The organism is Enterobacter cloacae complex sp. HYC042_NIDB (genome assembly GCF_056673315.1).
The window spans coordinates 4,632,519-4,690,189 of sequence record NZ_CP109650.1 but is presented as its reverse complement, the minus strand read 5'-3'; the positions used below and the strand labels follow the sequence as shown (position 1 = coordinate 4,690,189).

Below are 57,671 nucleotides of genomic sequence, written 5' to 3'. Positions count from 1 at the left end.
GCGCATTCGTGAAGGCTATGCCATCGGAACCGGACGCTGGCGCGCATTGCCGTTCGCCATCAACGTCTTAACCCACAGTCGGCAGCGCTATCGCCGCAACCTGCGCTTTTATGCCGATGAACCGCGCTTGCGCGTCGGCGGCCCGACCTGGCACTGGGTGCGTGAGGGTATTCTGGCCGGTGAGCAGGTGTTGGCAGGCGTAGGTGATGATGACACGCCGACGCTTCTGATTCAGGCGGAAGAAGAGCGTGTGGTGGATAACCGCATGCATGACCGCTATTGTGAACTGCGCGCTGCCGCCGGTCACCCTTGTGAAGGGGGTAAACCGCTGGTCATCAACGGCGCGTACCATGAGATCCTTTTTGAAAAGGACGCTATGCGCTCAGTCGCGCTTAACGCCATCGTCGAGTTTTTCGACCGGCATAACTGATTTTCTATTGAGGTTAAATTTTCCTATGTACCAGGTTGTTGCATCTGATTTAGATGGCACGCTGCTTTCCCCCGACCACACCCTGTCGCCTTATGCGAAAGAGACCTTAAAGCTTCTGACCGCCCGTGGCGTGAACTTTGTGTTCGCTACCGGCCGCCACCACGTGGACGTGGGGCAGATCCGCGATAATCTGGAGATCAAGTCGTACATGATCACCTCCAACGGTGCGCGCGTGCATGATACCGACGGCAACCTGATCTTCACCCATAACCTGGATCGCGATATTGCTGCCGATCTCTTCGGCGTGGTGCATAACAATCCGGCTATCGTCACCAACGTATACCGCGACGACGAATGGTTCATGAACCGCCACCGCCCGGATGAAATGCGTTTCTTCAAGGAAGCGGTATTCAACTACTCCCTGTATGAGCCGGGCCTGCTGGATCCAGAGGGGATCAGCAAGGTGTTCTTCACCTGCGACAGCCACGAAGAGCTGCTGCCGCTTGAGCAGGCGATCAACGCCCGCTGGGGCGATCGCGTCAACGTGAGCTTCTCTACCCTGACCTGTCTGGAAGTGATGGCGGGCGGCGTTTCTAAAGGTCACGCGCTCGAAGCGGTTGCGAAACGTCTGGGCTTCGCGCTTAAAGACTGTATCGCCTTTGGCGACGGCATGAACGACGCCGAGATGCTCTCTATGGCGGGCAAAGGCTGCATCATGGAAAACGCGCACCAGCGTCTGAAGGATCTGCATCCGGAGCTGGAAGTCATCGGCACCAACGCAGACAACGCGGTACCGAAATACCTGCGCAAACTGTTCCTTGAATAATCTTCATTCGGTTGTTTATTGTTCAGTTGTCAACTAAAGAGTTCGCTACAATGCCTGTCCTTCTTTCTGAGAGACAAGCATTGTGGCGCTACTCATTATCACCACTATCCTGTGGGCCTTCTCCTTTAGCCTGATTGGCGAATACCTTGCCGGTTCGGTCGACAGTTACTTCTCGGTGCTGATGCGCGTGGGGCTGGCGGCGCTGGTATTTCTGCCGTTCCTGCGCACGCGCGGGCAATCGCTGAAAACCATTCTGCTGTACATGCTGGTGGGGGCGATGCAGCTTGGCATCATGTATCTGTTCAGCTTCCGGGCTTACGTCTACCTGTCCGTCTCCGAATTCCTGCTCTTTACCGTGCTGACGCCGCTCTATATCACGCTGATTTACGATCTGCTCAGCAGGCGCCGTCTGCGCTGGGGATATCTGCTAAGCGCCGCGCTGGCGGTTATTGGCGCGGCGATCATTCGCTACGATAAAGTTAGCGATCACTTCTGGACAGGGCTGATGTTCGTCCAGCTTGCCAACATCAGCTTTGCCATTGGTATGGTGGGCTACAAACGCCTGATGGAAACTCGCCCGATGCCGCAGCACAACGCGTTTGCGTGGTTCTATATGGGCGCGGCGATCGTCGCGGTGGCGGCGTGGTTTATGCTCGGCAACCCGCAAAAGCTGCCGACCACCACCGTGCAGTGGAGCGTTCTGGTCTGGCTGGGCGTGGTGGCGTCGGGGCTGGGGTACTTTATGTGGAACTACGGCGCTACGCAGGTAGACGCCGGTACGCTGGGGATCATGAACAACGTGCACGTCCCGGCGGGGCTGCTGGTGAACCTTGCCATCTGGCAGGAACAGCCGCACTGGCCGAGCTTCCTTATTGGGGGGGCGGTGATCCTGGCTTCACTGTGGGTCCATCGCCGCTGGGTCGCTCCGCGCTCCGCACAAACGGAAGATGGTCGCACGCGTGGTTCCGCGCTGAGCGAATAAACGCCTCCGTAACCGGCTGACGCTGCTCGCCATCGCGCACGGCGGCGTACAATCGGCTCCACAGTCCTTCCCCCAGGGTTTTGGTGACCACCAGACCCTGGCGTTCAAAGCTCTCCACCACCCAGTGCGGCAGCGCCGCGATACCCATGCTGGCCGCCACCATTTGGATCAGCAGCAGGGTGTTATCCACGCTTTTCAGCTGCGGGCTGATGCCTGCCGGCTGCAGGAAATGACGCCAGATATCCAGGCGGCTGCGCTGAACCGGGTAAATCAGCAGCGTTTCTGTCGCCAGATCTTCCGGCGTAATGCGCGTTTTGGCCGCCAGCGGATGGTCCGGCGCCAGCACCAGACGCACCTCAAAATCGAACATCGGCGAATAGTGCAGGCCGCTGCGCGGCAGGATGTCGGACGTCATCACCAGATCCAGCTCGCCCTGCTGGAGCGAGGGCTGCGGGTCGAACGTCACGCCGGATTTAAAGTCCATCTCCACCTGCGGCCACTTCTGGCGAAAGTTCTCAAGCGCGGGGGTCAGCCACTGAATACAGCTGTGGCACTCAATGGCGATCCGCAGTTTGGTCTGCTGCGGCTCGTTACACGCCTGCAGCGCACTGGCGATCTGCGGCAGTACCTGATTCGCCAGTTGAAGAAGAATTTCACCCTGCGGCGTAAAGCGCAAAGGCTGGCTCTTACGCACAAAAAGACGAAATCCGAGGCGTTGTTCCAGATCGCTGAACTGGTGAGAAAGGGCGGACTGGGTCTGGTGCAGCGTGGCCGCCGCCGCCGCGAGCGAACCGCAGTTCCGCAACGCTTGTAGCGTTTTCAGGTGTTTAATCTCGATCATGAAAGTCCTTCACTCCGCCATGAACATTTTGCGCTTGAGGAATATACAGTACCTGCCAATTATAGATGTGTAAACATCTGGACGTCTAAATAACAAATTTCACAAGGGGCATACCATGACAATCCGCACTCACACTCTCGGTTTTCCTCGCGTTGGCCTGCGTCGCGAGCTGAAAAAAACGCAAGAAAGCTACTGGGCGGGCAACGCCACCCGTGAAGAACTCCTGGCGGTGGGGCGGGAGCTGCGCGCCCGTCACTGGGATCAGCAAAAACAGGCGGGTATTGACCTGCTGCCGGTGGGCGATTTCGCCTGGTACGACCATGTTCTGACGACCAGCCTGCTGCTGGGCAACGTGCCGGCTCGTCATCAGAACAAAGATGGATCGGTGGATATCGACACCCTGTTCCGCATCGGCCGTGGCCGCGCGCCAACGGGTGAGCCAGCGGCAGCGGCGGAAATGACCAAGTGGTTTAACACCAACTATCACTATATGGTGCCGGAGTTCGTCAAAGGTCAGCAGTTTACGCTGACCTGGACGCAGCTTCTGGACGAAGTGGATGAAGCGCTGGCGCTGGGCCACCAGGTGAAGCCCGTATTGCTGGGGCCGGTAACCTACCTGTGGCTGGGTAAAGTGAAGGGCGAACAATTTGACCGCCTCAGCCTGCTGAACGATATTCTGCCGGTCTATAAGCTGGTGCTGATTGAGCTGGGCAAGCGCGGCATTCAGTGGGTGCAAATCGACGAACCCGCGCTGGTGCTGGAGCTGCCGCAGGAGTGGCTCGATGCCTTCAAACCGGCGTATGACGCGCTCACCGGACAGGTGAAGCTGCTGCTGACCACCTATTTCGAGGGCGTGACGCCGAACCTCGACACTATCACCGCGCTGCCGGTTCAGGGCCTGCACGTTGACCTGGTTCACGGTAAGGACGATGTCGCAGAGCTGCACGAGCGCCTGCCTGAGGAGTGGTTGCTCTCCGCCGGTCTGGTCAACGGCCGTAACGTCTGGCGCGCCGATCTGAGCGAGAAATACGCCCAAATTAAAGACATCGTCGGTAAACGCGAGCTGTGGGTGGCTTCATCCTGCTCGCTGCTGCACAGTCCGATCGATCTGAGCGTGGAGACCCGTCTCGACCCTGAAGTGAAGAGCTGGTTTGCCTTCGCCCTGCAAAAATGTGAAGAGCTGGCACTGCTGCGCGACGCGCTCAACAGCGGCGATACGGCGGCGATTACCGACTGGAGCGCACCGATTCAGGCGCGTCGTCACTCGGCTCGCGTGCACAACCCGGCGGTGGAAAAACGTCTGGCGGCCATAACCGCCCGGGACAGCCAGCGTCAGAGCCCGTACGAGGTACGTGCCGAAGCCCAGCGCGCCCGCTTCAATCTTCCCGCGTGGCCGACCACGACCATCGGTTCATTCCCGCAAACTACCGAGATCCGCGGCCTGCGTCTGGACTTCAAAAAGGGCAATCTGGACGCGAATCATTACCGCACCGGCATTGCGGAACACATCAAGCAGGCGATTATCGAGCAGGAACGCCTCGGGCTGGACGTGCTGGTACACGGCGAAGCCGAGCGTAACGACATGGTGGAATACTTCGGTGAACACCTGGACGGCTTCGTCTTTACCCAGAACGGCTGGGTGCAGAGCTACGGCTCCCGCTGCGTGAAGCCGCCGGTGGTCATTGGCGACGTCAGCCGCCCGGAACCGATCACGGTGGAGTGGGCGAAGTACGCCCAGTCCCTGACCGACAAGCCGGTAAAAGGCATGCTGACCGGCCCGGTGACCATTCTCTGCTGGTCGTTCCCGCGCGAAGACGTGACCCGTGAAACCATCGCCAAACAGATCGCCCTGGCGCTGCGTGATGAAGTGGCGGATCTGGAGGCGGCGGGGATTGGCATCATCCAGATTGACGAACCGGCGCTGCGCGAAGGTTTGCCGCTGCGCCGCAGCGACTGGGATGCTTACCTGCAGTGGGGCGTGGAAGCATTCCGCATCAACGCCGCAGTGGCGAAGGACGACACCCAGATCCACACCCATATGTGTTACTGCGAATTTAACGACATCATGGATTCTATTGCCGCGCTGGATGCAGACGTGATCACCATCGAGACCTCGCGTTCAGACATGGAGCTGCTGGAGTCGTTTGAAGAGTTCGACTACCCGAACGAAATTGGGCCGGGCGTATATGACATTCACTCCCCGAACGTGCCGAGCGTGGAGTGGATTGAAGTGCTGCTGAGGAAAGCTGCCCAGCGTATCCCGGCAGAACGCCTGTGGGTAAACCCGGACTGCGGCCTGAAAACCCGCGGCTGGCCGGAGACGCGTGCGGCGCTCGCCAACATGGTGAAGGCGGCGCAGAACTTACGTCAGGCTTGATGACGCGCAGGCCCGGTAAGGCGCAGCCGCCACCGGGCTTTTTTTATGCTTTCTTCCCACCGTACTGGCTAAACCATGACAGCATTCTCTGCCAGCCATCTTTCGCGGATTCCGCGTGATAGCTCGGACGATAATCGGCATTAAACGCGTGTCCGGCATCGGGATACACCACGATTTCGGCCTTCGCGTTCGCCGCCCGCAGCGCGTGGCGCATCGTCTCGACGGTATCAAGCGGAATGCCGGTATCCTGGCCGCCATACAGCCCTAACACCGGCGCATTGAGATCGGTAGCGATATCAACCGGATGCTTCGGTGAGTTAAGCGTCTTTTCGCCCACCAGTTTGCCGTACCAGGCAACGGCGGCTTTCAGCTGCGGGTTATGCGCGGCATACAGCCAGCTAATGCGTCCACCCCAGCAGAAACCGGTGACCATTAAGCGGTGCGGGTCGCCGCCGTTGCGCGCCGCCCAGCTGGCGACGTGGTCTAGGTCTGCCAGCACCTGTGCGTCCGGCACTTTGCTGACCAGGTTGCTGAACAGCGTCGGGATATCACTGTAGTCATTCGGATCGCCCTGACGGAAGTAGAGCTCTGGCGCAACGGCCAGATAACCCTCCAGCGCCAGGCGGCGGCAGAGGTCGCGAATATGTTCGTGAACGCCGAAAATCTCCTGAACCACAATCACGATGGGCAGCGGGCCGTCTGCTGACTTTGGCCGCGCGTGATATGCAGGCATATTTTCCCCCTGAGAGGGGATGGAGGTCTCGCCTGCAGTAATGGCCTCTTCTGAGGTTGAGACGATGGTTGAAGCATGCGGAGCCGCAGCAGGTGCAAATCCGGTTTTTTCAGTCATGGCATTCTCCGTACCAATGAGTTAGCGCAAAGGTAAATATAGACACCAGGTTAACAACTCACAGTGCCTTAAACGGTCTATCTTTTGTGCAGCACCCGACGATATAACTTGTTAATGTGATGTGAATCACTTTTTGATGGAAATTCAATGCAATCATTTTCATTCATGGTGAGATGCGTCACGAAATTATGCTTACCGCTTCTGTAAAGTACCGTTTTACTTCTTCTGACTAACCGACCCACAGAGGAGTCACCTATGTCTAAGTCTGATGTTTTTCATCTCGGCCTCACTAAAAACGATTTACAAGGGGCTACGCTCGCTATCGTCCCTGGCGACCCAGAGCGTGTGGAAAAGATCGCCGCGCTGATGGATAAGCCGGTCAAGCTGGCTGCCCATCGTGAATTCACCACCTGGCGCGCAGAGCTGGATGGCAAAGCGGTGATTGTGTGCTCTACCGGTATCGGTGGCCCGTCTACCTCTATCGCCGTGGAAGAGCTGGCGCAGCTGGGCATTCGTACTTTCCTGCGTATCGGCACCACCGGCGCGATTCAGCCGCACATTAACGTCGGCGACGTGCTGGTGACGACCGCATCCGTGCGTCTGGACGGCGCAAGCCTGCACTTTGCACCGATGGAATTCCCGGCAGTGGCTGACTTCGAGTGCACCACCGCGCTGGTTGAAGCGGCGAAATCCGTGGGCGCAACCACTCACGTGGGCGTAACTGCCTCTTCTGATACCTTCTATCCGGGCCAGGAGCGTTACGACACCTTCTCAGGCCGCGTAGTGAGCCGCTTCAAAGGCTCAATGGAAGAGTGGCAGTCCATGGGCGTGATGAACTACGAGATGGAATCCGCAACGCTGCTGACCATGTGCGCAAGCCAGGGTCTGCGTGCCGGTATGGTGGCGGGCGTTATCGTCAACCGCACCCAGCAGGAGATCCCGAACGCCGAAACCATGAAGCAGACAGAAAGTCACGCGGTGAAAATCGTGGTTGAAGCGGCTCGCCGCCTGATCTAGTCCTCCTCTCTGAGATAAAAGGCCGACGCGTTCGGCCTTTATTTTTTGCGTAGCGCCTCGCAGGAAAACCCTTTCAAACTGGACGTTTATACAGCACAATCTTATTTTGTGCGGGTAATACGTTGATGCAGGGGGCGTTGTGGATATCTCAATCCTGATTTATGCGGTAATTGCGCTGGCTGGCGTGGCGATAGGCTGGCTGATATCCAGCTATCAGCATGCACAGCAGAAGGCCGAGCAACTGGCTGAACGCGAAGAGATCGTCGCCGATTTAAGCGCCGCAAAACAACAGCTTGCGCTGACCGACCACTGGCGCGACGAGTGTGAACTGCTCAATAACGAACTGCGTAATCTGCGCGACATCAACACCTCGCTGGAGGCCGATCTCCGCGAAGTGACTACCCGCCTTGAATCCACCCAGCTGCATGCCGAAGACAAAATCCGCCAGATGATCAACAGCGAGCAGCGCCTCAGCGAGCAGTTCGAGAACCTCGCCAACCGCATTTTCGAGCACAGCAACCGCCGCGTTGATGAGCAAAATCGCCAGAGCCTGAACAGCCTGCTGACGCCGCTGCGCGAACAGCTGGACGGCTTTCGCCGTCAGGTACAGGACAGCTTTGGTCAGGAAGCCCGCGAACGCCACACGCTGGCGCATGAGATCCGCAATCTTCAACAGCTGAATGCCCAGATGGCGCAGGAGGCGGTCAACCTGACGCGGGCGCTGAAAGGCGATAACAAAACCCAGGGTAACTGGGGGGAAGTGGTGCTCACCCGCGTGCTGGAGGCCTCTGGCCTGCGGGAAGGGTATGAATACGAAACGCAGGTGAGTATCGAAAACGATGCCCGCTCGCGAATGCAGCCGGATGTGATTGTGCGTCTGCCGCAGGGCAAAGATGTGGTCATTGACGCCAAAATGACGCTGGTGGCCTATGAGCGCTACTTCAACGCTGAAGATGACTATACGCGCGAATCGGCGCTGCAGGAGCACATTGCCTCCGTGCGTAACCATATTCGCCTGCTGGGCAGAAAAGATTATCAGCAGCTGCCGGGGCTGCGCTCGCTGGACTACGTGCTGATGTTTATCCCGGTCGAACCCGCGTTTTTGCTGGCGCTCGACAGACAGCCCGAGCTGATCACCGAAGCGCTGAAAAATAACATTATGCTGGTCAGCCCCACCACGCTGCTGGTGGCCTTACGCACCATTGCGAACCTGTGGCGCTATGAGCACCAGAGCCGTAACGCGCAGCAGATTGCCGACCGCGCCAGCAAGCTGTACGACAAAATGCGCCTCTTCGTGGACGATATGTCCTCCGTCGGGCAAAGCCTGGATCGTGCGCAGGATAACTACCGCCAGGCGATGAAAAAGCTCTCCTCCGGGCGTGGCAACCTGCTTGCGCAGGCTGAAGCATTCCGCAGCCTGGGAGTGGAGGTTAAACGCGAGATTAATCCGGAATTGGTCGAACAGGCGACAGCCCAGGACGAAGAGTTCCGACTGCGTGAGGGCGGGGATGAACAAAATACCCCCAACCAGGACAACGATTTAGCGGCGGATTTATCGCCAGACGAGCAGCCAGCGCGTTTCTTTCGCGGTGGTTGAATCGTAGGGCAATTGCGCCCAATCTGTTACACTTCACGAACATTTGACTGATTAGCAGGCTCTGAGATGGTTGACGATTCACAAGACACGACGCACTTTGGCTTTCAGACTGTAGCCAAAGCGCAGAAAGCTGACATGGTGGCCCACGTATTTCATTCCGTGGCGGCGAAGTACGATGTGATGAATGACTTGATGTCGTTCGGCATTCATCGCTTGTGGAAGCGCTTCACCATCGACTGCAGCGGTGTGCGTCGTGGACAAACGGTTCTCGATCTGGCTGGCGGTACGGGCGATCTGACGGCGAAATTCTCGCGTCTGGTGGGCGAAACCGGTCGCGTTGTACTGGCTGATATTAATGACTCCATGCTTAAAATGGGACGCGAAAAACTGCGTAACATCGGCGTGGTGGGTAATGTGGAATACGTGCAGGCCAACGCCGAAGCGCTGCCGTTCCCGGACAATACTTTTGACTGCATCACGATTTCCTTCGGTCTGCGTAACGTCACCGATAAAGAAAAAGCACTGCGTTCCATGTACCGCGTGCTGAAGCCGGGTGGACGCCTGCTGGTGCTCGAGTTCTCTAAACCGATTATCGACCCGCTGAGCAAAGCCTACGACGCCTATTCCTTCCACGTGCTGCCGCGTATTGGCGAACTGGTGGCAAACGACGCGGAAAGCTATCGCTATCTTGCGGAATCAATTCGCATGCATCCGGATCAGGACACCTTAAAAGCCATGATGCAGGATGCGGAATTTGAGAACGTTGAGTACTTCAACATGACGGCGGGTGTCGTCGCGCTGCATCGCGGTTACAAATTCTGAGTGGAGGTGTCCCGTGCCCTTTAAACCCTTAGTCACCGCAGGCATCGAGAATGTGCTGAATGCCTTCCTGTATCGCGCTCCGGCGCTGAAAGCCGCACGTCAGCGGCTAAACGGGAAGGTACTGCGCATTGTGTTAAAAGAGTTCTCGACGCCGCTCGTGCTGGTTTTCAGCGAACGTCAGCTTGACGTTCTGGGTGAGTGGGAAGGTGAAGCTGATTGCTCGGTCATTACCCATATGAGCGTGCTGCCAAAACTGCGCGATCGCCAGCAATTAACGGCGCTTATCCGCAGCGGTGAGCTGGAAGTGGAAGGCGACATCCAGGTCGTGCAGAACTTCGTTGCGCTCAGCGATCTGGCTGAGTTTGACCCGGCAGAGCTGCTGGCGCCTTTTATTGGCGACATCGCCGCTGAAGGGATCGGGAAAGTTATTCATGGCGGCACGGCGTTCCTGCGCAAAAATCTGCAACGCCAACAGCGTTATGCCGCGGAAGTGCTGACCGAAGAGTGGCGCATGGCGCCCGGGCCGCTGGAAGTTGCGTGGTTCGCAGAAGAGACGGCCGCGGTTGAACGTGCGGTTGATGCCCTAAGCAAACGGCTGGAAAAACTGGAGGGCAAATGACGCCTGGTGAAATTCGGCGCCTCTATTTTATCATCCACACCTTTTTGAGTTACGGGCTCGACGAGCTCATCCCCAAAATGCGTATCACGCTGCCGCTCAGGATCTGGCGGCGGACGCTGTTCTGGATGCCAAATCGACATAAAGGTCAGCCGCTGGGTGAACGCCTGCGTCTGGCACTGCAGGAGCTCGGCCCGGTATGGATTAAGTTCGGACAGATGCTCTCAACCCGCCGCGATCTCTTCCCGCCGCACATTGCCGATGAACTGGCGATGCTGCAGGACCGTGTCGCCCCGTTTGACGGGGTGAGAGCGAAGAAACAGATCGAGGAGGCGATGGGTAACCTTCCCGTTGAAACCTGGTTTGACGATTTCGAAATAGAACCGCTGGCGTCGGCTTCTATCGCTCAGGTGCACACTGCGCGTCTGAAAGAGAACGGCAAAGAGGTGGTGATCAAGGTGATCCGCCCGGATATCCTGCCGATCATCAAAGCCGACATGAAGCTAATTTATCGTCTGGCGCGCTGGGTTCCGCGTCTGCTGCCGGACGGCCGTCGACTGCGCCCGATGGAAGTGGTGCGGGAATATGAAAAAACGCTGATTGATGAGCTTAATCTGCTGCGTGAATCGGCAAACGCCATTCAGCTGCGCCGCAATTTTGAAAACAGCCCGATGCTCTACGTGCCTGAAGTCTATTCAGACTATTGCAGCCAGAACATGATGGTCATGGAGCGCATCTACGGTATTCCGGTTTCGGATGTGGTGGCCCTGGAGAAGCAGGGAACGAACATGAAGCTGCTGGCCGAACGTGGCGTGCAGGTCTTCTTTACCCAGGTATTCCGCGACAGTTTTTTCCATGCGGACATGCATCCGGGCAATATCTTCGTGAGCTATGAGCATCCTGAGGATCCGAAATACATCGGTATCGACTGCGGAATTGTGGGCTCGCTGAATAAAGAAGATAAACGTTATCTGGCTGAGAACTTCATCGCCTTCTTCAACCGCGACTACCGTAAGGTGGCCGAGCTGCATGTGGATTCCGGCTGGGTTCCGCCAGACACCAACGTCGAAGAGTTCGAGTTTGCTATCCGTACCGTTTGCGAACCGATTTTTGAAAAACCGCTGGCAGAGATCTCTTTTGGACACGTGCTGTTAAACCTGTTCAATACGGCCCGCCGCTTTAATATGGAAGTTCAGCCACAGTTAGTTTTACTTCAGAAAACATTACTTTACGTTGAGGGTGTAGGTCGACAACTCTATCCTCAGTTAGACTTGTGGAAGACGGCTAAACCTTTCCTGGAATCCTGGATTAAGGATCAGGTTGGCCTTCCAGCGCTGGTGCGTTCGCTGAAAGAGAAAGGACCGTTCTGGATCGAAAAAATGCCTGAAATTCCTGAACTGGTTTACGACAGTTTGCGTCAGAGCAAGAATCTTCAGCACAGCATGGATAAAATCGCCCGCGAGCTTCAGTCCAGCCGTGTGCGCCAGGGACAGTCACGCTACCTCTTTGGCATTGGCGCAACGCTGCTGCTGAGCGGTACGTTGCTGCTGATCAACCGTCCTGACTGGCAGATGATGCCCGCCTGGCTGATGGCTGGCGGGGTTGTTGTCTGGCTTGCAGGATGGAGAAAAACGCGCTGAGTTTGCATCGCCATCGACAGGTCGCATACGTATAATGCGACCTGACCAATTAATCATCTATCCCTGAGGAATATGTATGGGTGGTATCAGTATCTGGCAATTAGTCATTATTGCCGTCATCGTTGTGCTGCTGTTTGGCACCAAAAAGCTCGGTTCTATTGGTTCCGATCTGGGCGCGTCTATCAAAGGCTTCAAGAAAGCAATGAGCGATGATGAGAGCAAGCAGGATAAAACCAGCCAGGACGCTGACTTTACTGCTAAATCCATCTCCGATAAGCAGGAAGATGCCAAAAAGGAAGACGCTAAACGCCACGATAAAGAGCAGGTGTAAGTCGTGTTCGACATTGGTTTTAGTGAGCTGCTGCTGGTCTTTGTGATTGGTCTGATCGTGCTGGGGCCGCAGCGTCTGCCGGTAGCGGTGAAAACCGTCGTGGGCTGGGTTCGAGCGCTAAGATCGCTGGCTTCGACCGTTCAGAACGAGCTGGCGCAGGAACTTAAGCTGCAGGAGTTTCAGGAAAGCCTGAAAAAGGTTGAGAAGGCGAGCATGGATAACCTGACGCCGGAACTGAAAGCCTCAATGGATGAGCTGCGCGAAGCGGCTGAATCCATGAAGCGCTCTTACAGCGTTAACGATCCTGAAAAAGCGAGCGATGAAGCGAACACTATTCATAACCCGGTGGTGAAGGACAGCGAAGCGCAGCGTGAGGGCGTGACGCCAGCGAGTGCGGAGCACCAGGCCGCAGCGCCTGAACAAACGCCGCAGGAAACTGAACTGAAAAAACAGGCGCAGCCGGAAGAGCCGGTGGTAAAAGCGGCTGAAGCGAAACCCGCCGCGCCCGTTTCCGAATCATCCCCCTCGTCGAGTGATAAAGCGTAACTATGGCAGTAGATGATACTCAACCGCTTATTACGCACCTTATTGAGCTGCGTAAGCGCCTGTTAAACTGCATTATTGCGGTATTCCTCATATTCCTGTGCCTGGTCTATTTCGCCAACGATATTTATCAGGTGGTTTCTGCGCCGCTGATCAAGCAGATGCCACTGGGGGCAACGATGATTGCAACAGACGTTGCATCACCGTTTTTCACCCCGATTAAGCTCACCTTCTGGGTGTCGTTGATTGCGTCTGCACCCGTCATCCTTTATCAGGTATGGGCATTTGTGGCGCCAGCACTGTACAGGCACGAACGTAAACTGGTGATCCCGCTGCTGGTCTCCAGTTCGCTGCTGTTCTATATCGGCATGGCGTTTGCCTACTTCGTTGTCTTCCCGCTAGCCTTTGGCTTCCTGACGCATACCGCGCCGGAAGGGGTTCAGGTATCGACGGATATCGCCAGCTACCTCAGCTTTGTGATGGCGCTGTTTATGGCGTTCGGTGTGGCGTTTGAAGTGCCGGTGGCCATTGTGCTGCTCTGCTGGGTTGGGGTAACCACCCCTGATGACCTGCGTAAGAAGCGTCCCTATATTCTGGTGGGCGCCTTCGTAGTCGGCATGCTGCTGACGCCGCCGGACGTCTTCTCACAAACGCTGCTGGCAATACCGATGTACTGCCTGTTTGAGGTTGGCGTATTCTTCTCGCGTTTCTACGTGGGAAAAGGACGCCGGTCGGACGATGAAGACGATGCGTCCGAAAAGACCACTGAAGAGTAAAACCAGCCGCCCGTCAGGGCGGTTGTTCTATGGGGAATCGCATGTTTGATATCGGACTCAACCTGACCAGCTCGCAGTTTGCGAAAGATCGTGACGAGGTGGTTGCGCGTGCTTTTGAGGCTGGCGTAAAAGGGCTGCTCCTGACCGGGACCAACCTGCATGAGAGCGAGCAGGCGCTGCTGCTGGCGCAACGCTATCAACACTGCTGGTCAACCGCCGGCGTCCACCCTCATGACAGCAGCCAGTGGACGGCGGAGAGCGCAGAAACCCTGCGCACGCTGGCAAAAAAGGCAGAGGTGGTGGCTATTGGCGAGTGCGGGCTCGATTTTAACCGCAACTTCTCCACGCCTGAAGAACAGGAAAAGGCGTTCACTGCCCAGCTTGCGCTGGCGGCAGAGCTTGAAATGCCCGTCTTTATGCACTGTCGCGACGCGCATGAACGTTTTCTCGCACTGCTGGACCCGTGGCTGGATAAACTGCCCGGCGCAGTGCTCCACTGCTTCACCGGGTCTCGCCAGGAAGCGCTGGATTGCCTGAACCGCGGTTTGTATCTGGGGATCACCGGTTGGGTGTGTGATGAGCGCCGCGGGCTTGAGCTTCGCGAGCTGCTGCCGATAATCCCGGCAGACCGTTCGCTTCTTGAAACCGATGCGCCATACCTGCTGCCGCGAGATATGAAGCCCAAACCGGCATCGCGACGAAACGAGCCCGCCTTGCTGGGGCACATTGTTGAGCGCGTAGCGCACTGGCGCGGAGAGGATCCGCACTGGCTTTCCGCGCAGACGGATGACAACGTGCGTCGCCTGTTCGGGATAAACGTTTAAACTTTGCGGAAGTCGGTGTTTTTCACGCTCTGCAGCACCTGCTTGTTCAGCAGATTGAGCAACAGCATGGAGCGCGCTTCACCGTCCGGCTCGGCGAAAATCGCCTGCAGGCCTTCGAATGCGCCTTCGGTAATGACGACGCTATCGCCCGCGTAAGGGGTTTCCGGGTCGGTGATCCCTTCAGGCTGTTGATAAACAGAAAGCTGATGAATGACGGTCGACGGAACGGTTGCCGGGTGGGCACCAAAACGAACGAAGTGGCTGACGCCGCGCGTTGCGCTGATGGTAGTGGTGTGGATCACCTCAGGGTCGAACTCCACGAACAGATAGTTCGGGAATAAAGGCTCACTGACGGTTGTGCGCTTCCCGCGCTGCATTTTTTCAAGCGTGATCACGGGTGTCAGACAATTTACAGACTGACGTTCAAGATGTTCCTGCGCGCGCTGAAGTTGCCCGCGTTTGCAATACAGTAAATACCAGGCCTGCATAATCACTCTTTCCCTTAGTTCGGGGCGCAAGCATATCAAAACCCTGGAGGGATCGCTAAGTTGATTATAATGGGGGAAATTCGAACACAGCGGATAAGTTCACGCTAATTTAACAAAATTACAGCATCAAGCAGGCTTACGCCGTATAATGAAGCGCTTACAGAGAGGCCATGACTAACTGCATGAAATACCACGATCTCCGCGACTTCCTGACGCTGCTGGAAAAGCAGGGTGAACTGAAACGCATTACACTTCCTGTTGATCCTTATCTGGAAATGACAGAAATTGCTGACCGCACCCTGCGTGCCGGTGGCCCTGCATTACTGTTTGAAAATCCAAAAGGTTATTCAATGCCGGTGCTGTGCAACCTGTTTGGCACCCCGCGTCGTGTCGCGCTGGGAATGGGGCAGGAAGACGTTACCGCGCTGCGTGAAGTGGGGAAACTGCTGGCATTTCTGAAAGAGCCTGAGCCACCGAAAGGTTTCCGCGATCTGTTCGATAAGCTGCCGCAGTTTAAGCAGGTGTTGAACATGCCCACCAAACGCCTGCGCGGCGCGCCGTGTCAGCAGAAAGTGCTGGAAGGCGATGCGGTGGATCTCACCAAAATCCCTATCATGCAGTGCTGGCCTGAAGATGCTGCGCCGCTGATCACCTGGGGCCTCACCGTGACGCGCGGACCGCATAAAGAGCGGCAAAACCTCGGTATTTATCGCCAGCAGCTGATTGGCAAGAATAAGCTCATCATGCGCTGGCTGTCGCACCGCGGCGGCGCGCTGGATTTCCAGGAGTGGTGTGCTGCACATCCGGGTGAACGGTTCCCGGTGTCTGTCGCGTTAGGTGCCGATCCGGCCACCATTCTGGGGGCGGTCACGCCCGTACCGGATACGCTCTCTGAATATGCGTTTGCTGGCCTGCTGCGCGGGACTAAAACCGAGGTCGTGAAGTGTATCTCCAACGATCTCGAAGTGCCGGCCAGCGCCGAAATTGTGCTGGAAGGTTACATTGAGCAGGGTGAAATGGCGCCAGAAGGCCCATACGGCGACCACACCGGCTATTACAACGAAGTGGATAACTTCCCGGTGTTTACCGTCACGCATGTTACTCAGCGTGAAGATGCGATTTATCACTCCACCTATACTGGCCGCCCACCGGATGAACCGGCGGTGCTCGGCGTGGCGTTGAACGAAGTATTTGTGCCGATCCTGCAAAAGCAGTTCCCGGAAATCGTTGATTTTTATCTGCCGCCTGAAGGATGCTCGTATCGCATGGCGGTGGTCACGATGAAGAAGCAGTATCCCGGACATGCTAAACGCGTGATGATGGGCGTATGGTCTTTCCTGCGCCAGTTTATGTATACCAAATTTGTTATTGTCTGCGATGATGACGTTAACGCCCGTGACTGGAACGACGTTATCTGGGCGATAACCACGCGAATGGATCCTGCGCGTGATACGGTGTTAGTCGAAAATACGCCGATAGATTATCTGGATTTTGCCTCGCCGGTTTCCGGTCTTGGCTCAAAGATGGGACTGGATGCCACAAATAAATGGCCTGGCGAAACCGACCGTGAATGGGGTCGCCCGATCAAAAAAGATCCTGCTGTGACCGCGCGAATTGACGCGATCTGGGACGAACTGGCCATAATGAATAACGGTAAACCCTGAGCTGACCGTTAAGCCCTATAGATTTCCCGACAGAGAGAGCGAATGACAACCTTAAGCTGTAAAGTGACGTCGGTAGATGCTATTACCGACACCGTATATCGCGTCCGTTTGGTTCCTGAAGCGGCATTCTCATTCCGTGCCGGCCAGTACCTGATGGTGGTGATGGATGAGCGTGATAAGCGTCCTTTCTCTATGGCCTCTACGCCAGCAGAGCAGGAATTTATTGAGCTGCATATTGGTGCGTCTGAGCTTAACCTGTACGCGATGGCCGTGATGGACCGCATCCTGAAAGAGCGTGAGATTGTGGTCGACATTCCGCACGGCGACGCGTGGTTGCGTGATGACGAAGACCGTCCGCTGATTCTGATCGCGGGCGGTACGGGCTTCTCCTATGTGCGCTCTATTCTGTTGACCGCGCTGGCGCGTAATCCAGACCGTGACATCACCATCTACTGGGGCGGCCGCGAAGAGAAGCACCTGTACGACCTGTCTGAACTGGAAGCGCTGAGCGTTAACCATCCTAACCTGCGCATTGAGCCAGTGGTCGAGCAGCCGGAAGAGGGCTGGCGTGGACGTAGCGGGACGGTGCTGACGGCGGTACTGCAGGATCACGGCACGCTGGCAGGACATGATATCTACATTGCAGGCCGTTTCGAGATGGCGAAAATTGCCCGCGACCTGTTCTGTAACGAACGCGATGCGCGTGAAGATCGCCTGTTTGGCGATGCGTTTGCCTTCATTTAAATAAAAAACCCGCCCCTGACAGGCGGGAAGAACGGCAACTAAACTGTCTCTCTTCGCCAATGACGCCATAACTGCGTTGGCTGCGCTCGGTCACCCGAATCACTTACTAATGTAAGCTCATCGGGATTCGCTCGCTTGCCGCCTTGTTCTGACGTCATTGGCTTTGAGATACTTTTCCTTACTTACACTCTCTCAAACACCGTCGCGATACCCTGACCCAGGCCGATACACATCGTTGCCAGACCAAACTGGGCATCTTTGCGTTCCATCAGGTTAATCAGCGTAGTGCTGATACGCGCCCCGGAACAGCCCAGCGGGTGACCGAGGGCGATCGCGCCGCCGTTGAGGTTAATCTTCTCGTCGATCTGCTCCATCAGCCCCAGATCTTTAATGCACGGCAGGATCTGCGCGGCAAACGCTTCGTTCATCTCGAACAGATCGATATCGCTGGCAGTTAAGCCCGCTTTTTTCAGCGCCAGCTTCGAGGCCGGAACCGGGCCGTAACCCATGATTGAAGGATCGCAGCCCACCACCGCCATCGAACGCACGCGAGCGCGTGGCGTCAGGCCCAATTCGCGGGCGCGGCTTTCGCTCATCACCAGCATCGCGGCGGCACCGTCGGACAGCGCCGACGACGTCCCTGCCGTTACCGTACCGGTGACCGGATCAAATGCCGGACGCAGGGTAGAAAGCGCTTCGACCGTCGTTTCCGGGCGAATAACTTCGTCGTAGCTGAACTGCTTCAGTACGCCGTCTGCATCGTGGCCCCCGGTCGGGATGATCTCATTCTTGAAGGCACCGGACTGCGTGGCGGCCCAGGCGCGGGCGTGAGAGCGCGCGGCAAAAGCATCCTGCATTTCACGACTGATGCCGTGCAGGCGGGAGAGCATCTCGGCGGTCAGGCCCATCATGCCTGCGGCTTTCGCCACGTTGCGGCTCATGCCCGGGTGGAAATCGACCCCGTGGCTCATCGGCACGTGGCCCATGTGTTCAACGCCGCCGACCAGACAGGCCTGCGCATCGCCGGTCATGATCATGCGCGCCGCGTCGTGCAGCGCCTGCATTGACGAACCGCACAGGCGGTTGACGGTGACCGCCGGAACCGAATGCGGGATCTCCGCCAGCAGCGACGCGTTGCGGGCGATGTTGAAGCCCTGCTCCAGCGTTTGCTGCACGCAGCCCCAGTAGATATCGTCGAGCGCTGCTGGGTCCAGCGCCGGGTTACGCGCCAGCAGGCTACGCATCAGGTGCGCGGAGAGATCTTCCGCTCGCACGTTACGGAACGCACCGCCTTTTGAACGGCCCATCGGGGTGCGAATCGCATCAACAATGACAACCTTTTCCATTGTGACTCCTTAAGCCGTTTTCAGCGCGCCAACCGGACGGGCTGGCTCAACTGCTGGATAGTAGGGTTCGTTATGGCGCGCTTTGTTACGCAGCCCTTCCGGCACTTCATAAAGCGGGCCGAGGTGCTGATACTGCTGCGCCATATCGAGATAGCGGGCGCTGCCGAGCGTATCCAGCCAGCGGAACGCGCCGCCGTGGAACGGAGGGAAGCCCAGACCGTATACCAACGCCATATCCGCTTCTGCCGGGCTGGCAATAATGCCTTCTTCCAGGCAACGGACCACTTCGTTGATCATCGGAATCATCATGCGGGCAATAATTTCGTCGTCGGTGAAGTCGCGTTTCGGCTGGCATACGTCGGCCAACAGGCCATCCACCGCCGCATCTTCTTCTTTCTTCGGTTTGCCTTTGCTGTCTTCTTTATAACGCCAGAAGCCCAGGCCGTTTTTCTGTCCGAAGCGGTTGGCGTCAAAGAGGGCGTCAATGGCATCGCGATAATCTTTCTGCATGCGCTGCGGGAAGCCCGCCGCCATGACGGCCTGCGCGTGGTGGGCGGTATCAATGCCAACGACGTCCAGCAGATACGCCGGGCCCATCGGCCAGCCGAACTGTTTTTCCATTACTTTGTCGATTTTGCGGAAGTCCGCGCCGTCGCGCAGCAGCTGGCTGAAGCCGGCGAAGTACGGGAACAGCACGCGGTTCACAAAGAAACCTGGGCAGTCATTAACGACGATCGGCGTTTTACCCATCTTGCTTGCCCACGCCACGACTTTAGCGATGGTTTCGTCAGAGGTTTTTTCTCCACGGATCACTTCGACCAGTGGCATACGGTGTACCGGGTTGAAGAAGTGCATTCCGCAGAAGTTTTCCGGACGCTTCAGCACGCTCGCCAGTTCGCTGATGGGGATGGTGGAGGTGTTTGAGGCCAGGACGGCGTCCGAGCGAACCTTGTCTTCCGTTTCCGCCAGCACCGCTTTTTTGACTTTCGGGTTCTCAACGACCGCTTCAACCACCACGTCCACACGGTCGAAACCGCTGTATTCCAGCACAGGCTGGATGGTTGAGATCACGCCTGCGAGCTTCAGCCCGTCAATTTTTCCGCGCTCAAGCTGTTTATTCAGCAGCTTGGCGGCTTCGGTCATGCCCAGCGTCAGAGATTTCTCGTTGATGTCTTTCATCACTACCGGCACGCCTTTCCAAGCCGACTGGTAAGCGATGCCGCCGCCCATAATACCGGCGCCGAGTACCGCCGCGTGTTTTGGCGTCTCAACGTTTTTGGTCAGCTGTTTGGCTTTGCCCTTTACGAACTGATCGTTGAGGAAGATGCCAACCAGCGCGCGGGCTTCATTGGTGTGCGCCAGTGGAACAAAGCTCTGGTTTTCCAGCTTCAGGGCTTCGTCGCGGCTAAAGCGGGCTGCCGCTTCAATGGTTTTCACCGCCGTGATTGGCGCCGGGTAGTGTTTACCCGCCGTCTGCATCACCATGCCTTTGGCGATGGTGAAGCTCATGGTGGCTTCAATCTTGCTGAGCTTTAACGGCTCGAGCTTCGGCTGACGTTTGGCCTTCCAGTCGAGGTCGCCGTTAATCGCCTGACGCAGAATGGCGAGTGCACCTTCAACCAGCTTCTCTGGTTTCACGACGCCGTCGACCAGGCCGATTTTCTGCGCCTGTTCTGCACCCACGTCTTTACCGGCGGCAATGATTTCCAGGGCGCTGTCGGCGCCCAGCATGCGCGGCATACGCACGGAACCGCCAAAGCCCGGCATGATGCCCAGCTTGGTTTCCGGCAGGCCGATACGCAGGTCCGGCGTCGCCAGACGGTAGTCGGTCGCCAGCACGCACTCGCAGCCGCCGCCCAGCGCGTAGCCGTTCACGGCAGAGATCGTTGGAACAGGCAGATCTTCCAGACGATTAAAGACGCTGTTGGCAAAGTGCAGCCACTGGCTCAGCTGTTCTTCCGGAACCTGGAACAGCGAGAGGAATTCGGTGATATCGGCACCGACAATAAAGGCCGCTTTGTTAGAACGCAGCAGCAGCCCTTTTAATTCAGATTGCTTTTCAAGTACTTCCAGCGCCTGGCCAAGACTGGCCACCGTCGCGGTATCAAGCTTATTCACTGAGCCGGGGGCATCGAACACCAGTTCGGCAATGCCATCTTCCAGCCAGTTGAGGTACAGGGTGTCGCCTTTGTAAAGCATGTCAGTCTCCTGAATCCAGCAAGTGGATCTGGTCATACCAGATGAGACGGAGTGTGGAATTTATGTTAATAAAATGCAAATTACTCATTAAGAAATTGCTGCGTTGATCACGGTCGGTGGAAATCACGCAGCCGGAGTGAGGTGTGCTAAGATGCGATGACTTGAGGTCAAAAAAACGAAAGGAAGAATGATGGACTCACTGGCTTCGCTTTATAAAAATCATATCGTTACCCTACAGGAACGTACCCGCGATGTACTGGCCCGCTTCAAGCTGGATGCCCTTCTGATCCACTCCGGCGAGCTGATGAATACTTTTCTTGATGACCACGCCTATCCGTTTAAGGTTAACCCGCAGTTTAAAGCCTGGGTGCCGGTGACACAGGTTCCGAATTGCTGGCTGCTGGTGGACGGCGTGAACAAGCCGAAACTGTGGTTCTACCTGCCGGTTGATTACTGGCACAACGTTGAACCGCTGCCGACCTCTTTCTGGACCGAAGAAATTGAGGTGATCGCCCTGCCAAAAGCGGACGGCATTGGCAGCCAGCTGCCAGCGGCGCGCGGCAACATCGGCTACATTGGCCCTGTACCTGAACGTGCGCTCGGTCTGGATATTCCGGCAGACAAACTCAATCCGAAAGGCGTGCTGGATTACCTGCACTATTACCGCGCGTATAAAACCGACTATGAACTCTACTGCATGCGTGAAGCGCAAAAAACGGCGGTGAATGGCCACCGCGCCGCGCACGAAGCGTTCCAGTCAGGCATGAGCGAGTTCGATATCAACCTGGCCTACCTGACCGCAACCGGCCATCGTGACACCGACGTACCGTACAGCAACATCGTCGCGCTGAATGAGCATGCGTCTGTTCTCCACTACACCAAACTGGATCATCAGGTTCCGTCTGAGATGCGCAGCTTCCTGCTGGACGCAGGCGCAGAGTACAACGGCTATGCGGCCGATCTGACCCGCACCTGGGCGGCGAATGCGGATACCGATTTTGCGCAGCTTATTAAGGACGTAAACGACGAACAGTTGGCATTGATTGGCACCATGAAGGCCGGAACCAGCTATGTGGATTACCACATCCAGTTCCATCAGCGCATTGCTAAACTGCTGCGTAAGCATCAGATTGTGAAAGACATGAGCGAAGAGGCGATGGTCGAAAACGACCTGACCGGGCCATTTATGCCGCACGGTATCGGCCACCCGCTGGGCCTGCAGGTTCACGACGTTGCGGGCTTCATGCAGGATGATACCGGTACGCACCTGGCGGCACCGTCTAAATATCCTTACCTGCGCTGCACCCGTATCCTTGAGCCGCGCATGGTATTGACCATCGAGCCGGGGATCTACTTTATTGAATCCCTGCTGGCGCCGTGGCGTGAAGGGCAGTTCAGCAAGCACTTCAACTGGGAAAAAATCGACGCGCTGAAACCGTTTGGCGGCATTCGTATCGAAGATAACGTGGTGGTTCACGAGAACGGTATCGAGAATATGACGCGAGACCTGAAGCTGGCCTGATGGAAAGCTGGCTGATACCGGCTGAACCGGTCACCTTTGTTGAGGAAATCAAGAAAAGCCGCTTTATTACGCTGCTGGCGCACACCGACGGCGTAGAGGCGGCGAAAGCGTTTGTCGAGTCCGTTCGCGCGGAGCACCCTGACGCACGTCACCACTGCGTGGCGTGGGTGGCAGGGCCGCCGGACGATTCGCAACAGCTCGGTTTTTCCGACGACGGTGAACCGGCGGGCACAGCCGGTAAACCCATGCTCTCCCAGCTAATGGGCAGCGGCGTGGGTGAAATTACCGCCGTGGTGGTGCGCTACTACGGCGGCATCCTGTTAGGTACGGGTGGGCTGGTAAAAGCGTATGGCGGCGGCGTTCAGCAGGCACTGAATATCCTGACGACCATCCGCAAAACGCCGCTCACCGAATATACTTTATTGTGCGATTACGCTCAGCTATCGGGCATTGAAACACTGCTCAAACAATTTAACGGCGTGATTGCGCACAGTGATTACCAGGCAATGGTGCAATTGCGCGTGGCGCTTCCTCAGGCAGAACTGGCTGCTTTTTCAGCAAAACTGGCTGATTTCAGTCGCGGTTCGTTGCAATTGCTGCCGATTGAAGAATAATCCCCACCTCACTTTTTGAATACCAAAGGAAGCGGCAGAGATGCATTTTCGTGCCATAACCCGAATCGTTGGACTGCTGGTCATACTCTTTTCGGGGACGATGATTCTCCCTGGACTGGTGGCGCTTATCTACCGGGACGGCGCGGGGCGGGCTTTTACCCAGACCTTCTTTGTCGCGCTGGCGATCGGCTCGCTGCTGTGGTGGCCGAACCGTCGTCAGAAAGGTGAACTGAAATCTCGCGAAGGCTTTCTGATTGTGGTCCTGTTCTGGACGGTGCTGGGAAGCGTCGGTTCGCTGCCCTTTATCTTCTCTGAGCAGCCTAACCTCAGCATCACGGATGCCTTTTTTGAATCGTTTTCCGGTTTAACGACCACCGGTGCGACGACGCTGGTGGGGCTGGATTCGTTACCCCACGCTATTCTCTTTTATCGCCAGATGCTGCAGTGGTTCGGGGGGATGGGGATCATCGTCCTGGCGGTGGCCATCCTGCCGATTCTGGGCGTCGGGGGGATGCAGCTGTACAGGGCTGAAATGCCGGGGCCGCTGAAAGATAATAAGATGCGCCCGCGTATTGCCGAGACGGCGAAAACCCTGTGGCTGATTTATGTTCTGCTGACGGTAGCCTGCGCGCTGGCGCTGTGGTTTGCCGGGATGCCTGCGTTTGATGCTATCGGGCACAGCTTCGCGACGATTGCCATTGGCGGGTTCTCCACTCACGATGCCAGCGTGGGCTACTTCGACAGCCCAACGATTAATACCATCATTGCGATTTTCCTGCTGATCTCCGGCTGTAACTACGGCCTGCACTTCTCTTTACTGAGCGGACGTAGCCTGAAGGTGTACTGGCGCGATCCTGAGTTCCGCATGTTCATTGGCGTCCAGCTTACCCTGGTCGTCATCTGCACCCTGGTGCTGTGGTTCCATGATGTTTACAACTCGGCACTGACCACGCTCAATCAGGCGTTTTTCCAGGTGGTGTCGATGGCGACGACCGCCGGGTTTACCACGGACAGCATCGCGCGCTGGCCGCTGTTCCTGCCGGTACTTCTGTTGTGCTCCGCGTTTATTGGCGGCTGCGCCGGGTCGACGGGCGGTGGTTTGAAGGTGATTCGTATTCTGCTGCTGTTCAAGCAGGGGAACCGTGAGCTGAAGCGCCTGGTCCACCCGAATGCGGTCTACAGCATTAAGCTGGGGAACCGCGCACTGCCGGAACGTATCCTCGAAGCGGTGTGGGGGTTCTTCTCGGCGTATGCGCTGGTCTTTATCGTCAGCATGCTGGCGATCATCGCGACGGGAGTGGATGATTTCTCCGCTTTTGCGTCCGTCGTCGCAACACTAAACAACCTCGGGCCTGGCCTGGGGGTTGTGGCGGATAACTTTGCCAGCATGAACCCGGTTGCGAAATGGATCCTTATTGCCAATATGCTGTTTGGTCGTCTTGAGGTCTTTACGCTGCTGGTGCTGTTTACCCCAACATTCTGGCGCGAATAAGGAGCCGTTGATGAAAACACTGATTCTTTTCTCTACGCGAGACGGGCAAACGCGTGAGATTGCCGCTTATCTGGCGTCGGAATTAAAAGAGCTGGGCATTTACTCGGATGTGGTGAACCTGAATCGTGCGGAGGAGATTGCCTGGCAGGAGTACGATCGCGTGGTGATTGGCGCCTCCATTCGTTACGGACACTTCCATCCGGCGTTAGATCGCTTTGTGAAAAAGCATACGGCGGTACTCAACACATTGCCGGGCGCGTTTTACTCGGTCAATCTGGTTGCCCGTAAAGCTGAGAAGCGTACGCCGCAGACCAACAGCTACACGCGCAAATTTTTGCTCGGCTCGCCGTGGCAGCCAGACCTGTGCGCCGTCTTTGCCGGTGCGCTACGCTATCCTCGCTACCGCTGGTATGACCGCTTCATGATCCGCCTGATAATGAAGATGACGGGTGGCGAAACCGATACGCGTAAAGAAGTGGTTTATACCGACTGGTCGCAGGTGGCCAGTTTTGCGCGGGAAATTGCCCATTTAGCGGGCGATTCGCGACTTAAATAAGCGTTAAGTTTGAAAAGTGAGCGAACGAAAAGTTTTTTGTATTTTGTGCTTGTCACTTCAGAATAACGCCCTATAATGCGCCTCCACTGACACGGAACAACGGCACACACGCCGCCGGGTCAGCAGAGAAAAGCGAAATAAACGCTTGACTCTGAAGCGGGAAAGCGTAATATGCACACCCCGCGCCGCAGCGAAAACGAAGCGGCACTGCTCTTTAACAATTTATCAGACAATCTGTGTGGGCACTCAAAGTGACATGGATTCTTAATGTCTTCGGACAATAAATGAATACTCAAGTCTCTGAGTGAACATACGTAATTCATTACGAAGTTTAATTCACGAGCATCAAACTTAAATTGAAGAGTTTGATCATGGCTCAGATTGAACGCTGGCGGCAGGCCTAACACATGCAAGTCGAACGGTAGCACAGAGAGCTTGCTCTCGGGTGACGAGTGGCGGACGGGTGAGTAATGTCTGGGAAACTGCCTGATGGAGGGGGATAACTACTGGAAACGGTAGCTAATACCGCATAACGTCGCAAGACCAAAGAGGGGGACCTTCGGGCCTCTTGCCATCAGATGTGCCCAGATGGGATTAGCTAGTAGGTGGGGTAACGGCTCACCTAGGCGACGATCCCTAGCTGGTCTGAGAGGATGACCAGCCACACTGGAACTGAGACACGGTCCAGACTCCTACGGGAGGCAGCAGTGGGGAATATTGCACAATGGGCGCAAGCCTGATGCAGCCATGCCGCGTGTATGAAGAAGGCCTTCGGGTTGTAAAGTACTTTCAGCGGGGAGGAAGGTGTTGAGGTTAATAACCTCAGCAATTGACGTTACCCGCAGAAGAAGCACCGGCTAACTCCGTGCCAGCAGCCGCGGTAATACGGAGGGTGCAAGCGTTAATCGGAATTACTGGGCGTAAAGCGCACGCAGGCGGTCTGTCAAGTCGGATGTGAAATCCCCGGGCTCAACCTGGGAACTGCATTCGAAACTGGCAGGCTAGAGTCTTGTAGAGGGGGGTAGAATTCCAGGTGTAGCGGTGAAATGCGTAGAGATCTGGAGGAATACCGGTGGCGAAGGCGGCCCCCTGGACAAAGACTGACGCTCAGGTGCGAAAGCGTGGGGAGCAAACAGGATTAGATACCCTGGTAGTCCACGCCGTAAACGATGTCGACTTGGAGGTTGTGCCCTTGAGGCGTGGCTTCCGGAGCTAACGCGTTAAGTCGACCGCCTGGGGAGTACGGCCGCAAGGTTAAAACTCAAATGAATTGACGGGGGCCCGCACAAGCGGTGGAGCATGTGGTTTAATTCGATGCAACGCGAAGAACCTTACCTACTCTTGACATCCAGAGAACTTAGCAGAGATGCTTTGGTGCCTTCGGGAACTCTGAGACAGGTGCTGCATGGCTGTCGTCAGCTCGTGTTGTGAAATGTTGGGTTAAGTCCCGCAACGAGCGCAACCCTTATCCTTTGTTGCCAGCGGTTAGGCCGGGAACTCAAAGGAGACTGCCAGTGATAAACTGGAGGAAGGTGGGGATGACGTCAAGTCATCATGGCCCTTACGAGTAGGGCTACACACGTGCTACAATGGCGCATACAAAGAGAAGCGACCTCGCGAGAGCAAGCGGACCTCATAAAGTGCGTCGTAGTCCGGATTGGAGTCTGCAACTCGACTCCATGAAGTCGGAATCGCTAGTAATCGTGGATCAGAATGCCACGGTGAATACGTTCCCGGGCCTTGTACACACCGCCCGTCACACCATGGGAGTGGGTTGCAAAAGAAGTAGGTAGCTTAACCTTCGGGAGGGCGCTTACCACTTTGTGATTCATGACTGGGGTGAAGTCGTAACAAGGTAACCGTAGGGGAACCTGCGGTTGGATCACCTCCTTACCTTAAAGAACCTGCCTTTGTAGTGCTCACACAGATTGTCTGATGAAAAACAGCAGTAAAAAACCTCTACAGGCTTGTAGCTCAGGTGGTTAGAGCGCACCCCTGATAAGGGTGAGGTCGGTGGTTCAAGTCCACTCAGGCCTACCAAATTTGCGAAGCAAATTTGAAGAGGTTGGCAAAACGATGGGGCTATAGCTCAGCTGGGAGAGCGCCTGCTTTGCACGCAGGAGGTCTGCGGTTCGATCCCGCATAGCTCCACCATCTTTTACTGCGAACACAAGAAAACTTCAGAGTGAACCTGAAAAGGTGCACTGCGAAGTTTTGCTCTTTAAAAATCTGGATCAAGCTGAAAATTGAAACGACACATCTTTAAGGTGTGTTCGAGTCTCTCAAATTTTCGCAATCAGAAGTGAAACATCTTCGGGTTGTGAGGTTAAGCGACTAAGCGTACACGGTGGATGCCCTGGCAGTCAGAGGCGATGAAGGACGTGCTAATCTGCGAAAAGCGACGGCGAGGTGATATGAACCTTTGACCCGTCGATGTCCGAATGGGGAAACCCAGTGTGTTTCGACACACTATCGTTAACTGAATACATAGGTTAACGAGGCGAACCGGGGGAACTGAAACATCTAAGTACCCCGAGGAAAAGAAATCAACCGAGATTCCCCCAGTAGCGGCGAGCGAACGGGGAGCAGCCCGGAGTCTGAATCAGCTTGTGTGTTAGTGGAAGCGTCTGGAAAGTCGCACGGTACAGGGTGACAGTCCCGTACACGAAAATGCACAGGTTGTGAACTCGAAGAGTAGGGCGGGACACGTGGTATCCTGTCTGAATATGGGGGGACCATCCTCCAAGGCTAAATACTCCTGACTGACCGATAGTGAACCAGTACCGTGAGGGAAAGGCGAAAAGAACCCCGGCGAGGGGAGTGAAAAAGAACCTGAAACCGTGTACGTACAAGCAGTGGGAGCACCTTCGTGGTGTGACTGCGTACCTTTTGTATAATGGGTCAGCGACTTATATTCTGTAGCAAGGTTAACCGTATAGGGGAGCCGCAGGGAAACCGAGTCTTAACTGGGCGTTAAGTTGCAGGGTATAGACCCGAAACCCGGTGATCTAGCCATGGGCAGGTTGAAGGTTGGGTAACACTAACTGGAGGACCGAACCGACTAATGTTGAAAAATTAGCGGATGACCTGTGGCTGGGGGTGAAAGGCCAATCAAACCGGGAGATAGCTGGTTCTCCCCGAAAGCTATTTAGGTAGCGCCTCGTGAACTCATCTTCGGGGGTAGAGCACTGTTTCGGCTAGGGGGCCATCCCGGCTTACCAACCCGATGCAAACTACGAATACCGAAGAATGTTATCACGGGAGACACACGGCGGGTGCTAACGTCCGTCGTGAAGAGGGAAACAACCCAGACCGCCAGCTAAGGTCCCAAAGTCATGGTTAAGTGGGAAACGATGTGGGAAGGCACAGACAGCCAGGATGTTGGCTTAGAAGCAGCCATCATTTAAAGAAAGCGTAATAGCTCACTGGTCGAGTCGGCCTGCGCGGAAGATGTAACGGGGCTAAACCATGCACCGAAGCTGCGGCAGCGACACTATGTGTTGTTGGGTAGGGGAGCGTTCTGTAAGCCGTTGAAGGTGTGCTGTGAGGCATGCTGGAGGTATCAGAAGTGCGAATGCTGACATAAGTAACGATAAAGCGGGTGAAAAGCCCGCTCGCCGGAAGACCAAGGGTTCCTGTCCAACGTTAATCGGGGCAGGGTGAGTCGACCCCTAAGGCGAGGCCGAAAGGCGTAGTCGATGGGAAACAGGTTAATATTCCTGTACTTGGTGTTACTGCGAAGGGGGGACGGAGAAGGCTATGTCAGCCGGGCGACGGTTGTCCCGGTTTAAGCGTGTAGGTGTGTGTTCCAGGCAAATCCGGTTCACTTTAACACTGAGGCGTGATGACGAGGCACTACGGTGCTGAAGTGATAAATGCCCTGCTTCCAGGAAAAGCCTCTAAGCATCAGGTAACACGAAATCGTACCCCAAACCGACACAGGTGGTCAGGTAGAGAATACCAAGGCGCTTGAGAGAACTCGGGTGAAGGAACTAGGCAAAATGGTGCCGTAACTTCGGGAGAAGGCACGCTGATATGTAGGTGAAGTCCCTGCGGACGGAGCTGAAATCAGTCGAAGATACCAGCTGGCTGCAACTGTTTATTAAAAACACAGCACTGTGCAAACACGAAAGTGGACGTATACGGTGTGACGCCTGCCCGGTGCCGGAAGGTTAATTGATGGGGTTAGCGGCAACGCGAAGCTCTTGATCGAAGCCCCGGTAAACGGCGGCCGTAACTATAACGGTCCTAAGGTAGCGAAATTCCTTGTCGGGTAAGTTCCGACCTGCACGAATGGCGTAATGATGGCCAGGCTGTCTCCACCCGAGACTCAGTGAAATTGAACTCGCTGTGAAGATGCAGTGTACCCGCGGCAAGACGGAAAGACCCCGTGAACCTTTACTATAGCTTGACACTGAACACTGGTCCTTGATGTGTAGGATAGGTGGGAGGCTTTGAAGCGTGGACGCCAGTCTGCGTGGAGCCGTCCTTGAAATACCACCCTTTAATGGCTGGTGTTCTAACGTGGACCCGTAATCCGGGTTGCGGACAGTGTCTGGTGGGTAGTTTGACTGGGGCGGTCTCCTCCCAAAGAGTAACGGAGGAGCACGAAGGTTAGCTAATCCTGGTCGGACATCAGGAGGTTAGTGCAATGGCATAAGCTAGCTTGACTGCGAGAGTGACGGCTCGAGCAGGTGCGAAAGCAGGTCATAGTGATCCGGTGGTTCTGAATGGAAGGGCCATCGCTCAACGGATAAAAGGTACTCCGGGGATAACAGGCTGATACCGCCCAAGAGTTCATATCGACGGCGGTGTTTGGCACCTCGATGTCGGCTCATCACATCCTGGGGCTGAAGTAGGTCCCAAGGGTATGGCTGTTCGCCATTTAAAGTGGTACGCGAGCTGGGTTTAGAACGTCGTGAGACAGTTCGGTCCCTATCTGCCGTGGGCGCTGGAGAATTGAGGGGGGCTGCTCCTAGTACGAGAGGACCGGAGTGGACGCATCACTGGTGTTCGGGTTGTCATGCCAATGGCACTGCCCGGTAGCTAAATGCGGAAGAGATAAGTGCTGAAAGCATCTAAGCACGAAACTTGCCCCGAGATGAGTTCTCCCTGAGACTATAAGTCTCCTGAAGGAACGTTGAAGACGACGACGTTGATAGGCCGGGTGTGTAAGCGCAGCGATGCGTTGAGCTAACCGGTACTAATGAACCGTGAGGCTTAACCTTACAACGCCGAAGATGTTTTGGCGGTGAGAGACAGAACAATCAAGTTTCAGCCTGATACAGATTAACAGAATTTGCCTGGCGGCTTTAGCGCGGTGGTCCCACCTGACCCCATGCCGAACTCAGAAGTGAAACGCCGTAGCGCCGATGGTAGTGTGGGGTCTCCCCATGTGAGAGTAGGGAACTGCCAGGCATCAAATAAGTGAAGAGGCCATCCGAAAGGATGGCCTTTTTGCGTTTCTGCGCTGCACAAACTAATCCCCCAACGCCCTGCTTATACGGTAAACTACCTGCGTTTTTGCATCAGGATAGCGTCTATGAACCACTCCCTTAAGCCCTGGAATACCTTTGGCATTCAACGTAATGCTAATCAAATTGTACGTGCCGATACTGCACAGCAGCTGCTGGATGCATGGCAAAGCGCAACAGAAAATAACGAACCCGTACTGATTCTGGGTGAAGGAAGCAATGTCCTGTTTCTCGACGATTTCGCGGGAACGGTGATCGTTAACCGCATCATGGGCATTGGTGTGGAAGAGCATGCTGATAGCTGGCATCTGCACGTGGGGGCCGGAGAAAACTGGCATCAGCTGGTGCAATTTACCCTCGAAAAAGGGATGCCGGGTCTGGAAAACCTGGCGCTTATACCAGGCTGCGCCGGATCGTCACCCATCCAAAACATCGGTGCCTACGGCATCGAACTGAAACATGTCTGTGAATATGTCGACTGCATCGAACTGGCGACCGGAACGGCTAAGCGCTTAACGGCAGAACAGTGTCGGTTTGGCTATCGTGACAGTATCTTCAAGCATGAATATCAGGATCGCTACGTGATTGTCGCCGTGGGCCTGCGTCTGCCAAAGAACTGGCAGCCGGTGCTGACCTATGGCGATTTAACGCGTCTCGATCCGGCAACCGTCACTGCCCGCGACGTATTTGACTCAGTTTGCCATATGCGAATGACCAAACTTCCCGATCCGAAAGTAAACGGAAATGCAGGAAGCTTCTTCAAAAATCCGGTTATTAGCAGCGAAAATGCAAAAGCCTTTCTTGAAGGATGGCCCACTGCGCCACATTATCCTCAGGCAGATGGCAGCGTGAAGCTGGCCGCTGGCTGGCTGATCGATCAATGCCAGTTAAAAGGCACGTCCGTAGGTGGTGCTGCCGTTCACCAGCAGCAGGCTCTGGTACTGATTAATCAACGCGATGCGACCAGCGATGATGTTGTACAGCTGGCGCATTATGTTCGTCAACGTGTGGGCGAAAAGTTTAACGTCTGGCTGGAGCCAGAAGTCCGCTTCATTGGCCGCACAGGTGAAGTGAATGCCGTGGAGACCATTGCGTGAAGGACAATACCATTCCGTTAACCCTGATTAGCATCCTTGCTGACGGGGAGTTTCACTCTGGCGAACAGCTGGGCGAGCAGCTGGGCATGAGCCGTGCCGGCATTAACAAGCATATCCAGACGCTTCGCGACTGGGGCGTCGATGTGTTCACGGTGCCGGGAAAAGGCTACAGCCTGCCGGAGCCAATTCAATTGCTGAATGAAGACGTCATCCGCAGCCAGCTTGGACACGGCAACGTTGCGGTGCTGCCGGTGATTGATTCGACGAACCAGTACCTTATGGATCGGCTGAGCGAACTCTCGTCCGGCGATGCCTGTGTTGCTGAATACCAGCAGGCCGGTCGTGGCCGTCGCGGTCGCAAATGGTTCTCGCCATTTGGCGCCAATCTCTATCTGTCAATGTACTGGCGTCTGGAGCAGGGGCCTGCCGCAGCCATTGGCCTGAGTCTGGTCATTGGTATCGTCATGGCGGAAGTGCTACACGATCTGGGTGCCGATCGGGTCCGCGTTAAGTGGCCAAACGATCTTTACCTTAACGATCGTAAACTTGCCGGTATTCTGGTCGAACTGACGGGAAAAACCGGTGATGCGGCGCAAATTGTTATTGGCGCGGGCCTCAATATGGTGATGCGTACTGTCCAAAACGACGTGGTGAATCAGGCCTGGACCAATCTCCAGGAGGCGGGGATTGTCATCGATCGTAACACCCTTGCCGTGCGCATGATTAAAGAGCTGCGCAGCTCACTCACGCTTTTTGAACAGGAAGGCCTGGCACCGTTCCTGTCTCGTTGGGAAAAGCTGGATAACTTCATCAACCGTCCGGTGAAGCTGCTGATTGGTGATAAAGAGATTTACGGCATTTCCCGCGGTATTGACGCACAGGGCGCGCTGCTTCTGGAGCAGGATGGCGCGATCAAGCCCTGGGTGGGCGGTGAGATTTCCCTGCGAAGCGCCGAATGACCGGATGGAGTAAACGATGCGAAAATCCGTCTGCGTTACCCTGGCATTTAACGATGGGGCAGCCTTCCGGAGAGCCCGAAATCACCTCTAAAGACGACGATTCGGCAAGTCTGAAAATGCGGGTGTGGATTTCAGCGCAATAATGACGCACTGACTATCCCCTCTCCCCTGTGGGAAGAGGGGGAAATCAGTTACTGCGGATACGGTACCCAGTCCCCGCCGTTCAGGCGAACGTACGGTTTGTTCTGATACTGAATCACCACCGCGTTGGCGTTCTCGGAGACTTCAGCCGTTTGCGGCAGGTTGCTGGTGAGCTGATCCCAGTTCACGCTATCTTCCACAAACAGCTTCCCGTCAACGGCGCGGGCAACCAGTTCTGAAATCGCCAGATAGCTGCTTGGCTGGGTAATCTCAATTGGTGCGCCCTGGTGCGGTGCCTTCATACCAAAGAATTTAATGCCTGCAGGCACGTTGGTAATGGACGGGCTTGGGATATCGCGCAGACCGGATACCTGCATTCTGTCGCCTTTCAGCGCGCCACCGTGCTCAGGTACCACGACCACCATCACTTTACGGCCAGATTTTTCCAGCTCCGTGAAGAACGCGTCCAGCTCGTCGAAGAATTTCTGCGCCCGCACTTTGTAATCCGCCGTTTTACTCACCCCCGGGAAGTGGTTACCGTCGTGAAGCGGCAGGGTGTTATAGAACGTTGCACTGCGCGGATTACTGTCTTTTTCGATGGTCTGCAGCCAGCGCTGCAGCACGGCGGTATCGTCATAAACCGGCGAGCCATCGAAGCCCAGCAGCGTAACGGGAAGACCGGTTTGATCCATCAGTGGCGCCTGCATGCCACCCTGTTCACGTACCTCTTTCAGGAAGTTACCGAACTGACCGTTATGCCCCAGCATCAGGTGCTGCGTAAAGCCCAGCTTCGCGAGATTATCGAATAAATAACACTGGTTGCCAGCGGGCTGATACAGGTTTTTATGCGATGCCTGACCGCAGCTTGCTCGCAGCAGGCGGATTGCCGCCGGGCCGCTGTATGAGGTGGCAGAGTTAAAATCTTTAAACTGGATGTCGAAATGGGACCACAGCGGGTGAGACATCAAACCGGCGGCATCCACGTCGGCCCAGGAGAGGGAACAGATGTTAATCACCAGCAGCTCAAACGGCTGCGCATCGGCTGGCAGCGCATCCGGGAATTTCGTCTGTCGCTTATCTTCAGCGGTATAGAAGCTGGAGAGCCAGGCATTAAGATTGGTGGAGGTCGGCGGTGCAGTCTGCGTTGGAATATCGCCCACCACCGGCGTATCGCCTGCCGTTGTAACGGTAGCCGCTGCGCTTCCTCCCGTCGTGGTCACCGTTGTCGTCGGCTGGCCGGCAGGCCACAGGGAAAAGCTTGGCCCCGCCAGCGTCAGCACGTTAAGCCAGATCATAATGGCGACGACAAACACCGTGACGCGGATCCACTGAGACAGGAACAGCCAGGCAACCAGCAGGACAAAGACGGCGCCAATCATCTGCCAGTTAATGAAACGCTCAACCAGGTCAAGCATATAGTCTGCGCTGAAGCCCGCGACCTGCGATCCCTGGCTCATTATGCTTTCCGGACCAGGCAGCCAGGTATCGTGCCAGAACAGCGCAAAGCCGATGGGGATGGCCACCCAATGGCGTAAACGATGCAGCCTGATGTTCGGCAGAGGCATCAGCAGGAAGGCCATAAACACCAGGTTAAGCAGGGGATGGAAATTCAGATAACCTGCCCAAAGCAGGCCAAACTTCACCAGAAAGTAGAAGTTCCAGCCGGAAAGGCCGCGCCAGTATTGCCAGAGCGGCGAGGGTGACGAAGCGGTATAGGAAGAATTAGTCATGTTTACGGTCTGCCTTGACGTGTGATGCCCGTGTCAGTGTTCCGGCTGGTTTTACATAGCGAGGTTTTACAAACATCACTCTGGCCGTATCACGGATACGGCGTATGGAATGGCGTGCATAGTAGCCAAGCGGGAAAAAGATCAGCGCGCAGAATACGACCAGTTGGATGATATCGCTGATATTCATGATGATGCGTTCTCCCCGTTCTCAGTTAATAAGCGAAGGGGTTCCGGAACCCGACGCCAGACATGTCCGTCATGTCTGGCATTGAGGAGCGGTTTTACATCGCTCGTGATTGCGAGCGGTTTAACCCATTGTTCAGGCTGGAGAGCGCGCATTTGCACCAGCTCTGCGCTGATAGCATTATCTTCGAACCAAATCATACGGTTCGAGAAAATATCCCCGGTAGGCAGGGGGAAGATGTGGTTAAGCGCGGTATCAAGATCGTTGACCCGGCAAAACGACAAAAACAGCACCAGGCGATTGTCGCCAATGGTCATGATGTCCCCTGTACGGTTCGGGCGACACAGGGTGAGCGCCTGCTCAACGCGAATGCCCGGGACCGGCCGCAGGGCAACCATAACCCCTTTCCCGTCCGCCGGAAGTAACGTGTTGCTCATCATGTTGCCGACGGCATCGCAGAACGTATCCCATTTCTGGTAGCCACGCAGCTTCATCGGCTGGGTCATGGAGAGCAGCGTGGAGATATCTTCCGGGACATGGCGGCTGAACTGCTGACCCTGAACGCTTTCAATAAGCGTCAGGCAGCGTGACAGTGGCGCATTCCAGGGGATAACCATATTTGCCCCGCAGCCCAGAAGCAGACGCTCATCGGTAGCGCGCAGGCTGGTATTATTTTCGCGCACCACAATTTTTAACGCGCTGCCGCGCTGGCGGCGCAGGGTGTGAATTTGTCTCGCCAGCGTTTCAATCTGATTATTCTGCATCAACGAGAAAACGAGGGTGGCTGCCTGGGTGGTGCGGGCTTCATGAAAAAGCGCTTCGTTAGACTCAAACAGTGACCAGTTTTCCGAAAGCGCGGGCGCGCCCTCTAAAACCGCAATATGGCTCAGGATGCGCTTTTCATCGCTGCGCGGCTGCACCACGGTTTCTTCCTGCTGTGCCAGGTGCCATTTCCCCTCAATATGTTTAAGAGTCAGCTGTTGCCTGGCGCTCACGCCCTTTTCATTGCACCAGAAGGCAATATCGTAGAGATAGCTGCCTGCCTGGTCACGAAGACTTGCCAGTCCGAACAGGGAGCGATATTCGCCCATCAAAAGTGAGAACAGCTTGTCATTATTACTGCCGGGGTTGACGACCAATAGCGTGCAATTTTGAAACTTTGCCCATTTATTGATTTTTTCCAGCCACGACAGCAGTTTTTCAGCAGGAATATTTTGCAGTATGTTATTTGCACATTTAAGAATCACTAAATAGTGATCCGGATCTATAGAGCACTGAACGTCGCGGGACAAAAAGTATAGACTATCCGCTTCCGCTGACATAGAAAACAAACGTACTTTCTGGGGGCCGCTGTCGCTTTCGAGCGTAATTATTTTCTTCGGCTCTTCGCCCATGCTAATGACGGCCACGCGGGAATCCTTATCCTGAGCGGCAATTGTCTGGTTTACCAGGCTGATAGCGTCTTCATTACGATCCGTATTAATCCACCAGACTCCACCGACTGGCATGTGGCTCAATTCGTCCCATAATGACTGGATGCCAATAGAAAATATGGAGTCCACGATGTCCCTCTTTTCGTCTAATTTGCCTGTATCTCAGTTTACTAGCGAAAGCGTAGAAATAAACCTAACATTGAAATTAAAGAACATCAGATTTAGCATGTAAATGAAATTTGTCAGGGCAGGATGCCCCGCAACTTCCGAGCGTGCGATTTTCCTCAAAGGGATGGAATAAGAATGGATAATAACGAACCTGCAACCCCAGTCGACTCGACTCTGGGTTACACATTCCAAAACGATTTTCTGGCGCTGGCGCAGGCCTTTTCTCTACCTGAAATAGATTACACCGATATTTCCCAGCGGGAACAGTTGGCTGCTGCTATTAAACGCTGGCCGTTATTAGCTGAATTCGCCCATCAACATTAAGGGAGCCATTGATGGCCATACTCGGATTACAGGGCGTCCGTGGCGGTGTGGGTACCACATCTGTTACCGCGGCGCTGGCGTGGTCATTACAGCTTTTAGGTGAATCGGTGCTGGTGATTGACGCCTGCGCCGATAATTTGCTGCGTATGTCGTTCAACGTCGATTTCACTCGCGAAGAGGGCTGGGCCCGCGCGCTGCTTGATGACAAAGACTGGCGGGATGCGGGGCTACGCTATACCTCCCAGCTGGATTTACTGCCTTTTGGCCAACTGACCACCACAGAACGCGAGAATGAAGCCGCCTATCAGCGTCTGTTTTCGCAGTTCACGCTTGCGCTGCAGAGCCTGAAAGAAAAGGGGCACTACCAGTGGATCCTGCTGGATCTGCCGCACGGCGCCGGGACGCTGACCCGGCAGCTCATCGCCCAGTGCGATCATGTACTTTCCGTGGTGAACGTCGATGCGAACTGCCATATTCGCCTGCATCAGCAGGGACTGCCACAGAACGCGCATCTCCTGATTAACGATTTACGTATCGGTAGCCAAATCCAGGACGACCTCTATCAGGTGTGGCTGCAAAGCCAGAGACGCCTGCTTCCCATTGTGATTCATCGGGATGAGGGGATGGCGGAATGCCTCGCCTCCAAGCAGCCGCTGGGCGAATACCGCAGCGACTCGCTGGCAGCAGAAGAGATCCTGACGCTGGCGAACTGGTGTCTGCTGAACTTCGCCAGCAAGGCGGAGCCTGCTGGGAGTTCGGTATGAGTCGACTCGCCAGCTGGCTTCTTATCCCGCCGGTCAGTTCGCGTTTGAGCGACCATTACCGGCACTTTCGCCGGCATGGTGCTCCGGCATTCAGCGCCGCACTCGGCTGTTTCTGGCTGATTCTGGCCTGGACGTTCATTCCACTCGAGCACCCGCGCTGGCAGCGCATCCGTGCGCGTCACGGCGAATTATACCCACACATTAACCCCGACCGACCACGGCCTTTGGACCCGGCGCGCTATCTTATTCAGGCCGTCTGGCTGGCAATATCGTCATCCCGAACGGAGAAAATAACGCCGCACTGGCGCAGCTATTCCCGCGTACAGCAGTTACGTGAACGCTATCACCAGTGGCTGGATAAACTGCCCGCTAGCGTCAGCGATAAGACCAGCCATCTGGATAATCATAAAGAGCTTGGGCATCTCCACCCAGGCTTGCGGCGTTTTATTCTCGGCGTGATTGTCGTGTTCTCGCTCATTCTGGCGCTGGTCTGTATTACGCAACCTTTCAACCCGCTGGCGCAGTTCATCTTCCTGATCCTGCTGTGGGGCGTGGCGTTGCTGGTTCGTCGTATTCCGGGCCGTTTCTCGGCGCTGATGCTGATTGTGCTGTCGTTGACGGTTTCCTGCCGCTACATCTGGTGGCGTTACACCTCAACGCTGAACTGGGACGACCCGGTCAGCCTGGTGTGCGGTCTGGTGCTGCTGTTTGCTGAGACCTACGCGTGGATTGTGCTGGTGCTAGGCTATTTCCAGGTGATCTGGCCGCTCAACCGCCAGCCGGTTCCGCTGCCTAAAGACACCACGCAGTGGCCGACCGTCGATCTCTTCGTCCCGACCTACAACGAAGACCTGAGCGTGGTGAAAAACACCATCTATGCCGCGCTGGGCATCGACTGGCCGAAAGATAAGCTCAAAGTCTGGATCCTGGATGACGGCAACCGTCCGGCGTTTCGCCAGTTTGCGGAAGAGGTCGGCGTTGAGTACATCGCCCGCCCGACTCACGAGCACGCGAAGGCCGGGAACATCAACAACGCCCTGAAGTATGCCTCCGGGGAGTTCGTCTCGATTTTTGACTGTGACCACGTGCCGACGCGCTCGTTCCTGCAGATGACCATGGGCTGGTTCCTGAAAGAGAAAGAGCTGGCGATGATGCAGACGCCGCACCACTTCTTCTCGCCGGACCCGTTTGAACGTAACCTTGGCCGCTTCCGCAAAACCCCGAACGAAGGCACGCTGTTCTATGGGCTGGTGCAGGACGGGAACGACATGTGGGATGCCACCTTCTTCTGCGGCTCCTGCGCGGTTATCCGCCGTAAGCCGCTGGATGAAATCGGCGGAATTGCCGTTGAAACGGTAACGGAAGATGCGCATACCTCGTTGCGCCTGCACCGCCGCGGCTATACCTCTGCCTACATGCGTATTCCTCAGGCCGCCGGTCTGGCGACGGAATCACTCTCCGCGCACATTGGTCAGCGTATTCGCTGGGCGCGCGGCATGGTGCAGATTTTCCGCCTCGATAACCCGCTGATAGGCAAAGGGCTCAAGCTGGCGCAACGTCTCTGCTACGTCAACGCCATGTTCCACTTCTTGTCCGGCATCCCGCGGCTGATCTTCCTGACCGCGCCGCTGGCGTTCCTGCTCCTTCACGCCTATATCATTTACGCCCCCGCGCTGATGATTGCGCTGTTCGTTCTGCCGCACATGATCCACGCGAGCCTGACGAACTCGAAGATTCAGGGCAAATACCGGCACTCCTTCTGGAGTGAAATCTACGAAACGGTGCTGGCGTGGTACATCGCGCCGCCGACGATGGTCGCGCTGATTAACCCGCACAAAGGGAAATTCAACGTCACCGCGAAGGGCGGTCTGGTGGAAGAAGAGTACGTCGACTGGGTGATCTCCCGCCCGTATATCTTCCTCGTGCTGCTGAATATTGTCGGCGTGATCGCCGGTATCTGGCGCTACTTCTACGGCCCGGAAAACGAAATCCTGACCGTCTTTGTCAGTATGGCCTGGGTGTTCTACAACCTGATTATCCTCGGCGGCGCGGTGGCGGTGTCGGTAGAGAGTAAACAGGTTCGTCGCGCGCATCGCGTTGAAATCTGCATGCCTGCGGCGATCGCCCGTGAAGATGGTCACCTCTTCTCCTGTACGGTGCACGACTTCTCTGACGGTGGCCTGGGGATCAAAATCAACGGCCAGGCGAAAGTGCTGGAAGGGCAGAAGGTTAACCTGCTGCTTAAGCGCGGTCAGCAGGAGTATGTCTTCCCGACGCAGGTTGTGCGTGTGGCAGGCAGTGAAGTGGGTCTGCAGCTGATGCCGTTGACCAAAAAGCAACACATTGATTTTGTGCAGTGTACGTTTGCCCGTGCGGATACATGGGCTCTCTGGCAGGACAGCTTCCCGGAAGATAAACCTCTGGAAAGCCTGCTGGATATTCTGAAGCTGGGGTTCCGTGGCTATCGTCACCTTGCAGAATTTGCCCCGTCGTCGGTGAAATTAATTTTCCGGTCACTTACTTCGCTGGTTTCCTGGGTCGTGTCGTTCATTCCTCGTCGTCCCGAGCGGGATGAGACGAAGCAGGCGGACCCGGTTATGGCTCAACAATGATGATAACGCGATGAAAACAAAACTTTCCTGGTTATGTGCAGTGGCAATGGGAGTGAGTGCACTTCCCGCAACAATGGCTAACGCAGCACCCGGTAACGCAGCGGCGACGCCTGCGCCGACGGTCCCTGTCGTCGCGCAGGCAACCGATCCGGTTGTTACGGCGGCACCCGGTCAAACAGAAAACATCATTCCGAACCAGCCAACGGAGGGGAACACCCTGCCGGCCGAGAATCCGGTCATCGGGCAGGTGATGCCGGGCGTGCGGGGGGCTAACGCGCCCGTTGTCGCAGATAATGTGCCGTCGCGGGACGTGAAGCTGACCTTCGCGCAAATTGCGCCGCCGCCGGGCAGCATGGTGCTGCGCGGCGTCAACCCTAACGGCAGCATTGAATTTGGTATGCGCAGCGATGAGGTTGTTTCAAATGCGGTACTGAACCTTGAATACACCCCGTCGCCATCCCTGCTGCCGACGCAGTCTCAGCTGAAGGTCTACCTGAACGATGAACTGATGGACGTTCTGCCGGTGACCAAAGAGCAGCTGGGTAAGAAAACACAGGCGCAGGTGCCGATTAACCCGCTCTTCATCACCGACTTTAACCGTATCCGTCTGGAGTTTGTTGGTCACTACCGCGATGTCTGCGAAAACCCCGCCAGCAACACGCTGTGGCTGGACGTCGGGCGTAACTCCTCGCTGCAGATGACCTACCAGCCGCTGGCGCTGAAAAACGATCTGTCGGCGTTCCCGGTTCCGTTCTTCGACCCGCGTGATAACCGTCCGCTCACGCTGCCGATGGTGTTTGCATCGTCCCCTGACGTGACCGAGCAGCTGGCGGCGACCATTGTGGCCTCCTGGTTTGGCTCCCGCTCCGGCTGGCGCGGTCAGAACTTCCCGGTGATGTATGACAAAATGCCGGACAGGAACGCGATTGTCTTTGCAACCAACGCGAAGCGTCCGGGCTTCCTGCGCGACCACCCGGAAGTCAAAGCGCCAACCATTGAAATGGTAAGCCACCCGGATAACCCGTACGTGAAGCTGCTGGTGGTCTTTGGTCGTGATGATAAAGATCTGGTCCAGGCCGCGAAGGCGATTGCTCAGGGCAACGTCCTTTTCCGCGGCAACAGCGTGGTGGTGGACGAAGTTAAGCCGCTGCTGGCGCGTAAACCTTATGATGCGCCAAACTGGGTGCGTACCGACCGCGCCGTGACGTTTGGTGAACTAAAAACCTATGAAGAGCAGCTGCAGGCGTCCGGGCTGGAGCCATCGCCGATTAGCCTGTCGCTGAACCTGCCGCCGGATCTGTACCTGCTGCGCACCAACGGCATTGATATCAATCTCAACTACCGCTATACCGCGCCGGCGACGAAAGACAGCTCGCGCATGGATATCAGCCTGAACAACCAGTTCCTGCAATCGTTCAGCCTGCAAAGTACCCAGGACACTAACCGTCTGATGCTCCGCCTGCCGGTGCTGCAGGGGCTGCTGGACGGTAAAACGGACGTCTCTATTCCGGCGCTGAAGCTTGGCGCGATCAACCAGCTGCGTTTTGATTTCCAGTACATGAACCCGATGCCTGGCGGTTCGGTGGATAACTGCATCACCTTCCAGCCGGTACAAAACCACGTTGTGATCGGCGATGAGTCGACCATCGACTTCTCGAAGTACTACCATTTCCTGGCGATGCCGGATCTGCGTGCCTTTGCTAACGCGGGTTTCCCGTTCAGCCGCATGGCCGATCTCTCTCAATCCATTGTGGTGATGCCAAAAGCGCCAAACGAAGGTCAGGTGACGACCCTGCTCGACACCATGGCAACCGTAGGCGCGCAAACCGGATTACCGGCAGTTAACGTCACGTTGACGGACGATGGTAGTCAGATCCAGAACAAAGATGCGGATATCATGGTGATCGGCTCCATCCCGGACAAGCTGAAGGATGAAAAACGTATCGACCTGCTGGTGAAAGCCACCGAGTCGTGGGTTAACACGCCGCTTCGCCAGACCGAGTTCCCAAGCATTATGCCGGACGTGAACGACCGTAAGGCCAGCGCGCAGACAGCCGTAACCTCTCAGGGGGCGATGGCTGCGGTGGTGGGCTTCCAGTCTCCTTACAACGATCAGCGTAGCGTGATAGCCCTGCTGGCGGACAGCCCGCGTGGCTATGAACTGCTGAATACCGCGATGAACGACAGCGGCAAACGTGCCGCGATGTTTGGTTCTGTGTCGGTGATCCGCGAGTCCGGCGTTAACAGCCTGCGCGTGGGTGATGTGTATTACGTCGGCCATCTGCCGTGGTTCGAGCGCCTGTGGTATGCGCTGTCGAACCATCCGGTTCTGCTCGCCATCCTGGCTGCGGTCAGCGTGGTCTTGCTGGCATGGGTGCTGTGGCGTCTGCTGCGCATCATCAGCCGTCGTCGCCTTAACCCGGATGAGTAAGACGTGATGAAAGCCTTTCGCTGGTGTGTAGTCGCAGCGTTGATGCTGGCGGCGATCCCTCTTCGCGCCGCCTGTACCTGGCCTGCCTGGGAGCAGTTTAAAAAGGATTACATCAGCGAGGGCGGGCGCGTCATCGATCCGAGCGACACGCGCAAAATTACAACGTCGGAAGGGCAAAGCTATGCGTTGTTCTTTGCCCTGGCCGCTAACGATCGCAAGGCGTTTGACCAGCTGCTGACGTGGACGCGAGATAACCTCGCCAGCGGCAATCTCAACGATCGTCTGCCCGCCTGGCTCTGGGGACAGAAAGACAAAGAAAACTGGGGGGTGATTGATACCAACTCCGCCTCAGATGCCGATGTCTGGATTGCCTGGTCGCTGCTCGAAGCGGGCCGGTTATGGAAAGACCCGGACTATACCCAAACGGGCAAGGCACTGCTAAAACGCATTGCCAGCGAGGAAGTGGTGAAAGTGCCGGGGCTCGGCTCAATGCTGCTTCCCGGTAAAGTCGGTTTTGCCGAAGAAAACGCCTGGCGCTTTAACCCCAGCTACCTTCCTCCACAGTTAGCGAGCTATTTCACCCGCTACGGTGCCCCGTGGACCACGCTGCGTGAAACCAATCTGCGGCTGCTGCTGGAAAGCGCGCCGAAGGGATTCTCGCCGAACTGGGTGCAGTATCAGAAAAACAAAGGCTGGCAGCTACAGCAGGATAAAACGCTGGAAGGGGGCTATGACGCCATCCGTGTCTATCTTTGGGTGGGCATGATGAGCGATAAAGATCCTCAAAAAGCCCGGCTGCTGACGCGCTTCCAGCCGATGGCGGCAAAGACAATCAAACAGGGCGTGCCGCCGGAGAAAGTGGATGTGGCGACGGGTAAACACACCGGCAATGGCCCGGTCGGGTTCTCTGCCGCGATGCTGCCGTTTTTACAGGAGCGCGATGCCCAGGCGGTTCAGCGCCAGCGCGTGGCAGATCATTTTCCCGATAACAATGCCTACTACAGCTATGTATTGACTCTTTTTGGTCAGGGATGGGATCAGCATCGTTTTCGCTTCACCGCTAAGGGTGAATTAATACCGGATTGGGGCCAGGAATGCGCAAGTTCACAGTAAATCTACTCACTCTATCGCTTGGGCTGGCACTGATGCCGCTGGCGCAGGCCGTTAACTCTCCGCAGCAGAAACAGCTGCTGGAGCAGGTTCGGCTGGGCGAATCGACCCATCGCGAGGATTTGGTTCGTCAGTCGCTCTACCGTCTTGAGCTGATCGATCCGAACAACCCTGACGTCATTGCCGCCCGCTTTCGCTACCTGCTGCGCCAGGGCGATAACGCCGGAGCGCAAAAAGAGCTGGACCGCCTGAAGGGGATCGCCCCTGACTCCGGCGCGTACCAGTCCTCACGCAATACCATGCTGCTTTCCACCCCGGATGGCCGCCAGCAGCTTCAGCAGGCGCGCTTACTCGCTACGACAGGGCACACGCAGGAGGCGATTGCCGCCTATGACAAGCTCTTTGACGGCAACCCGCCGGGCGGCGACGTGGCGACAGAATACTGGAATGTGGTGGCGAAAGATCCTGCCCGTCGCGCTTCGGCCATCAACCAGCTGAAAAAAATAAACAGCAGCAGCCCCGGGAATACCCAGCTCCAGACGACGCTGGCCCAGCTTCTGTTCCAGAGCGGACGCCGTGATGAAGGCTTTGCGGTGCTGCAGGAGATGGCTAAATCCACCGGCGGCCGCGGCCAGGCCTCTGACATGTGGTATGAGCAGATCAAGGACCAGCCTGCCAGCAGCGCCAGCGTCACCGCGCTGCAAAAATACCTGACCGTCTTCAGCGACGGCGATAGCGTCGCGGCGGCGCGCGCCCAGCTTGAGGCGCAGCAAAAGCAGCTCGCTGACCCGGCGTTCCGCGCGAAAGCGGAAGGGCTGGCGGCAGTGGATGCCGGGCAGGGAAGTAAGGCGGTGGCGGAGCTGCAAAAAGCCGTCAGCGCCAACCATGCCGACAGTGAAGCGGTGGGTGCCCTTGGGCAGGCCTATTCCCAGAAAGGCGACCGCGCCCGCGCGGTGGCACAGTTTGAAAAGGCGATTGCCCTCGATCCGCAGAGCGATAACCGCGGGAAATGGGACAGCTTGCTGAAGGTTAACCGCTACTGGCTGCTGATCCAGCAGGGGGATGCGGCGCTGAAGGCAAATAACCCGGCGCAGGCGGAGCGTTACTATCAGCAGGCGCGCAACGTCGACAATACCGACAGCTATGCGGTGCTGGGGCTGGGAGATGCCGCTGCGGCGCGTAAAGATAACGACGCGGCGGAGCGTTATTACCGCCAGGCGTTACGTATGGACAGCAGCAACAGCAATGCGGTTCGCGGCCTTGCCAATGTTTACCGCGCGCAGTCCCCGGAGAAAGCCTCGCAGTTTATCCAGTCGCTCTCTGCCAGCCAGCGCCGGAGTATTGATGATATTGAGCGTAGCCTGACTAACGAGCAGCTTTCCGCCCAGGCAGAACAGCTGGAGAGTCAGGGGAAATACGCTCAGGCGGCAGAAATTCAGCGTCGCCGTCTGGCACTCTCGCCCGGTGACGTCTGGATAACGTATCGTCTCTCGCGCGATCTCTACAGCGCGGGCCAGCGCAGCCAGGCGGATACCCTGATGCGCCAGCTTGCCAGCCAGAAACCGTCTGACCCGGAGCAGGTGTATGCCAACGGGCTCTACCTGTCCGGAAACGATCAGGACCGGGCCGCGCTGGCGCATCTGAATACCCTGCCGCGCAGCCAGTGGAACGGCAATATTCAGGAGCTTGCCGACCGTCTGCAAAGCAATCAGGTGCTGGAAACCGCCAACCGCCTGCGCGACAGCGGCAAAGAGCAGGAGGCGGAAAATCTTCTGCGTCAGCAGCCTGCCTCCACCCGCATCGACCTGACGCTGGCGGACTGGGCGCAGCAGCGTGGCGATCTGAACGCGGCGAAAACGACGTACAGCGCCGTCCTGCAGCGTGAGCCGCAGAACGAAGACGCGATCCTCGGTCTGACCGAAATTTACAGCGCGGAAGGTAACAAAGATGCCGCCCGTGCGGAGCTCGCGAAACTGCCCGCCGCGCAAAACGGCCAGCCGCTGTCGCTCAATATGCAGCGCCGGATCGCGATGGCGCAGGCAGGTCTGGGCGATTCCGCTGCCGCAGAACAGACCTTTAGCAAAATCATTCCGCAGGCCAAATCGCAGCCCGCCTCCATGGAAAGCGCGCTGGTGCTGCGTGATGCTGCCCGCTTCCAGACGCAAAACGGCCAGCCGCAGCATGCGCTGGAGACGTATAAAGATGCGATGGTGTCGTCCGGTATCACCACGACGCGTCCGGTGGACAATGACAGTTTCACCCGTCTGACGCGTAACGATGAAAAAGATGACTGGCTGAAGCGCGGCGTGCGCAGTGACGCCGGTGATTTGTACCGGCAGCAGGATGTTAACGTCACGCTGCAGCACGACTACTGGGGCTCCAGCGGCACGGGCGGCTATTCCGACCTGAAAGCGCATACCACCATGCTCCAGGTGGACGCCCCACTCTCTGACGGGCGCATGTTCTTCAGAAGCGATCTGGTCAACATGGACGCTGGCACCTTTGATAACAATAACGGAACCTACGACCCTAAATGGGGAACCTGCTACGACACGCCGTGTAGCGGCAACACCAGCCAGAGCGACAGCGGCGCCAGCGTCGCCGTTGGCTGGCAGAATAAAACCTGGGCGATGGATATTGGTACCACGCCAATGGGCTTTGACGTCGTCGACGTGGTGGGCGGTATCAGCTACAGCAGCGATTTAGGCCCCATCGGCTACACCGTCAACGCCCATCGCCGGCCTATCTCCAGCTCTCTGCTGGCGTTCGCCGGGCAAAAAGATACCAATACCGGCACCACCTGGGGCGGCGTGCGCGCGACGGGCGGCGGGGTAAGCATCAGCTATGACAAAGGCGAGGCGAACGGCGTCTGGTCAAGCCTGAACGCGGAAACACTGACCGGTAAAAATGTGGAAGATAACTGGCGCGTCCGCTGGATGACGGGTTATTACTACAAGCTCATTAATAAAAACAACGAGCGTCTGACGGTCGGGGTCTCCAATATGCTCTGGCACTACGATAAGGATCTGAGCGGCTATTCCCTCGGTCAGGGCGGCTACTACAGCCCGCAGGAGTATGTCTCCTTCGCGCTGCCGGTGACCTGGCGTAAGCGTACGGAAAACTGGTCCTGGGAGCTGGGTGGCTCGGTGTCCTGGTCCCACTCCAAAACCAAAGACGAGCTGCGTTACCCGATCCAGAGCCTGATCCCGACCGATGAGCCAGGCCGCTATACCGACCGTGGCGCGATGGAAACCGGCAGCTCCTCCTCCGGGACGGGTTATACCGCGCGGGCAATTATCGAACGCCGGGTCACCTCCAACTGGTTTGTGGGTATGGGCGTGGATATTCAGGAAGCGAAAGATTACACCCCAAGCCATGCGCTAATTTATGTGCGCTACTCTGCTGCAGGCTGGCAGGGCGATATGGACTTACCGCCGCAGCCGCTTATTCCTTATGCGGACTGGTAATCGGATTTTCCTTAATCCATTTGTAAGTCTCTCTTAATAGCGCGGCAATCGGGTATACTCAGGCGCGCCAGGTTTACACCCTGGCGCGCCCTGCGCTTCGAGTTTTGTGGAGAGTCATTTTGCGTGTCAGCCGTTCCTTAACGATCAAACAAATGGCGATGGTCTCTGCCGTCACTATGCTGTTTGTACTGCTCTTCTGCGTAATTTTGCTGTTTCATTCCGTACAGCAGAATCGCTATAACACGGCTTCGCAGTTAGAAAGTATCGCCCGCTCGGTGCGCGGCCCGCTCTCCGCCTCGATCCTGAAAGGGGACATTCCCGAAGCGGAAACCATCTTAAAGCGCATTCAGCCTGCCGGGGTCGTTAGCCGCGCCGATGTCGTCTTACCCAACCAGTTCCAGGCGTTGCGGATGAGTTTTATCCCGGAGCGTCCCGTCCCGATGATGGTGATGCGCCTGTTTGAGCTGCCGGTGCAAATTTCTCTGCCTCTCTATTCGCTGGAACGTCCTGCCAATCCGCAGCCACTGGCCTACCTGGTTCTGCAGGCGGACTCGTACCGGATGTATAAATTCGTCATGAGTTGGGTGGTTACGTTAGTGACCACTTGCTTACTTATGACCCTGATCATCAGCGTAGCGCTGACGTGGTGTATAAACCGCCTCATTGTTCACCCGCTGCGCCGTATCGCCCGCGAGCTGAATGGGCTTTCGCCGCAGGATCAACTGGGGCACCAGCTTGAGCTGCCGCGTCTGCACCAGGACGATGAGATCGGTATGCTGGTGCGCAGCTACAACCTCAACCAGCAGCGCATCCAGCGTCATCAGGATGAGCTAAACAACAGCGCCACGCGCTTCCCGGTGTCGGAGCTACCTAATAAAGCGTTTCTGATGGCAATGCTGGAGCAGACCGTTGCGCGGCAGCAAACCACGGCGCTGATGGTGATTGCCTGTGAAACCCTGCAGGACACGGCGGGCGTGCTCAAGGAGAGCCAGCGTGAAATGCTGCTGCTGACGCTGGTGGAAAAGGTGAAGTCTGTCCTTGCTCCGCGCATGGTACTGACACAGGTCAGCGGTTACGACCTGGTGGTGATTGCCAACGGCGTGAAAGAGCCGTGGCACGCTATCACATTAGGTCAGCAAGTACTTACTGTCATAAATGAGCGGCTGCCCGTGCAGGGCATCCAGCTTCGTCCGAGCGCCAGTATCGGTATCGCCATGTACTACGGTGATTTAACGGCGGAACAGCTGTACCGCCGCGCGTTCTCGGCGGCGTTTACCGCCCGGCGCAAAGGGAAAAATCAGATCCAGTTCTTCGACCCGGAGCAGATGGAAAAGGCGCAGCAGCGCCTGACGGAAGAGAGCGATATCCTGACCGCGCTGGATAACCGTCAGTTCGCCCTCTGGCTACAGCCGCAGGTGAATCTACAGACGGGGGAAGTGAAAAGCGCCGAGGCGCTGCTCCGCCTGCAGCAGCCGGATGGCTCCTGGGAGCTGCCGGAGGGGCTGATTGAGCGCATCGAATCCTGCGGCCTGATGGTCACCGTTGGCTATTGGGTACTGGAGGAGTCCTGCCGCCAGCTTGCCGCCTGGCAGGAGCGCGGCGTAACGCTGCCGCTGTCGGTCAACTTGTCTGCCCTGCAGCTTATGCATCCGACGATGGTCTCCGAGATGCTGGAGCTGATCCACCGCTACCGGATCAAGCCTGATACGCTGACGCTGGAAGTGACGGAGAGCCGGCGCATTGACGATCCTAACGACGCGGTGGCCATCCTGAAGCCGCTGCGCAATGCCGGCATTCGCATCGCGCTGGACGATTTTGGTATGGGGTACGCCGGGCTGCGCCAGCTTCAGCACATGAAAGCCCTGCCGGTGGACGTGCTCAAAATCGATAAATCGTTTGTCGACGGGCTGCCGGAGGACAGCAGCATGGTGCAGGCCATCGTCCAGATGGCGCGCAGCCTCAAGGTGCACCTTATTGCCGAGGGGATTGAAACCGAAGCGCAACGCGTCTGGCTGGCAGAAGCGGGCGTCGAGAGCGGCCAGGGCTACCTTTTTGCCCCCGCGGTGCCGCCGGATGTCTTCGAGCAGCGATACCTTTCTGGCGCTGACCATAACGCAAAAGTGTAATTTTGTTGCTGGCTTGTGCGAGCCAGTTCAAAGTTCTTAACATTTGTGTTTCAAATTTGAACCGGGTTTATTTCTGTCCTGTTATACGGGTGTTATTTTAGAGCCGCAGGTTAACCATAACCTTACAAAACCTGTGGTTTTTCTTCCCAAGGACACCCTATGAAAACCTCACTCTTCAAAAGTCTTTATTTCCAGGTCCTGACAGCCATCGCCATCGGTATTCTGCTGGGTCACTATTACCCGGAGCTGGGCGCGCAAATGAAACCGCTTGGCGACGCGTTCGTTAAGCTCATTAAAATGGTCATCGCACCGGTGATCTTCTGTACGGTGGTAACGGGCATCGCTGGCATGGAAAGCATGAAGGCGGTGGGCCGTACCGGTGCAGTGGCGCTTCTCTACTTTGAAGTGGTCAGTACCCTTGCGCTGATTATTGGTCTGGTCATCGTCAACGTGGTACAGCCTGGCGCGGGTATGAACGTTGATCCCTCTACGCTGGATGCTAAAGCGGTCGCGGTCTATGCCGAACAGGCGAAGGATCAGGGCGTGGTGGCCTTCCTGCTGGACGTCATCCCTGGCAGCGTCATCGGCGCCTTCGCCAGCGGAAACATTCTGCAGGTGCTGCTGTTTGCCGTGATGTTTGGCTTCGCCCTGCACCGTCTGGGCAGCAAGGGCCAGCTTATCTTCAACGTGATTGAAAGCTTCTCGCAGGTCATCTTTGGCATCATCAATATGATCATGCGCCTGGCGCCGATCGGCGCCTTCGGTGCGATGGCCTTCACCATCGGCAAGTATGGCGTTGGCACGCTGGTGCAGCTGGGCCAGCTGATCATCTGCTTCTACATCACCTGTATTCTTTTCGTGGTGGTGGTGCTGGGCTCCATCGCCCGTGCGACAGGCTTCAGCATTTTCAAATTCATCCGCTACATCCGTGAAGAGCTGCTGATTGTTCTGGGGACCTCCTCTTCAGAATCGGCGCTGCCGCGTATGCTCGACAAGATGGAAAAGCTGGGGTGCCGTAAATCGGTGGTCGGCCTGGTGATCCCGACGGGGTACTCCTTCAACCTTGACGGTACCTCGATATACCTGACGATGGCGGCCGTGTTTATCGCCCAGGCGACCAACAGCCATATGGATATTTTCCATCAAATCACCCTGCTGGTGGTGCTCTTGCTGTCGTCTAAAGGGGCGGCGGGCGTGACGGGCAGCGGCTTTATCGTGCTGGCGGCCACCATTTCTGCGGTGGGGCATCTGCCGGTGGCGGGTCTGGCACTGATTCTTGGTATTGACCGCTTTATGTCTGAGGCGCGTGCTCTTACCAACCTGGTGGGTAATGGCGTGGCCACGGTGGTGGTCGCGAAATGGGTGAAAGAGCTGGATCACAAGAAGCTCAACGATACGCTGAATAATCGCGCGTCTGATAGCAAAAATCCTGGTTTAACCTCCTAATCTTGTCACAATTGCCCGCATTCCCTTGTCGGGATGCGGGCTCCTGCGCATAATAACTGTTCATACCTGTCATAATTCGACAAGATTTTTTTTGGGTATATTTCACTTCGGACCGTGACGTTTTGCCGAACGCGCGGTCTAATCGACGTGTTTTCATCGTCATCTTTTAGAGTGCAGCGCGTCGCGAGACACTCTTTTTAACCAGGAATGTTGATCAGGGGTTCACATGCAGGGCACAAAAATTCGACTCTTAACCGGCGGTTTGCTGATGATGGCAGCAGCCAGTTATGTGCAGGCAGATGCGCTCCAGCCAGACCCGGCCTGGCAACAAGGCACGTTAGCGAACGGTTTTCAGTGGCAGGTGTTATCTACTCCACAGCGTCCCAGCGATCGTATTGAAATCCGTCTGTCCGTAAATACCGGCTCCCTTACGGAAAGCACTCAGCAAACCGGTTTTAGCCATTTTATTCCCCGTCTGGCGCTCACGCAGAGCGGCAGCTTGCAGGCAGTACAGGTGCGTTCGCTGTGGCAACAGGCCATCGATCCGAAACGTCCCCTTCCTCCGGCTGTGGTCTCCTATGACTACACCATGTTTAACCTGAGCCTGCCAAATAACCGTAACGACCTGCTTAAAGAAGCCCTTACCTATCTCTCCGATGCCTCTGGCAACCTGGCGATTACGCCGGACACCGTGAACTATGCGTTGAGCAACGGCGACATGGTGGCGACCTGGCCTGCGGATACCAAAGAGGGCTGGTGGCGTTACCGTCTGAAAGGCTCAACATTGCTGGGGCACGATCCGGCAGAGCCGCTGAAGCAGCCGGTGGACGTCGAACAGGTAAAATCGTTCTACCAGAAATGGTACACCCCGGACGCGATGACGCTGATCGTCGTCGGCAATGTGGATAGCCGCGCGGTGGTTGAGCAGATCAACAAAGCGTTTGGCGATCTGAAGGGCAAACGCGAAACGCCAGCCCCTGTCCCGACGCTCTCTCCGCTGCGCGCCGAGCCTGTCAGCATTATGACGGACACCGTGCGCCAGGACAGGCTCTCCGTGATGTGGGATAACGCCTGGCAGCCTATTCGCGAGTCTGCGGCGCTGCTGCGCTACTGGCGTGCCGATCTGGCGCGTGAAGCGTTGTTCTGGCACGTTCAGCAGACGCTCAGCAAAAACAACGTGAAGAACATTGGCCTTGGCTTTGACTGCCGCGTGCTGTTCCAGCGTGCGCAATGTGCCATTAACGTTGAATCGCCGGGCGATAAACTGAATGCGAACCTGGGTGTGGTGGCGAAAGAGCTGGCAAAAGTGCGTAAAGAGGGGCTCTCTGAAGAGGAGTTCAACGCGCTGCTGGCCCAGAAAAAACTGGAGCTGCAGAAACTGTTTGCCACCTACGCTCGCGCCGATACCGACATTCTGATCAGCCAGCGGATTCGCTCCCTGCAGAATCAGGTTGTCGACATTGCGCCTGAGCAGTACCAGAAGCTGCGTCAGGACTTCCTGAACGGTCTGACTGTGAATATGCTGAATCAGGATTTACGTCAGCAGCTGTCGCAGGATATGGCGTTGATCCTTCTGCAGCCGAAAGGCGAGCCGGAATATGACATGAAGGAACTTCAGAAGACCTGGGATTCCATTATGGCCACCGCGTCGCAGCCGGCGCAGGCTGCAACGGCTGATGATCTACACCAGGACGCGTCGGATATCCCGCAGGGGCAGTAACCCCCTCACGCTGGCCCTCTCCCCTTTGGGGAGAGGGTTAGGGGAAACTAAACAGGCATCGCCTCGCGCGGAATAATCGCCCCGCGATACTGAATCACGGTGCTGGCCGTCAGGTGCCCACGCTGTGCCGCCGCTTCCGGCGTTCCCCCCGTCAGGCGTACCGCCAGGTAGCCCGCGCTGAAGGAATCCCCCGCCGCAGTGGTATCAATCACTTTCTCTTTGGCCAGCTTCACCGCAGGGACCTCAACCACCGCTTCACCCGCAATCGCGACCAGGCACGACTCCGCGCCGCGCTTAATTACCACTTCGCTCACGCCGGCCGCCTGCGTGCAGGCAATCACGTCCTCAACCGGCTTTTCACCCCACAGGGCGTCTTCATCATCGAGCGTCAGGAAGGCGATGTCCGTGCACTGCAGCATCTGCTGATAAACCTGCTGTGTCTCTTCGCGGCTGGCCCACAGGCGCGGGCGGTAGTTGTTATCAAAAATCACCTTCCCGCCGTTGGCGCGGCATTCGCGCAGCAGCGAGAGCAGCTTTTCGCGGCTGGCCGGGCTTAAAATCGCCAGGCTAATGCCGCTCAGATAGAGATAGTCAAACGTCGCCAGCTCTTCGCAGATGGCCGCAGCGGCGTCGCTCTCCAGCCAGAATTTGGCCGCGGCTTCGTTACGCCAGTAATAAAACGTGCGTTCGCCGGTGCTGTCAGTTTCGATGTAGTACAGTCCAGGCAGGCGGTTTTCCATACGCTGTATAAGCGAAGTGTCAACATGTTCACTCTGCCAGGCTTCCAGCATCTGCTGGCTGAAGCTGTCCGTGCCGAGGGCGGTGACGTAGTTCACGGTGAGTGCCTCAGGCGCAACCTGACGGGCAATGTAAACCGAGGTGTTTAACGTATCGCCACCAAATCCGCGGCTGACTTCCGCGCCTTTTTGTGACAGCTCAATCATGCATTCGCCAATCACGGCAATTTTTTTGGACATAGTCGTGAACCTGAACAGAAGAATTTTCAGCAGTGTGCGCCGAGTGAATTAGATGGTCAACTATATTAAAACGGTGTTCCATTATTTTATTTGAGCCAGCGCGTGTTCCGGCAAATTTCTGTCATCTTAATTTCATTTTCACGGTGAATTGAACATAAAGTTCTCAATTATCGCGCCGATAATCCTGTGACGAGTCCAGAAAGGCTATCCCAACAACAGGACATCTGAAATGAAGTCAGAGCAGGTTATCCAGCGGCTGAGCACTACGCCTGAGGCAAGTATTGAGAACTTGCAGGAGCATCGCTACTGGCTGCAATGTGAGCGCGCGTACACCTGGCAGCCGATCTATCGAACGGACGGTCGGCTGATGGCAATTGAGATTTTGACCGTCGTTACGCATCCCTCAAACCCTACTCAGCGCATCGCGCCGGATCGCTACTTTGCCGAAGTTGCCGTTCGCCAGCGTCTGGACGTGCTGGAAGAGCAGCTCCGTATGCTGGCGACGAAACAGGCCTTTTTCGAGCAGCATACGATCCTCGCCTCGGTGAACGTGGATGGCCCAACTCTGCTGGCACTGCGTCAGAACGCGAAGCTGCAGGAGCTGATCGCCACCCTGCCGTGGCTGCGCTTTGAGCTGGTGGAGCACGTGCGCCTGCCGCAGGATTCCTCGTTTGCGTCAATGTGTGAATTTGGCCCGCTGTGGCTGGATGACTTTGGCACCGGTATGGCGAACTTCTCGGCCCTCAGCGAAGTGCGCTATGACTACATCAAGGTGGCTCGCGATCTGTTCATCATGCTGCGCCAGACCCCGGAAGGACGGAATCTGTTTACGCTGTTATTGCAGCTGATGAATCGCTATTGCCAGGGGGTGATCGTTGAAGGCGTGGAAACGCTGGAAGAGTGGCGTGATGTGCAAAACTCTCCCGCAGCGGCGGCGCAAGGCTATTTCCTCTCTCGCCCCGTGCCGATGGATCTCCTCGAAAGCGCCAGAACGACCCTCTGATAGCCCCGTTTCCCTTTGTCTGGACTATAGTTTTACAGGACAGGTCATCAGGAAAGGGGATAACAATGACAAAAACAACCAGGGTCATTTCCTGGATTACAGGGATTTTCTTGTTGTTGATCGCGATCGTCGTCATCATTATCGCGACGTTTGACTGGAACCGCCTTAAGCCGACCATCAACCAGAAAGTCTCAACTGAGCTGAACCGTCCCTTCGCCATTCGTGGCGATCTGGGTGTGGTATGGGAGCGTCAGAAAGAGGAGACCGGCTGGCGAAGCTGGATCCCCTGGCCGCACGTCCACGCCGACGACATTATTCTCGGCAACCCGCCGGATATCCCCGAAGTGACCATGGTGCATCTGCCGCGCGTGGAAGCCACGCTGGCGCCGCTGGCGCTCCTGACCAAAACCGTCTATCTACCGTGGATCAAGCTCCAGCAGCCCGATGCGCGCCTGATCCGCCTCTCTGAAAAAAACAATAACTGGACGTTTAACCTTGCCAGCGACGGCGAAAAAGATCCGAATGCCAAGCCCTCTTCGTGGTCATTCCGTCTGGACAATATTCTTTTCGATCGCGGGCGGATCGCCATCGACGATAAGGTCAGCAAGGCAGACGTGGAGATCCTGGTCGATCCGCTGGGTAAACCGCTGCCGTTTAGCGAAGTCACGGGCAATAAAGCGAAAGGCGATAGCGCCAAAGCGGGTGATTATGTCTTCGGCCTGACGGCAAAAGGGCGCTACAACGGCCAGCCGCTTAACGGGAAAGGGAAAATCGGCGGCATGCTGGCGCTCCGGAGCGAAGGCACGCCGTTCCCGGTGCAGGCGGATTTCCGCTCGGGGAATACGCGCGTGGCGTTTGTGGGGACGGTCAACGACCCGATGAACATGGGGGGCGTCGACCTGCAGCTCAAGTTCGCCGGTGACTCGCTTGGCGAACTCTATGAACTGACCGGCGTACTGCTGCCGGATACCCCGCCGTTCGAAACGGACGGGCATTTGGTTGCCAAAATTGATACCGAAAAATCGTCCGTTTTTGACTACCGGGATTTCAACGGCCGCATCGGCGACAGCGATATTCACGGCACGCTGACCTATACCACCGGAAAACCACGGCCAAAACTGGAAGGGGATGTCGAATCCCGCCAGCTGCGTCTGGCCGATCTTGGCCCGCTGATAGGCGTGGATTCGGGTAAAGGGACAAAGTCAAAAGAGGTCAAAAAGGACGTTCAGCCTGCGGGAAAAGTGCTGCCTTACGATCGCTTTGAAACCGATAAGTGGGACGTGATGGACGCAGATGTGCGCTTCAAAGGGCGCAAGATTGAGCATGGCAGCACGCTGCCGCTGAGCGATCTCTCGACGCATATCATCCTGAAAAATGCCGACCTGCGCCTGCAGCCGCTGAAGTTTGGCATGGCGGGCGGGACGATTTCCTCTAACATTCACCTGGAAGGCGATAAAAAGCCGATGCAGGGGCGGGCGGAGATCCAGGCGCGTCGATTGAAGCTGAAAGAGCTGATGCCGAACGTGGAGCTGATGCAGAAAACCCTCGGTGAAATGAACGGCGATGCGGACATTCGCGGGGTGGGGAATTCCGTGGCGGCACTGCTGGGCAGCGGCAACGGTAACCTGAAACTGCTAATGAACGACGGTCTGGTCAGCCGCAACCTGATGGAGATCCTGGGGCTGAACGTCGGTAACTTTATCATCGGGCAAATCTTTGGCGATGACGAGGTGAGGGTGAACTGCGCGGCGGCGAATGTGGATCTGGTTAACGGCGTGGCGCGTCCGCAGATTTTTGCCTTCGACACGGAAAACGCGGTGATTAACGTGACCGGTACCGCCAGCATGGCCTCCGAGCAGCTGGATTTGACCATCGATCCGGAAAGTAAGGGGATTCGTATTATTACCCTGCGCTCGCCGCTTTACGTGCGTGGGACCTTCAAAAATCCGCAGGCGGGCGTCAAGCCCGGGCCGCTGATTGCGCGTGGCGCGGTGGCCGCAGCCCTCGCGACGTTGGTCACCCCGGCCGCCGCGCTGCTGGCGTTGATTTCGCCGTCAGAAGGCGAGGCGAATCAATGCCGGACGATTTTGTCGCAGATGAAGAAGTAACGCCTTTCTCCCTCTCCCTGTGGGAGAGGGCCGGGGTGAGGGCATCAGGCCGCAATGAATTACAGCGCCTGATGCTTAGTCTCATGCGTCAGCAGCAGCGCAATCAACGTCAGCGCCGCCATGGCCGCCAGATAAACGCCCACGTAGAACAGACCATAATTTGCCTGCAGCCAGGTGGCGATATACGGTGCCACGGACGCGCCCAGAATAGACGAGACGTTATAGGAGAACGACGCGCCGGTATAACGCACTTCCGTCGGGAACAGCTCCGGCAGCAGCGCGCCCATCGGGCCGAAGGTCAGCCCCATCAGGCTCAGGCCAATCAGCAGGTACGCCATCACCAGCGCCGGGCTACCTGAACTCAGCAGCGGCGGGAAGACGAACAGAGCAAACAGAATGATCAGCGTGGTGATCGTAATCATGCTCGCACGACGACCAAACTTATCCGCCAGCAGGCCGGCAATCGGTACCATCACGCCAAACCCAATCACCGCCATCATCAGCATCCACAGCACTTCGTTACGCGGCAGGCCCAGCCCAACCGGTGCGGCAGCGGTACTGTAGGTCATGGAATACACCGTCATGATGTAGAACAGCGTGTAGGTAGCCAGCATGATAAACGTGCCCAGCACGGTCACGCGCACGTGTTTGGTCAGCAGGGTGCCCAGCGGCACTTTTACCTGTTTTTTCGCCGCGGCTACTTTTGCGAACACCGGCGTCTCATGCAGGGAAACACGCACATACAGGCCAATCAGCACCAGCACGGCCGAGAAGACAAACGGAATACGCCAGCCCCAGCTCATGAACTGTTCGTCCGTCAGCAGCCAGGAGAGCAGCAGGAAGGTCCCGTTGGCAAAGAAGAAGCCAATCGGCGCGCCAAGCTGCGGGAATGAACCGTACAGCGCACGTTTACGCGGCGGGGCGTTCTCGGTCGCCAGCAGCGCCGCGCCACCCCATTCACCGCCCAGCCCCAGACCCTGACCAAAACGCGCCAGCGCCAGCAGGACCGGCGCCAGAATGCCGATGGTTTCGTAGGTCGGCAGCAGGCCGATCGCCACGGTGGAGATGCCCATCGTCAGCAGCGAGGCCACCAGGGTGACTTTACGCCCAATACGATCGCCGAAGTGTCCAAACAGCGCGGAGCCAATCGGACGCGCCACAAACGCGATAGCAAAGGTCGCCAGAGACTGTAGCGTCGCCGCCGTCGGGTCTCCCTGCGGGAAGAAAATATGCGGGAAAACGATGACCGCTGCGGTGGCGTAAATGTAAAAGTCGAAGAACTCAATGGCGGTGCCAATCA

Annotated in this window: 42 protein-coding genes, 2 tRNA genes and 3 rRNA genes (2 of these 47 cut by a window edge); 37 read left to right on the top strand and 10 right to left on the bottom strand. The window is 56.5% G+C overall.

The genetic code is table 11. From position 1 onward, the window contains the following. The 3 genes from pldB to OKF39_RS22445 all read left to right on the top strand — a co-directional run. A protein-coding gene (gene pldB, locus OKF39_RS22455) for a lysophospholipase L2 (RefSeq protein WP_041911835.1) crosses the window boundary here: on the top strand, positions 1-430 show its final stretch. It extends 563 nt beyond the left edge of the window; the window shows 430 of its 993 coding nt (coding positions 564-993); the start codon falls outside the window, past its left edge; the stop codon is at positions 428-430. Positions 431-455: 25 nt separating this feature from the next. After that, entirely contained in the window at positions 456-1,256 is an 801-nt protein-coding gene (yigL, locus tag OKF39_RS22450) for a sugar/pyridoxal phosphate phosphatase YigL (RefSeq protein WP_028014784.1), read from the top strand. An 82-nt stretch (positions 1,257-1,338) separates the two neighbouring features. After that, on the top strand, positions 1,339-2,238 hold the full coding sequence (locus OKF39_RS22445; protein WP_032644934.1) for a carboxylate/amino acid/amine transporter: 900 nt from the start codon (positions 1,339-1,341) through the stop codon (positions 2,236-2,238). On the opposite strand, the gene metR is transcribed toward OKF39_RS22445, so the two are convergent. Next, positions 2,126-3,079 (bottom strand): HTH-type transcriptional regulator MetR, encoded by a 954-nt coding sequence (metR, locus tag OKF39_RS22440; protein WP_028014783.1) that lies wholly within the window; start codon positions 3,077-3,079, stop codon positions 2,126-2,128. The genes OKF39_RS22445 and metR overlap by 113 nt on opposite strands. Before the next feature lie 115 nt (positions 3,080-3,194). Between metR and metE the strand changes: the two genes are divergently transcribed. After that, positions 3,195-5,456 carry a 5-methyltetrahydropteroyltriglutamate--homocysteine S-methyltransferase gene (gene metE, locus OKF39_RS22435; RefSeq protein WP_479983368.1) on the top strand — a complete coding sequence of 754 codons (2,262 nt, stop codon included), beginning with the start codon at positions 3,195-3,197 and terminating at the stop codon, positions 5,454-5,456. A gap of 43 nt (positions 5,457-5,499) precedes the next feature. Here metE and OKF39_RS22430 read toward each other — a convergent pair whose 3' ends face one another. Then, positions 5,500-6,306, bottom strand: a complete 807-nt coding sequence (locus tag OKF39_RS22430) for a dienelactone hydrolase family protein (protein ID WP_479983367.1) — start codon at positions 6,304-6,306, stop codon at positions 5,500-5,502. Positions 6,307-6,561: 255 nt separating this feature from the next. On the opposite strand from OKF39_RS22430, the gene udp reads away from it, so the two are divergent. The 9 genes from udp to tatD all read left to right on the top strand — a co-directional run bounded on the left by udp (position 6,562) and on the right by tatD (position 14,472). Continuing rightward, entirely contained in the window at positions 6,562-7,323 is a 762-nt protein-coding gene (udp, locus tag OKF39_RS22425; RefSeq protein ID WP_003860792.1) for a uridine phosphorylase, read from the top strand. A 139-nt stretch (positions 7,324-7,462) separates the two neighbouring features. After that, entirely contained in the window at positions 7,463-8,920 is a 1,458-nt protein-coding gene (gene rmuC / locus OKF39_RS22420) for a DNA recombination protein RmuC (RefSeq protein WP_126327405.1), read from the top strand. 66 nt (positions 8,921-8,986) lie between these two features. Continuing rightward, complete coding sequence (gene ubiE / locus OKF39_RS22415; protein ID WP_028014779.1) at positions 8,987-9,742, top strand: bifunctional demethylmenaquinone methyltransferase/2-methoxy-6-polyprenyl-1,4-benzoquinol methylase UbiE; 756 nt, start codon at positions 8,987-8,989, stop codon at positions 9,740-9,742. 13 nt (positions 9,743-9,755) lie between these two features. After that, a complete protein-coding gene (ubiJ, locus tag OKF39_RS22410; RefSeq protein WP_028014778.1) occupies positions 9,756-10,361 on the top strand; it encodes a ubiquinone biosynthesis protein UbiJ in 606 nt (201 codons plus the stop codon). Continuing rightward, on the top strand, positions 10,358-11,998 hold the full coding sequence (gene ubiB, locus OKF39_RS22405; RefSeq protein WP_028014777.1) for a ubiquinone biosynthesis regulatory protein kinase UbiB: 1,641 nt from the start codon (positions 10,358-10,360) through the stop codon (positions 11,996-11,998). Before ubiJ ends, ubiB begins: the two co-directional genes overlap by 4 nt. Positions 11,999-12,074: 76 nt before the next feature. Next, positions 12,075-12,329: a Sec-independent protein translocase subunit TatA gene (gene tatA / locus OKF39_RS22400; RefSeq protein ID WP_013099238.1), complete on the top strand. Its 255-nt coding sequence runs from the start codon at positions 12,075-12,077 to the stop codon at positions 12,327-12,329. 3 nt (positions 12,330-12,332) lie between these two features. Continuing rightward, entirely contained in the window at positions 12,333-12,875 is a 543-nt protein-coding gene (gene tatB, locus OKF39_RS22395; RefSeq protein WP_028014776.1) for a Sec-independent protein translocase protein TatB, read from the top strand. A gap of 2 nt (positions 12,876-12,877) precedes the next feature. Further along, entirely contained in the window at positions 12,878-13,648 is a 771-nt protein-coding gene (gene tatC / locus OKF39_RS22390; protein WP_028014775.1) for a Sec-independent protein translocase subunit TatC, read from the top strand. Positions 13,649-13,689: 41 nt separating this feature from the next. Further along, entirely contained in the window at positions 13,690-14,472 is a 783-nt protein-coding gene (gene tatD, locus OKF39_RS22385) for a 3'-5' ssDNA/RNA exonuclease TatD (RefSeq protein WP_479983366.1), read from the top strand. Here tatD and rfaH read toward each other — a convergent pair. Beyond that, positions 14,469-14,960, bottom strand: coding sequence for a transcription/translation regulatory transformer protein RfaH (gene rfaH / locus OKF39_RS22380; RefSeq protein ID WP_020882871.1), 492 nt, complete (start codon positions 14,958-14,960; stop codon positions 14,469-14,471). The genes tatD and rfaH overlap by 4 nt on opposite strands. A 170-nt stretch (positions 14,961-15,130) precedes the next feature. Here rfaH and ubiD point away from each other — a divergent pair, with 170 nt between their 5' ends. Both ubiD and fre read left to right on the top strand, forming a co-directional pair. Next, positions 15,131-16,624, top strand: coding sequence for a 4-hydroxy-3-polyprenylbenzoate decarboxylase (ubiD, locus tag OKF39_RS22375; RefSeq protein ID WP_028014773.1), 1,494 nt, complete (start codon positions 15,131-15,133; stop codon positions 16,622-16,624). Positions 16,625-16,666: 42 nt separating this feature from the next. Continuing rightward, positions 16,667-17,368, top strand: a complete 702-nt coding sequence (gene fre / locus OKF39_RS22370) for an NAD(P)H-flavin reductase (RefSeq protein WP_028014772.1) — start codon at positions 16,667-16,669, stop codon at positions 17,366-17,368. 182 nt (positions 17,369-17,550) lie between these two features. Here the strand turns inward: fre and fadA are convergent, their stop codons facing one another. Next, a complete protein-coding gene (gene fadA, locus OKF39_RS22365) occupies positions 17,551-18,714 on the bottom strand; it encodes an acetyl-CoA C-acyltransferase FadA (RefSeq protein WP_008501515.1) in 1,164 nt (387 codons plus the stop codon). A 9-nt stretch (positions 18,715-18,723) separates the two neighbouring features. Further along, on the bottom strand, positions 18,724-20,913 hold the full coding sequence (fadB, locus tag OKF39_RS22360; protein WP_479983365.1) for a fatty acid oxidation complex subunit alpha FadB: 2,190 nt from the start codon (positions 20,911-20,913) through the stop codon (positions 18,724-18,726). Between the two features lie 190 nt (positions 20,914-21,103). Between fadB and pepQ the strand changes: the two genes are divergently transcribed. The 11 genes from pepQ to birA all read left to right on the top strand — a co-directional run bounded on the left by pepQ (position 21,104) and on the right by birA (position 32,627). Further along, complete coding sequence (gene pepQ / locus OKF39_RS22355) at positions 21,104-22,435, top strand: Xaa-Pro dipeptidase (protein WP_028014769.1); 1,332 nt, start codon at positions 21,104-21,106, stop codon at positions 22,433-22,435. Further along, entirely contained in the window at positions 22,435-23,049 is a 615-nt protein-coding gene (locus OKF39_RS22350) for an IMPACT family protein (protein ID WP_063155602.1), read from the top strand. Before pepQ ends, OKF39_RS22350 begins: the two co-directional genes overlap by 1 nt. Before the next feature lie 40 nt (positions 23,050-23,089). Next, positions 23,090-24,541, top strand: a complete 1,452-nt coding sequence (gene trkH / locus OKF39_RS22345) for a Trk system potassium transporter TrkH (RefSeq protein ID WP_013099227.1) — start codon at positions 23,090-23,092, stop codon at positions 24,539-24,541. Between the two features lie 10 nt (positions 24,542-24,551). Then, on the top strand, positions 24,552-25,097 hold the full coding sequence (gene hemG, locus OKF39_RS22340; RefSeq protein ID WP_028014767.1) for a menaquinone-dependent protoporphyrinogen IX dehydrogenase: 546 nt from the start codon (positions 24,552-24,554) through the stop codon (positions 25,095-25,097). A gap of 353 nt (positions 25,098-25,450) precedes the next feature. After that, positions 25,451-26,990, top strand: a 16S ribosomal RNA gene (locus OKF39_RS22335). A 70-nt stretch (positions 26,991-27,060) separates the two neighbouring features. Then, positions 27,061-27,137 (top strand) — tRNA-Ile (locus OKF39_RS22330). A gap of 38 nt (positions 27,138-27,175) precedes the next feature. After that, positions 27,176-27,251, top strand: a tRNA-Ala gene (locus tag OKF39_RS22325). Positions 27,252-27,421: 170 nt separating this feature from the next. Then, positions 27,422-30,325, top strand: a 23S ribosomal RNA gene (locus OKF39_RS22320). Between the two features lie 74 nt (positions 30,326-30,399). Then, positions 30,400-30,515, top strand: a 5S ribosomal RNA gene (gene rrf, locus OKF39_RS22315). Together the 16S, 23S and 5S rRNA genes with 2 tRNA genes alongside form the textbook arrangement of a ribosomal RNA operon. A gap of 124 nt (positions 30,516-30,639) precedes the next feature. After that, on the top strand, positions 30,640-31,668 hold the full coding sequence (gene murB / locus OKF39_RS22310) for a UDP-N-acetylmuramate dehydrogenase (protein WP_479983364.1): 1,029 nt from the start codon (positions 30,640-30,642) through the stop codon (positions 31,666-31,668). Further along, entirely contained in the window at positions 31,665-32,627 is a 963-nt protein-coding gene (gene birA / locus OKF39_RS22305) for a bifunctional biotin--[acetyl-CoA-carboxylase] ligase/biotin operon repressor BirA (protein WP_028014765.1), read from the top strand. Before murB ends, birA begins: the two co-directional genes overlap by 4 nt. A 191-nt stretch (positions 32,628-32,818) precedes the next feature. Here the strand turns inward: birA and bcsG are convergent, their stop codons facing one another. Genes bcsG through bcsE form a run of 3 tightly spaced genes read right to left on the bottom strand, consistent with a single transcriptional unit; the run spans position 32,819 to position 36,244 of the window. Continuing rightward, positions 32,819-34,498, bottom strand: coding sequence for a cellulose biosynthesis protein BcsG (gene bcsG, locus OKF39_RS22300; protein WP_028014764.1), 1,680 nt, complete (start codon positions 34,496-34,498; stop codon positions 32,819-32,821). Further along, the gene (gene bcsF, locus OKF39_RS22295; RefSeq protein ID WP_072201618.1) at positions 34,491-34,685 is read right to left on the bottom strand and encodes a cellulose biosynthesis protein BcsF; all 195 of its coding nucleotides are present in this window, start codon (positions 34,683-34,685) and stop codon (positions 34,491-34,493) included. The genes bcsG and bcsF overlap by 8 nt, the downstream gene beginning before the upstream one ends. Beyond that, entirely contained in the window at positions 34,682-36,244 is a 1,563-nt protein-coding gene (bcsE, locus tag OKF39_RS22290; protein WP_063438457.1) for a cellulose biosynthesis c-di-GMP-binding protein BcsE, read from the bottom strand. The genes bcsF and bcsE overlap by 4 nt, the downstream gene beginning before the upstream one ends. A 174-nt stretch (positions 36,245-36,418) precedes the next feature. Between bcsE and bcsR the strand changes: the two genes are divergently transcribed. The 9 genes from bcsR to OKF39_RS22245 all read left to right on the top strand — a co-directional run bounded on the left by bcsR (position 36,419) and on the right by OKF39_RS22245 (position 52,283). Continuing rightward, a complete protein-coding gene (gene bcsR / locus OKF39_RS22285; protein WP_028014761.1) occupies positions 36,419-36,607 on the top strand; it encodes a cellulose biosynthesis protein BcsR in 189 nt (62 codons plus the stop codon). 11 nt (positions 36,608-36,618) lie between these two features. Then, positions 36,619-37,371, top strand: a complete 753-nt coding sequence (bcsQ, locus tag OKF39_RS22280) for a cellulose biosynthesis protein BcsQ (RefSeq protein ID WP_028014760.1) — start codon at positions 36,619-36,621, stop codon at positions 37,369-37,371. Next, complete coding sequence (gene bcsA / locus OKF39_RS22275; RefSeq protein ID WP_028014759.1) at positions 37,368-39,983, top strand: UDP-forming cellulose synthase catalytic subunit; 2,616 nt, start codon at positions 37,368-37,370, stop codon at positions 39,981-39,983. The genes bcsQ and bcsA overlap by 4 nt, the downstream gene beginning before the upstream one ends. Before the next feature lie 10 nt (positions 39,984-39,993). Further along, the gene (gene bcsB / locus OKF39_RS22270; RefSeq protein ID WP_479983363.1) at positions 39,994-42,414 is read left to right on the top strand and encodes a cellulose biosynthesis cyclic di-GMP-binding regulatory protein BcsB; all 2,421 of its coding nucleotides are present in this window, start codon (positions 39,994-39,996) and stop codon (positions 42,412-42,414) included. Positions 42,415-42,420: 6 nt separating this feature from the next. Further along, positions 42,421-43,527: a cellulose synthase complex periplasmic endoglucanase BcsZ gene (bcsZ, locus tag OKF39_RS22265; protein ID WP_219260628.1), complete on the top strand. Its 1,107-nt coding sequence runs from the start codon at positions 42,421-42,423 to the stop codon at positions 43,525-43,527. Next, positions 43,509-46,991, top strand: a complete 3,483-nt coding sequence (gene bcsC / locus OKF39_RS22260; protein WP_479983362.1) for a cellulose synthase complex outer membrane protein BcsC — start codon at positions 43,509-43,511, stop codon at positions 46,989-46,991. Before bcsZ ends, bcsC begins: the two co-directional genes overlap by 19 nt. A gap of 119 nt (positions 46,992-47,110) precedes the next feature. After that, positions 47,111-49,117, top strand: coding sequence for a biofilm formation regulator HmsP (gene hmsP, locus OKF39_RS22255; protein ID WP_028014755.1), 2,007 nt, complete (start codon positions 47,111-47,113; stop codon positions 49,115-49,117). A 159-nt stretch (positions 49,118-49,276) separates the two neighbouring features. Further along, positions 49,277-50,563 (top strand): dicarboxylate/amino acid:cation symporter, encoded by a 1,287-nt coding sequence (locus OKF39_RS22250; RefSeq protein ID WP_028014754.1) that lies wholly within the window; start codon positions 49,277-49,279, stop codon positions 50,561-50,563. A 226-nt stretch (positions 50,564-50,789) separates the two neighbouring features. Next, entirely contained in the window at positions 50,790-52,283 is a 1,494-nt protein-coding gene (locus tag OKF39_RS22245) for a M16 family metallopeptidase (RefSeq protein WP_041911852.1), read from the top strand. A gap of 47 nt (positions 52,284-52,330) precedes the next feature. Here OKF39_RS22245 and kdgK read toward each other — a convergent pair whose 3' ends face one another. Next, positions 52,331-53,260, bottom strand: coding sequence for a 2-dehydro-3-deoxygluconokinase (kdgK, locus tag OKF39_RS22240; protein WP_479983361.1), 930 nt, complete (start codon positions 53,258-53,260; stop codon positions 52,331-52,333). A 229-nt stretch (positions 53,261-53,489) separates the two neighbouring features. On the opposite strand from kdgK, the gene pdeH reads away from it, so the two are divergent. Then, on the top strand, positions 53,490-54,263 hold the full coding sequence (gene pdeH, locus OKF39_RS22235) for a cyclic-guanylate-specific phosphodiesterase (protein ID WP_041911854.1): 774 nt from the start codon (positions 53,490-53,492) through the stop codon (positions 54,261-54,263). 65 nt (positions 54,264-54,328) lie between these two features. Continuing rightward, positions 54,329-56,371 (top strand): AsmA family protein, encoded by a 2,043-nt coding sequence (locus tag OKF39_RS22230; RefSeq protein WP_479983360.1) that lies wholly within the window; start codon positions 54,329-54,331, stop codon positions 56,369-56,371. A 59-nt stretch (positions 56,372-56,430) separates the two neighbouring features. Here OKF39_RS22230 and OKF39_RS22225 read toward each other — a convergent pair whose 3' ends face one another. Next, positions 56,431-57,671: the 3' portion of an MFS transporter gene (locus tag OKF39_RS22225; RefSeq protein WP_028014749.1), read on the bottom strand. The gene runs 82 nt beyond the window's last position; 1,241 of the gene's 1,323 nt are visible here — the last part of the coding sequence; its start codon lies beyond the right edge, outside the window — the gene reads right to left on this strand; the stop codon is at positions 56,431-56,433.

Coding starts and splice junctions, on each gene's coding strand:
- OKF39_RS22350 (WP_063155602.1), top strand. CDS start 22,435: ATGGAAAGCTGGCTGATACCGGCTGAACCGGTCACCTTTGTTGAGGAA.
- yigL (WP_028014784.1), top strand. CDS start 456: ATGTACCAGGTTGTTGCATCTGATTTAGATGGCACGCTGCTTTCCCCC.
- trkH (WP_013099227.1), top strand. CDS start 23,090: ATGCATTTTCGTGCCATAACCCGAATCGTTGGACTGCTGGTCATACTC.
- OKF39_RS22250 (WP_028014754.1), top strand. CDS start 49,277: ATGAAAACCTCACTCTTCAAAAGTCTTTATTTCCAGGTCCTGACAGCC.
- OKF39_RS22430 (WP_479983367.1), bottom strand. CDS start 6,306: ATGACTGAAAAAACCGGATTTGCACCTGCTGCGGCTCCGCATGCTTCA.
- bcsG (WP_028014764.1), bottom strand. CDS start 34,498: ATGACTAATTCTTCCTATACCGCTTCGTCACCCTCGCCGCTCTGGCAA.
- bcsB (WP_479983363.1), top strand. CDS start 39,994: ATGAAAACAAAACTTTCCTGGTTATGTGCAGTGGCAATGGGAGTGAGT.
- fadA (WP_008501515.1), bottom strand. CDS start 18,714: ATGGAAAAGGTTGTCATTGTTGATGCGATTCGCACCCCGATGGGCCGT.
- ubiE (WP_028014779.1), top strand. CDS start 8,987: ATGGTTGACGATTCACAAGACACGACGCACTTTGGCTTTCAGACTGTA.
- OKF39_RS22230 (WP_479983360.1), top strand. CDS start 54,329: ATGACAAAAACAACCAGGGTCATTTCCTGGATTACAGGGATTTTCTTG.
- ubiD (WP_028014773.1), top strand. CDS start 15,131: ATGACTAACTGCATGAAATACCACGATCTCCGCGACTTCCTGACGCTG.
- bcsQ (WP_028014760.1), top strand. CDS start 36,619: ATGGCCATACTCGGATTACAGGGCGTCCGTGGCGGTGTGGGTACCACA.
- tatA (WP_013099238.1), top strand. CDS start 12,075: ATGGGTGGTATCAGTATCTGGCAATTAGTCATTATTGCCGTCATCGTT.
- fadB (WP_479983365.1), bottom strand. CDS start 20,913: ATGCTTTACAAAGGCGACACCCTGTACCTCAACTGGCTGGAAGATGGC.
- rfaH (WP_020882871.1), bottom strand. CDS start 14,960: ATGCAGGCCTGGTATTTACTGTATTGCAAACGCGGGCAACTTCAGCGC.
- udp (WP_003860792.1), top strand. CDS start 6,562: ATGTCTAAGTCTGATGTTTTTCATCTCGGCCTCACTAAAAACGATTTA.
- bcsZ (WP_219260628.1), top strand. CDS start 42,421: ATGAAAGCCTTTCGCTGGTGTGTAGTCGCAGCGTTGATGCTGGCGGCG.
- tatC (WP_028014775.1), top strand. CDS start 12,878: ATGGCAGTAGATGATACTCAACCGCTTATTACGCACCTTATTGAGCTG.
- OKF39_RS22245 (WP_041911852.1), top strand. CDS start 50,790: ATGCAGGGCACAAAAATTCGACTCTTAACCGGCGGTTTGCTGATGATG.
- hemG (WP_028014767.1), top strand. CDS start 24,552: ATGAAAACACTGATTCTTTTCTCTACGCGAGACGGGCAAACGCGTGAG.
- murB (WP_479983364.1), top strand. CDS start 30,640: ATGAACCACTCCCTTAAGCCCTGGAATACCTTTGGCATTCAACGTAAT.
- bcsF (WP_072201618.1), bottom strand. CDS start 34,685: ATGAATATCAGCGATATCATCCAACTGGTCGTATTCTGCGCGCTGATC.
- metR (WP_028014783.1), bottom strand. CDS start 3,079: ATGATCGAGATTAAACACCTGAAAACGCTACAAGCGTTGCGGAACTGC.
- metE (WP_479983368.1), top strand. CDS start 3,195: ATGACAATCCGCACTCACACTCTCGGTTTTCCTCGCGTTGGCCTGCGT.
- pepQ (WP_028014769.1), top strand. CDS start 21,104: ATGGACTCACTGGCTTCGCTTTATAAAAATCATATCGTTACCCTACAG.
- bcsC (WP_479983362.1), top strand. CDS start 43,509: ATGCGCAAGTTCACAGTAAATCTACTCACTCTATCGCTTGGGCTGGCA.
- ubiB (WP_028014777.1), top strand. CDS start 10,358: ATGACGCCTGGTGAAATTCGGCGCCTCTATTTTATCATCCACACCTTT.
- bcsR (WP_028014761.1), top strand. CDS start 36,419: ATGGATAATAACGAACCTGCAACCCCAGTCGACTCGACTCTGGGTTAC.
- tatD (WP_479983366.1), top strand. CDS start 13,690: ATGTTTGATATCGGACTCAACCTGACCAGCTCGCAGTTTGCGAAAGAT.
- fre (WP_028014772.1), top strand. CDS start 16,667: ATGACAACCTTAAGCTGTAAAGTGACGTCGGTAGATGCTATTACCGAC.
- kdgK (WP_479983361.1), bottom strand. CDS start 53,260: ATGTCCAAAAAAATTGCCGTGATTGGCGAATGCATGATTGAGCTGTCA.
- bcsA (WP_028014759.1), top strand. CDS start 37,368: ATGAGTCGACTCGCCAGCTGGCTTCTTATCCCGCCGGTCAGTTCGCGT.
- pdeH (WP_041911854.1), top strand. CDS start 53,490: ATGAAGTCAGAGCAGGTTATCCAGCGGCTGAGCACTACGCCTGAGGCA.